The organism is Streptomyces sp. NPDC005811 (assembly GCF_040630405.1).
Lineage (GTDB): Bacteria > Actinomycetota > Actinomycetes > Streptomycetales > Streptomycetaceae > Streptomyces.
The window spans coordinates 1-56,111 of the sequence record NZ_JBEXXK010000064.1; the positions used below are offsets into that span (position 1 = coordinate 1).

The following is a 56,111-nucleotide window of genomic DNA, read 5'->3' on the forward strand; positions in this document are numbered from 1 at the left end:
CAACGGCCCGTTTCCGCATGCCAGCCGACATCACCCGATTCCTCGACCTCGACGAATCCAAGATCAAACCAACGTGTTGATTCCCGGCAAGCCCTTAGGCGGGGCTCAGCCGCGAGAGGACAGCACCGGGATCACGGGCGAGCCGTCCGGCGTCGCGCGCGAGGAACACCGGCGGCGCCCGACCCCCTCGCCCGCCGCCCGGGGCCTGCCCCACCCACTTCTCTGTTCTTCCTGCTGTGGGGCGTGGACTCGGGGGCGTAGAGGGGATGTCCGCCTCCCGACCACGGCAGGGCCAGCGTGGTGACCTGTGGATTCACTGATGGGCGCGGCAGAGGGCGCGGGCGGTTGTCGGACGGGTTGTCGGCGGGGATGTGGGCCTGGTCCACGGAGGTGTTGTCGCTTCGTGACCGTGGTCGGCCCTTCGTGGTCGGGGTTCCGGTCGGGGCCGGCTGCTGCTGTGACCGGTACGCGCGGTGCCGGGCAGGCCGGTGCCGCACCGGCAGCGAGGCGAGCGGATCCGTGATGATCGGCGTGGACGTGGGCAGCAGGAACCGGCTGGCGCTGGGGGTGCTGGCGCAGTACCGGATGGCGACCACCGGACAGCTGCACCGGGTGATCGCCCCCGAGGTGCGTATCGAGCAGACCCGGCGGCGGCTGGCCCGGCTGCGGGAGGAGGGGCTGGTCGACCGCATCACCCTGCCGCAGGCCGGGCGGACCCGGGTGTGGTTCCCGACCGCGTACTGCGTGCAGCTCGCCTCGGAGTGGCCCGAGCTGCGCGGGCGGCGACCCTCCAGGACGGTGTCTGATCCGACCGCCGTGCGGCTGAAGGCCGGCCACACGCTGACCGTGACGGAGACGGCGCTCGTCTTCCTCGAGGACGCCCGCCGCCGCGGCGATGTGTGCGAGCCACTGGACTGGATCCCCGAGGTGCACCACCCGATCGGGAGCGGCGAGGCCGTCATCCCCGACGCGCTCCTGTACTACCGGCGCGGTCCCGTCGACGGCGACAACGGGTCGATGCTGCGGGCGTTCGTGGAAGTCGACCGGGCCACCATGGGCCCCGAACGCCTCGCCGCCAAGCTCACCGCGTACGAGCGCCTCCACCGCTACGTGCCTGTGGTCCCGGGGCGCCGGCCGACCCTCCAGAAACCGGCGGTCGAGGAGTGGAGGCGGCGCTACCCACTCTTCCCCCGCCTCCTGTTCGTCCTGGACGGCACCGGCCCGGCCGGCGCCGAGAATCGGATCCGCGCCCTGCGCGCCGCGGTCGGGCTGCTGGCCCGCTTCCCGTACGACGTCCCCGTCCTCGCGGCACCACTGGCCGACCTGCTCCAGCACGGCCCTCCGCACCCGTATGGCGCCCCGTCCACGACCCCGGCCAGCGAGTGAGCTGGACGGAGTCCGGGCATCGGCAGACCTGACGCACGGCCGCCGCAGACACGGCACAGGTCTGTACTGCGCTTCGCCCGCAGACCCTCCGTAGCGAAGTAGTCAGCCACCAGGCCAGCGCATATCCACCCCTTGTCGACCTGGTCAGCCGCGCATCCGAACACCGTCGGCCAACCGGCCGAAGCAACACGAGAGGCACCAGGAGGAGCACCACGAGAGGCACCAGGAGGGACGCCCAGAAGGGCAACACGAGAAGCCACCAGCCGACTCGCGCTCTCTGCAGGCGCCAGCGGTGCACTGACCAGCCGTGGTCGGGGCTGGACACGGCACGGCGGGAGGCATGGTCGGGTCTTGGTCGGCCCCGACCAAGACGGCACGAGCGGTCCGGGCGGCAGGCCGGACGCCAGGAAACGGGCGTCGACGTTGTCCATCTGGCGCACCCAGTCACACCTCGCTGGCTGTCCGTGCGTCCGGTCAGCGGTGGCGCAGTTCCTCGGACCAGGCCGGAGCGGGGCGGCGAGGGCGAAGTTGTCCCCGCGGGCCACGGTAGGCGTAGAGCGCGGCGGCGTTGCACATCTGCATGGGCTGTCGTCCAGCAGGGCGCGGCCGGGACGGGGATGCCCACGAACTTGGGGATGGCCCGGTCCATGCACTGCTGCCGTACGGCGACACGGTCGGTGTCGGCTGCCGCCACCCTCTCCAACGTTCCGGCGAAGCCGTTGCGCAAGGAGTCCGGCAGCTGAAGGTCGAGCTGGAGGATCCGAGCGTCGGACGGGAGCTGAACCTCCAGGAACCCCCTTGGGGTCCTGGAGGCCTCGTCGTCCCGGGCCCTGCCGCCAGCCGCAGCCGTCGTAAGTGCCTATTCCTGGGCTTTTCATGGCATATCGGTCTCGCGAACTCTCATTGCTCGTTCTCGGACCCTTGGGGTTCGGTGTCGGATCGGCTAGATGCATCACTCGCAATCGTTCGTTATAGTGAACTCAGAGTTCATCAATATTATCGAGTGAGGGTGTCATGCAGATCCCCGCCTACTACGCGGACACGTACGAGGAGCAGGCCCATACCGAGGTGGCCGCCGTCGGCGAGCGCGACGGTGCGCCGTGGGTGGCGGTGGAGCGCTGCCTGTTCCATCCGCAGGGCGGGGGCCAGCCGGCCGACCGCGGGTGGGTGGACGGCCACGCGATCACCCCCGTGCGCGACCACGAATCCGGTCTTGTCGTGGCCGTGGCCGAGGGGGAGGCCGCGCTGCCGATCTTCTCCGTCGGACAGCCCGTCGAGGTCCGCATCGACCTTCCGCTGCGGACGGCGCATGCCGCGCTGCACACCGCCGGTCACCTGATCGAGGCGGCCGGGCGGGCGCAGGGGTGGGTGCTGGCCGCGAACAACCACTTCCCCGGCCAGGCCCGGATCGAGTTCACCGCGCCGACGCCCGACGCTCGCCTGGACACGCCGGAGGGCCGGGAGGAGGCCACCGAGGCCCTGCGGGCGGACGTCGCCGAGGCCATCGCGCAGGACTTGCCGGTGACCTGGGACAACGACACCGATGGGCGACGCATCGTGCATCTGTCCGGCCTGCACTCGGCGCCGTGTGGGGGGACGCACGTGCGCAGCCTCGGTGACCTCGCCGACGTCGCGCTGCCGGCCCTGAAGGTCAAGAAGGGCCGGATCCGCGTCTCCTACAGCGCCGCCCACCGGGAGCGCTCATGACGCCGCCGACCGGGGAGCGCCGGCCCGCCAGCAGTACGGCGATCGCGGTCGGGGCGCAGATCAGCCGGCGCCGTGAGCAGCGCGGCATGAGCAGTGCCGAGCTGGCCCGCCGGGCTGGCCTGAGCAAGGCGACGTTGTCGCAGCTGGAGGCCGGGCGGGGCAACCCGACCATCGAGACCCTCGACGCGCTCGCGGTCGCCCTGCGGATCCCGCTGACCGACCTTCTGGCCCGGGACACCGACCCGGGGCCGGTGTTCGTGGCCGGCACGGACCTGGCCGACGGCGAGGTCGGACGCGAGCTGCTGCGCCGGATCAGCAGCGGCAACAGCCTGGAGATCTGGCGGCTGCGCATGCCGCCGGGTACGCATCTGGACGGCGTACCGCACGCCACCGGCACCATCGAGCACCTGCTCGTCTCCTCCGGCCGTCTCACCGCCGGCCCCTCCGAGGCACCCACCGACCTGCGCTCCGGCGACCTGCTCGCCTTCGCGGGCGACGCCCCGCACGTCTACCGCACCGGACCGGAGGCGGCCGACGTCACCGTCGTCATCGCCTCCCCGATCATCAGCTGAGAGACACCCCTGACCATCAGCGTCATCGCCTCCACCGCACCCCAGCGGATATTCACCAGCGACAACACCGCCGACGCCTCGCCCGAGAGCGTCCAAGCCGTCACCGCCGCGGCCGGTGCGCGCCCGCTTCGCCGAAATCGTCGGACGCGACGTCGATGTCCTGCCCGTGTCCACCGGGTCCGCGGCCAACATACGCCGCTCATCTCCGGGTGAGGCGAGTCGAGTTCGACCACATGCGGACCCTGAGATAGATCACGCCCACGCAATGGCGGGAGGTGCGGTTCGGCACCTCCCGGGCCGGAGTGGTCGACGTGCCGATGTCCACCACCGCATCCGTCGACGCGGTGATCGACGCGCACCCCGAGGTCGACCGGGAGCAGCTGCGCAACGTCGGCCGCGGGCAGCGCTCCCCCGCTCGCCGCCCTGGTGAAAGCTCGTCAGCAGGAGAAGGAGGCCGCCGCGGCGTGAGCGGGCGTCACCCGTGCGGGTGATGACAGCCGGGCGGTTCGGCAAGACGCTCAGCAGACAGTCGAGAACCCCGCAGACCACTTCAGGGCCCGGTCGCGCAGCGCGGCTGGGCTCTCGCCTTGCGGCGACGCGGCCGTACCGCACCGGTCGCACCGCCCGGGCCGCCTGCTGACCGTGCGGGAGTACGCCAGCAGGCGATGGACAGGGTTCGAGCGTGTCCGTTGTCCACGACGAACACGGTGTCGAGGAGGGTCTGCGGCGCGAGGAGCCCGGCTGGGCGAGGTCTGGCCGAATGGCTGAGAACTCAGATAAGGCCCGGGCGAGGTGATGACCTTTCGGCCGAGGCGCGTCCGGTGCGGTGCGCGAAGAGTGGACGTCGTCACCGGCTCTCCTCCGAAAGACGTCGTCCATGCGCCCCGTACACAAGGCCTCTCTCGCAGCGGCCGCCCTGCTCGCCACCCTGTGCGTACCCGTCTCCCAGGGAGCACCGACCGCGGCGGCCTCCGGTCGCCCCTCGGTCCTCGCCCGCTACTACGATCAGCGCCCCGCTTGGCACCGCTGCGGAAGCCCCGACCGCTACCCGGCCTCCTACCAGTGCGCCACCGTCACCGTGCCCCTCGACTACGCGCACCCCCGCGGTCGCACTCTGGCTCTGAAGATCTCCCGGCTGCGCACCAGCGTGCCCGGCAAGCGCCATGGCGTCCTGCTGTCCAACCCCGGCGGCCCCGGGGACCTCGCTCTGGACGACCCGGTGGCCATGCAGGACGCCCTGGCCAAGAGCGTCCGGGACCGCTACGACCTCGTCGGCTTCGACCCGCGTGGCCTCGGTGCCAGCAGCCCCCTGCACTGCGGCCTCACTCAGGACGAGGCGAGCCCCGCCCTGCATCCGTACCGTGCGGCCACCTTCGCGAAGGACACCGCCCGCGCCCGGGACACGGCCGCCCGGTGCATCGCCCGCGAGCGCGCCCGGCTGCCGTACATCACCACCCGCAACACCGCCCGAGACATGGACGTCATCCGCGCCGTGCTGGGCGAGAAGAAGATCTCCTACCTCGGCTGGTCCTACGGCACCTACCTCGGCGCCGTCTACACCCAGCTCTTCCCCGGCCACAGCGACCGTATGGTGCTCGACAGCGCCGTGGACCCGAACCGCTTCGGACGCCACACCAACCTGGCCATGGCCACCGGAGCCGAACCCGCGTTCCGGGACTGGAGCCGCCTGATCGCCCGCCGGGACGGTACCTACCACCTCGGCGGCACCCCGGAGAAGGTCCGTGCCGCCTTCTGGCAGCAGGTCGCCCGCGCCAACCGGACGCCGATCCGCTACCGCGGAGCCGACGAGGCCCACCAGGGTGCCGCCGTCACTGGCGACGACATCCGCGACTGGCTGCGGGCCGACTTCTCCAACGCCCCCTACCAGGCCGCCCGCGAACTGTCGGACCTGCGCACGTCCCCCACCACGCGCCCGGACCCGGCCCCGACCGGCGGCAAGGCGGACCCCGTGGACGACAACGCCATCGCCCTCAATCTGGCCGTCATGTGCGGCGACAACTCCGCCTCCTGGCCCCGCAACCCCGTCCGCTACCGCCTCGACGCGATCCGCGACAAGGCCCGCAACCCGCTCTACGGCGACTTCACCGCCAACATCACGCCGTGCGCGTTCTGGCCGAAGGGATCCGAGGCGGCGACCCGCGTCGACAACAAGGTGGGTGCCCTGGTCGTCCAGAACCAGTGGGACTCCCAGACCCCGCTGTCCGAGGGCCTGGCCATGCACCGCGCCCTGCACGGCTCACGCCTGGTCCAGGTCCAAGACGGCCGCGGCCACGTCATCTACGGCATGCCCGACGCCCCCGCCTGCGTCACCCGCACCGTCAACGCCTACCTCACCACGGGTCGTCTTCCGGCCCGCGACGTCACCTGCCGGTCCTGACGGCCGCCTGCCCGGTTTTCTCCCGCCGTCACCGGCGGGAGAAAACCGGGCAGGTGCGGTGCTTGTCCTGGCACGGGTGGCGTCCGCGCGGGGTGAATCGGTTCCTGACCGAGGGGCATGCGGTCGCCCAGGCCGCTGCCGTGGGCGGCATGGTTCGCGAAACGCGTTGGTCAGCTCGTTGTGTGCCGGGACTGGTTGGGTGGGGCTTCCGGATCGTGGTGCCCGTGCGGGTCAACTGGTCGGTATGAACAGCGCGCTGAGGAGGGCGAGTACCGCGACGATCGTGGTGTTGATGGCCAGAACCGTCCGCAGGATCGGGGTCTTGTCGGGGGCGTCGTCGCACAGGCGGGTGGCGAACTCAACCCGTGCGGGTGAGGCCATGATGAGCATCGAGCCGGAGACGTTCTGCATCGCCGTGACGGCGAGCACCGGGGCTCCCAGGGTTGTGGCCGCGGCGGCTTGGGGTCCGGCGAACATCGCGTTGGCCCCGCTGTTGGAGCCGGCGAGGAATCCGCCCAGTCCGCCGAGGACCGGGGTCAGGGCGAGGTAGCTGGAGCCGAGATGGGTGAGGGTGGAGGCGATCTGCGCGGACATGCCCGAGACCGACATCACGGCCCCGAGGAGCACGAACAGTCCTGTCGCCGGGCCGACGTGGGTCCAGGACCGGGCGGCGGCGCGTATGGTGGCGCGGCGCTCGCCGCCGTGGTGGCGGAGCGCGACGAGGGTCGCGATGGCCAGCCAGAGTGCCGGGGAGGCCAGGTAGTGCCAGCCGCTGCTGGCCAGGCCGAGGGCGCGGACGGTGATCGCGACGCTCAGGACGCCGCCGAGGAGTACGACGTGCGCTGCTCCGGCCCTGCGCACCTCGGCGGGCAGGGTGATCCGGTTGCCGCGGGCCCGGCGCAGCACCAGGTGCATCACCAGCACCAGGGCCGCGCCGACCGCGCCGGCCGGCGCGGTGCCGAACAGGAGGTTCGCGCCCCACACGCCGCCCCACAGCACGAGGGCCGAGCAGCTGGCGAACAGCACACCGCGCAGTCTCTCGCCGGGGACGGCGACGATGAGCGCGGCAGCTATCCCGGTTCCCAGGAACACGGTCAGGCTGATCGCTGCGGAGGCCGCCCCCAGCGCGTCGAAGTCGACACCGGCCAGGTGGGATGCGATCAGGGTGCCCGGGCCCATGGATCCCCAGGGCACGATGCACAACCCCAGCAGCCCGGTCGTGGCCGCCTTGCGGCCGCCGATCCCCAGCCCGTACAGCAGCGGCACACCGATGGCCATGCCGATCCCGAACCCGGTGAGCGACTCGGCCAGCGGCGTCACGCCGTGCACGATCGCGAGGACCGGCACGACCCCTGTGCCGAGGTTCTCGCGCAGCCATCGCGCCAGGACTTCCTGTGCGCCGGTGCGGCGGCTCGCCTCGGCGAACGCGATCCCGCCGCAGATGATCAGCAGCACCTCAAGGATGATCGGCCACCACTGCGTGAGCACCGACCACGCCTCGCCGCCGTCGAATCCGAACCAGAACACCCCGACGACCGCGCCCGTACCGATACCGGCGAGGGCGGCACGCGTCGAGGACTGGCGCAGCAGCAGCGCGGCGATCACGAGCAGGATCGGCAGGAGCGCGAGAAGGAACAGCATGTCGGCAGCATATACAAACTTTTTTGCGTATCCTGAAATCTGAAAGCGTGGAAGGAGTCACAGTCATGACATCGGGGCAGGTCAGCCAGTTCGGCATCGCGATGCGGGCTCGCCGGGCCGAGGCAGGGATCACACTGGAGCAGCTGGCTGCGGCCTGCGGGGTGTCCATCGGCACGCTCTCGCGTATCGAGCGCAGTGGACTGAACACCTCCCTGGCCAACGCGATCGCCATCGCGACCAGCCTCGGGACCACCGTTGACGCCCTCGTGCAGGCGCGGCAGGAGGTATCGGTGCAGCGGGCGGGCGACGCGCAGACGTTCACCGATCAGGAGACCGGGGTCGTGCGCACCCTGATTGCCCGTCCCACCGCCGGAGCCGAACTCATCCGCTACACCCTTCCGGCCCGGACGAGCACCGCCCGTTTCGCTCCGCACCGTCCCGGCACCACCGAGATCCTGCACGTGACGGCAGGGGCCGTGACGATCAGCAGCGGTTCCGACGAGCCGATCACGTTGCGGACCGGTGACACGGCCCATATGCCCGCCGACCGCGAACACCAGCTCACCAACCCAGCGGACGAGCCCAGCAGCGTCGTCATCCTGATCATCCGTCCCGCGCTGTAGTGTCCGCCGCCCGTGCGTGCGGCGGCATCCACGATGCCAGGCATGTCCACGAGGACGGCTCGCGGCGATGAGCAGAACTCGGCAAGGGGGAAGGGTGGCACTGCGACCGGCGCCACAGTGACCTGCGGACAGTCCCCCCGGCGCGCAGATTGGTGTACTCGGCACGCACCCGAGTCGGCGACGTACAGGCGGAAGGAGTGATCCCGGCGCCGGATCCGCTGTCCCTCGCCGGACGCAGTCGGATACTGCGGACCCTCCTCACGGAGAGACCTGGGAGCAGCAAGAACGCGTGTCAGCCAGTAGGCGCCGAGACCTCCTGTTCGAAGATCTTGCCGCCCGCTCCCATGGGCAGCGCATCCACCAGCCACACATGGCCCGGGTTCTTGGAGGCGGCCACATCCTCGTTGAGGAACCGCTGAAGTTCTTCCGCGGTGGCCGAGTCTCCCGCACGCACGACGGCCGTGACTGACGCTTCCTCCTCACCGGGCGTTCGACGGACACCCCGAGGGCGGCGGCGCAATGCCCGTGCAGGACCTCCCCGGTCTAGCGCGGGTGGACGTTGCAGCCGCCGCGGATGACGAAGTCCTTCGCGCGGTCGACGACGCAGGGAGCCGTCCTCGTCCTCGGGCAAGGTCGCCGGTGCGCCACGCGCAGAAACCGTGCGTTCTCGTGGTCGAGGTCTTATGCGAGGAGGACGCGCCAGAACCTGCCCTGGACGTCGAAGGCGTCCAGGGCGACGAAGTTGCGCCCCGAACAGGTGACGGGGACGTGCACGGCCGGCGACGGTCGTGTCCGGCTTGCTCATCGGGCCACCGCCACGATGTTGCTGAGCCTCTGCCCCGCCGCGAGCCGTCGGATATTGGCGGTGATGTCCTCCGCGCGACGGACGAAGGTCTGCCGGGCGAGTCCGGAGGAGTGCGGGGTCATCAGCGTATTGGGCAGCTCGTGGAAGGGAAGCCGACTGGGTTGCCCCGTCTGCCCGTCCGCCGGGTAGTCGTACCACACGTCGAGGGCGGCGCCGCCGATCACCCCGTCGCGCAGGGCGGCATACAGCGCGTCCTCGTTGACGACCGGGCCCCGGCCCACATTCACCAGCACGGCCGACTCGCCCATTCGCCCCAGCTCCGTCGCTCCGATCAGTGAGGTGGTGTCGGCGGTCAGCGGTACGGAGACGACGACCACGTCCGAGACCTCCAGCAGGACGCTCAGGTCGTCCATGTCCCCGGACCAGGCCAGCTGTTCGGTCACGGCGTCGACGCCGCCGCGCCGGGTGACGGCCACGCCGCGCGCACCGAAGGACCGGAGGCGCTGCCAGGCGGCCGTGCCGATGTGCCCGAAGCCGACGAAACCGACGGTGGCCTCGCCCAGGAGGCCGGGGTACGTCGGCGCCTCCCAGGTGCCGAGGCGCAGCGCCTTGTCCTGTCGCAGGAAGCCCCGTCTGAGGAGGATCGTGGCGGCGACGACGTACTCGGCGATCGCCTCCTCGTGGTGGAAGGTGTTTGCCACGAGCGTGCCGGGCGGAAGCGCCTCGACGTCGATGTCGTCGACACCCGCGCCCGCCGCGTGCACGAGCCGCAGCCGTTTGCCGGCGGCGGCCATTGTGGCTGGGCAGGTGCCCGACACGAGGACATCGGCGTCGCCGAGTGTCGCCGTGACGGCGTCTGGATCGGTGGCGTCGGGCCAGCGGACGGTGGTCCCGGCGGGCAGGGCGGCTTCGAACTGCTCGCGCAGCCAGCCGAGACAGGGGTCAGCGACGACGACGGTCAGTCGTCCGCCGGACCGGGGTGGCGGGCTGGTCACGTGTTCTCCCGGGTGGCGCGGACTTCGCGTGTCCGGAGCAGGGCATCGATGATTTGTTCCTCGCCGCCCGACACGAGTTTGCGGGCCTGTGCGGCGATCGCCTCGGGGTCGCCCGTGCGCATCGTGTCGAGCATCTGGCGGTGCCACTCGATGGAGCAGGCCAGTGGCTCGTCCAGCGCGGTGGTCAGCCGGAACAGCTCGGCGAACGTCGGTACATGCTGCTCCCACACCGCCAGCAGCCGGCGATTGCCGCAGGATGTGAAGAACGCGGAGTGGAACGCCAGGTCTGCCTGAGCGAACGCCGCCGGGTCGGCGGCGGCCTCGGCGCGTCGCATGTCCTCCAGCGCCGAGTCGGCGGCGTCCTTGAACCCGTCCGGATCGACGACCGCGGACCACTGGGCGGCGGAGACCTCGAGCAGTGCTCGCAGTGCGAAAAGGTCCCGCAGGTCCTGCTCGTCGAGACCTACGACGCGAAAGCTGCGGCCGGCCGGAGCGATCAGGCCTTCTGCGGCGAGCGTGCGCAAGGCGTCTCGGACCGGACCGCGGCTGACGCCGAACGACTGCGCGAGTGCGGCCTCGACCAGCACGTCGTCCACGGGGAGGGCACCGCTGAGGATGTCGGACCGCAGCATGGCGACGACCTGATCGCCCAGCGCCTCCGGTCGTGAGACTCGCCGTGCCGGGGGCATACGGGCTCTCCTTCATCAGGTGGACAAGGGGCGGCCAGTCTGTCGCAGCAGCACCGCGCAATGCAATCGGTTGACGGTTAACCGTTGACGAACGATTGGTCCGCTCGTCATGCTGCTGCGGCAACCGCGAGATCGAAATCAACCTGGCCCCATGCGGGCACCGACTCGAGAGCGAGGGCCCACTTGATGCGCAGCCAGCAATGGTTCGTCCGTGACGACCTGGCCGGGTTCCTGCACCGTTCATCGCTTGCAGCGACGGGCCTTAGCAGACACGTCCTCGACGGGCGCCCGGTGATCGGCATCTGCAACTCGTGGTCGGACCTCGTCAGCTGCAACTTTCACCTGCGCGGAGTGACCGACGCCGTGCGCCGCGGAGTGGCCCGGGCCGGGGGCATCGCCGTCGAGCTCTCGACGATGAGTCTGGGCGAGGCCCTGATGAAGCCGACGACGATGCTGTACCGCAACCTCGTGGCGATGGAGGTCGAGGAGTCGATCCGTGCGTACCCGATCGATGCGGTGGTGCTGCTCGGCGGGTGCGACAAGACCATGCCGGCACAGCTCATGGGGGCGGCCGGCGCCGACGTGCCGGCCATCGCTCTGCCCTCGGGACCTGCGGACCCGGCTGTCTTCCGAGGCCGGGAACTCGGTGTCGGCACCGACCTGTGGAGCTACGTGGACGAACTGCGGGCCGGGCGCATGAGCCGATCGGACTTCGACGAACTCGAAGCGGCGTCCGTGCCGTCGGCCGGGCACTGTCCGGAGCTGGGCACGGCGTCCACCATGGCGGCGCTCACCGAGGCACTGGGCATGGCGCTGCCCGGCAGTGCGACCGTGCCCGCCACGCACGCCCGACGCCATGCCTTCGGCGAGGCGACCGGCGAGCGCGCCGTGGCCCTGGCCCGCAACGGCCCCCGCCCCTCACAGATCCTCACACCGGCAGCCTTCGACAACGCGATCACGACCCTGATGGCCATCGGTGGCTCTACGAACGCCGTGGTGCACCTGCTCGCGATCGCGCGGCGGGCCGGTGTGGAGCTGTCCCTGGACCGGTTCGACGAGATCGCCGCACGCACACCGCTGATCACCAACCTGCGGCCGAGCGGCGAAGAGCTCTTCGTGCGGCTCAACGCGGTCGGCGGCATCCCGGCCGTCCTGGACCGGCTCTCCCCGCTGCTCGACACGAGCGCGCTCACCGTGACCAGCGCGTCGCTCGCCGCCGGAACCCGTCCCGCGCCGGTCGAAGACGCGGTCCTGTCCACACTCGACGAGCCGTTCGCGCCCTCCGGTGGAATCGCCGTCCTGAGGGGCAACCTGGCCCCGGACGGCGCACTGATCAAGACCAGCGCCGCCACTCCCGAACTGCTGCGGCACCGAGGACCGGCGCTGGTCTTCGACGACCATCACGAACTCAGTCACCGCATCGACGACCCGGACCTCGACGTCACGCCCGACACCGTTCTGGTGCTGCGCAACGCAGGCCCGATCGGGGGCCCCGGCATGCCGGAGTGGGGAGCGCTTCCTCTGCCCGAGAAGCTGCTGAGACAGGGTGTCACCGACATGGTGCGCGTCTCGGATGCCCGCATGAGCGGAACGGCGTTCGGCACGGTGGCCGTGCACGTCGCTCCGGAGGCAGCCGCCGGCGGGCCGCTGAGCAAGCTCCGCACCGGCGATCCGGTGGTGCTCGACGTAGAACATCGCCGGCTGGCCGTAGACATCCCGGACGAGGAGTTCCTGCGCCGGGCGCCGTCGACCAGACAGAGCCCGCGACCACGGGGCTACCTCCGACTCGTCAACGAGCACATCACGCAGGCAGACAGGGGATGCGACTTCGACTTCATGACGGACGGAGGGCCCGCACCGGACCTCGCCCCGCGCTCGATCCCGGCGGGATGGCACGGAGGGTGGTGACCTTGCCCATGGGCAGCGGCCGGCAGCACCGGGAAGACACGTATGCGCTGTCGTCAGGATGAGGCGGTTCAACGCGAGGGTCCCGTCGACACGCTTCCAGACGGGGCCGGCACCCATCGTCTCGGAGCCCGGCGCTGCACAGCAATGCCTCTGCCGTGCTCCGCAGCAGCGCTGCGGTGGCCGGTCCTCATCGAGACCTTCGACGTCGCCTCGCAGCATCTCGAGCACGCTCTTGCCACCTTGTCGGCCCACCCCCGACGGCCGGAAGCTCAGCGTGAGGGGCCCGGCGAGGGGGGCCGGGCGAGGGGGGCCGGGCGTCAGCTCGGGCGGGCCCGCTGGTGTTCCTTCACGGCCCGGACGGCCGGGTCCATCGCGCCCCGGCCGAGTTCGGTGAGCAGGTCGGCGTGGCAGCGGTTGCGGGCCCGTACCACCGCCGGGTCGGGCGGGGGCAGCAGCAGGCACTGCCGGCCGAGGAGATCGGCGGCGAACTCGCGGATCCCGGCGCCGCCGAGCAGCTCGGCGAGGTCGAGATGGAAGCGGGTCTCCAGTTCGACCAGCCGGGCCGGGTCCTCGGCCAGGTCCAGCTCCGCGACCAGCGACCGCAGCCCTTCGAGGGAGCCGTCCTGGACCTCGCCCGCACCGTGCGCCACCAGTCCGCACTCCAGCAGCAGGTGGAAGGAGTCCAGTACGGCGGCCTCCTCGGCGTCGTGCATCAGGGCGACGACGGTGTCCCAGTCCGGGGCGACGAAGGTGCCGCCGGAGCGGCCGCGCCGCCGGTCGAGCAGGCCGTCCTGGCACATCCCCTCCAGTGCGCGGCGCACGGTGATCTCACCGATCCCGAGTTCCTCCGCGAGGACGCCGGCGTCCGGCAGCCGGTCACCCGGTGCCACGGACTTCAGGCGCACCCACAGCGCGACCCGGGAGCGGACCAGGTCCGACCCCGTCTGACTCCCGCCGGAGCGCAGGCGGATGTCCCCGCCGCTGCGGGGTGGGATCTTGCCGGTCAGCTCCGCAAGCGGCTTGATCGATCTGTCTTCTGACACATCGCCATCGTCTTCAGCGGGCGATGCATCGTGCTTCCGAGAACCTGCCAGGCAATGAAGCAAATACGCCATGAACTGGTTGTGCCGGTCCACGACCGGCCTGCTGCCCAGGTCCGGCACCCCGGGGGGCGGCCGAAGTGGCGCTTCGCTGCCGCCGCCGGGTCGCGCCGCGGGGCCAGAGCCACCAGTCACACCAGTCGCACCCGTCCCGCGGAGTCCGGTTGCCGACGCGGCCGTCCCCAGCGCCATCCGGGTCTTGTCCACCGTCCGGGCACCTCGCTCCGTCCGACGACGGGTTTCGGTAGAGTCCGCGGCCCTGTACGAGAGCGGCGACCAGGCCGTGGACCCGGCCTTCTCGTCAGGACTGCGGGCAGATTCCCCAGGACAGATACCTCATTGGCGTCTTCCGACGGCTCGCAGGCGTCCCGGAGCACCAAGAAAGCCTGTCAGTCAGCCGGTGCTGAGATCTCCCGCTTGAGGATCTTGCCGCTCGGCCCCATCGGCAGCGCATCCACCAGCCACACGTGGCGCGGGTACTTGTAGGCGGCCACCCGCTCTTTGACGAACCGCTGAAGTTCATCGGTGGTGGCCGAGGCGCCCGGACGCAAGACGACGGCCGCTACCACTTCCTCGCCCAGCCGTCCGTCGGGCACGCCAAGGACAGCGGCGAGGGCCACAGCGGGATGCTCGTGCAGGACCTCCTCGATCTCGCGCGGGTAGATGTTGTAGCCGCCACGGATGATCATGTCCTTCTTGCGGTCGACGATGTAAAGGTAGCCGTCCTCGTCCTGCAGGGCGAGGTCGCCGGTCCGCAGCCAGCCGTCGGGGATGGCGGCGGCGGTGTCCTGGGAGCGGTTCCAGTAACCCTTCATCAGGTTCGGTCCGCGCACCGCCAGTTCGCCGACTCCGCCCGGCGTCACGTCCTGGCCGTCGTCGTCGAGCAGGCGCACCTCGACGTCGCGGATGGGGGTGCCGATGGAGCCGGCCTTGCGTGGCCGGTGGGGGTGGTTGAAGGTGACGACCGGACTGGTCTCCGACATGCCGAAGCCCTCCAGCACCATGCAGCCGAAGCGTCGTTCGAAGCCGTGCAGGACCTCCACCGGCAGCGAGGCGCCGCCCGAGATGCACATGCGCAGAGTGGATACGTCGGTATCCGCGGCGTGCGGGGACTGGAGCAGGGCCGCGTACATCGTGGGCACGCCCTGGAAGACGGTTGCCCGATCGCGGGCGATTGCGTCGAGCACCGTCTGTGCGTCGAAGCGGGGGATGAGGGTGAGCGAGGCGCCGCTGCGCACCGCGGCGTTCATCGTGCAGACCTGCCCGAAGATGTGGAACAGCGGCAGGCAGCCCACGATGACGTCCAGTGGTGTCGCCTGCTGTACCTCGACGGCGGTGACCTCGATGTTGTGACGCAGTCCCGAGTGGGTGAGGGCTGCGCCTTTGGGGACGCCGGTGGTGCCCGAAGTGTAGAGCAGCACGGCGACGTCGTCGCCGGTCGTGTCGGCGATCTCGTGGCGCGGCTCCTGCCCGGCCAGCAGGGAGGCGAAGGCGGCGGGCTCGATCACGAGCCGGCGGACACCGGCGGCGGCCGCGCCCTGGGCGCCCTCGCCGGGGGCCAGGTGCCACTCGGCGAGGAGCACAGCCCCGGAGTCACGCAGCTGGTACTCGGTCTCCCGCGCCTTGAGCAGCGGGTTCATCGGCACCACGATCCCGCCTGCGCGCAGGATGCCGTAGTAGAGGACGACGAACTCGGGCACGTTCGGCAGCATCAAGGCGACCCGCTCGCCGTCCCGCAGCCCTTGCGTGCGCAGCAGTGTGGCGGTCTGCGCGCTGAGCCGATCGAGTTCGGCGTAGCTGGTGACCGTGGTGCCCAGCCGCAGTGCGGGCTGCTCGGGATGGCAATGTGCGGTGTCCGCCAGGAATTCCGCCAGGTTGGGCATGGTGCCTCCTTGCACTCATGTTCTGCGACGCGTGCGAAGCCGCCCGCACCGCCGGGGGTCTGGTGGTGCGGGGGTCAGGACTGGTGCTGTCGGAGGGCCGTATACGACCAGGGGCGCAGGGTCTCCAGTGCCTTGCCGACGCGGAAGACCGTGGGGTCGTCGTAGGTGTGCCCGACGATCTGCAGGCCGGTGGGGACGCCCCAGCTCGACCTGCCCGAGGGCACGTTGAGGACGGGGCAGCGGTTGTTGATGTTGAACGGCAGGGTCATGGCGGCCCACAGGGTGTCGGCCACCTCCTCGCCGCCCACCACGACCTTCTCCCCTGTGAGGTCGTCGCCTGCGTGCCAGCCGGGGATCGCGGTGGTGGGGCACAGCAGAGCGTCGAACCCCTCCAGAGCGGTCGCGAGTTGACGCTGGAGACGGTTCTCCACGCGCAGCGCGTCGAGGTAACTGACCCGGTCGCGGAAGCTGTGCATCAGCTCCACGAAGGCGACCGTGTTGGGGCTGAGCCGGTCGCGGTACTCCTCGGGGATTTCCAGGAGCGCCGCCCCGAAGATCGTGGAGTAGTGGCCGGCGACCGCGGTCAGCAGGTCCTGCCTCGTCCAGGGCAACGTGATCTCCTCGACCACGGCGCCCGCGTCGGCCAGCACCCGGGCGGCGGCTCGGGTGTTGGCCTCGATCTCCGGGTGGACGTCGTACTCACCGAGCCGGATGCACAGCGCCAGGCGCATGCCGGAGACGTCCTCGTAGGTGGCGGGCAGGGTCAGCTTGGGGCGGATCGAGTTGGGGTCCGCAGGGTGGGGGCCGACCAGCACGTTCTGCAAGGCGATCACGTCGTCGACGGTGCGGCCCATGGGGCCGTCGCCCCGGTAGTGGTCGGCCGCGAGCGGACCCATGCCGGGGTTGCGGCCGTAGGGGGCCTTGAAGCCGACGGTGCCGGTGAACGCGGACGGGATCCGGGTGGAGCCACCGATGTCGGAGGCCGACGCCAGCAGGGAGGTACCGGCCGCGAGGCTGGCGCCCGCGCCGCCCGAGGAGCCGCCCGGGGTGAACTCGGGGTTCCAGGGGTTGCGGGTGATGCCCCACAGGCGGGAGTGCGTGAACGTGGCGGCGGAGAACTCGGGCGTGGTGGTACGGGCGTGGACGATGCCGCCCGCCTCCACGATGCGGTCGATGACGGGGGCGTTCTCGGCGGCGATGTTGTTCTCGTTGAGGAGGGAGCCCTCGGTCAGCAGCCGGCCCTTGATCGCGTGCTTCTCCTTCGTGGCGACCGGGATGCCCTCCAACGGGCGCGGCTGAAGACCGCTGCGGCCGAGGTAGCGGTCCTCGGCGTGCCGGGCCTGCTCCAGGGCCTGGTCGAAGAGACGCTCAGTGAAGGCGTTGATCCGCGGTTCCATCGTCTCGGTCCGCTCGATGACGGCCCGCATCAGCTCCACCGGGGACAGCTCCCGGGCAGTGAACAGACGCTGGGCCTCGGCGGCGCTGAGGTAGACGAGGTCAGTGGAGGTGGTGGGAGACATGGGGGATCCTTCCGGCCCGGCTCGCGGTGCGAGGACATGACGTGCTCGAACGCCGTCAGCATCCGTTCACGCCGCCACGACCCCCGAAAACTGCACGGATCCGCCAGATTCCTGATCTGTATGCGGGAATGCGTCACACCTGAGAGTGGTGGTTCAGGGGATCGGCTGCCACAGGTCCATCGGCACGCTGGCGACGCTGCGCCCGTCCTCGGACAGCAGACGTCCCATGCGCTTGACCCAGCGCAGCGTGACCACCCGGTTGAGCACCCGCATGGAGGGGATCAGGGCCGCCACCCGGGCCTCGTAGCGGGCCAGGTCGTCCAGCGCGTGCAGCCACACCACGCTCAGCAGGTTGGCCTCCGAGGCCGTCGACGCCGCCAGGCGGGTCTCTTTCAGCTGCGCCATCTCCTCGGCGGCGAGGGCGAGTTCGGCGGGCGCCACGCTCATCCACAGTGTCGCCGTGCCGTGCCAGCCCGCGTGCGGGAGGGCGGCCTCACAGCGCAGCACCGCCTTGCTGTCCCCGTGCAGCAACGTGCCCAGGGCGCGCCGGACGCTCGACTCGGGGCGGCCCAGCTCGGCGGCGAGCGCGGCGACGGGACGACGGCCGTCCGGCCCGAGCGCGAGCATCAGACGGCGCTCCTCGCCGGTGAGCACGGCCGCCCTGCCGCCCGCCGCGCCGCCGCCGGGCTCGGCCAGATCACGCTGCTGGCCACGGGAGAGGGAGTCGAAGCGCCACCGGCTGCCCTCCCGGTTGAGATGCTGCACCAGGTGGGTACGGGTGGCGGTCACCGAGGCGATGCGGCCCAGCGCCAGAACGTAGGAGGACATCAGCTCCATGCTGCCGGTGGCGACCGTCAGCAGCAGATCACACGAACCGGACACCACTTCCACGCCCAGCGCCTGCGGATGTCGGGCGATCGTCTGCGCCAGTTCCTCGCGGGCCTGCGGCACGCAGGACACCTCGATCAACGCCAGAGCCGCGTAGCCCACCTGCCCGGCGGCCGGATAGCAGGTCACCCAGGCGATGCCCGCCTCCCGCAGCCGCGCCCAGCGCCGCGAGAGCGTCGCCGCGTCCACCCCGAGCGGGCCCGCCAGCTGGCTCCAGGGCGCACGGGGCGCCACCTGAAGGGCGGTGACCAGCGCGAGATCGAGCTCGTCCAGCGACACCCGGGACCCGGCGGACACTGCGGGTGCGGTTTCGTGCATGCGATCGGCCTCCTGCCGCGGATTCTTGCAACACCGGCCCGGCCACCGGAAGGAACCCGGCCCGGCCCGCCGCACGGGTCACCCTCCGGACCCCGCCCGCCGGCGGCGTCAGTCCGTGGGGTGGGAGCCGGGGGTGTGGCCGAAGGTACGGCGGAAGACGTCGATGAAGGCGCTCGCGGAGGACCAGCCGCACTGATGCGCGACCGCCGTCACCGCGGTGCCCTCGGTCAGCAGGACCAGCGCGCGGTGCAGGCGCAGCTGGGTGCGCCACTGCGGAAACGTTATGCCGAGGTCACTGCGGAAGAGCCGGGACAGGGTACGGTCGCTCGCCCCGACCTCGCGGCCGAGCTCGGCGAGGGTCCGGCCGTCGCCCGGGTCGGCCTGCAGAATCCCGCACAGCGCGCGCAGCACCGGCGTGGTGGGGGTGGGCAGGTGCAGCGGCTGCTGGGGGGAGGCCCGCAGCTGGTCGAGGAGGACCGCGCGCAGCCGCGCCCGCTCCCCGCTGCCGTCGGCCTCGCCGTGCGTGTAGGCGATGATCAGCTCGCGCAGCAGCGGGCCGACGGCCAGCACGGTGGGCGCGGCCAGGCTGAGCGGGTTCTCGGCGGCGGGCAGCCCCACCAGGTGCAGGTCGAGTTCGCCGTAGGCGCGGTGGGCGTGCACGGTGCTGGCGGGCACCCAGATCGCCCGGGTGCCCGGGGCCACCCACGATCCCTCGCTGGTCGTGATGGCCAGCACCCCGCGCCCGGCATAGATGATCTGGTGGTCGTCGTGCCGGTGGGCGTCGATCGCCTCGCCGGACGCCAGCCACTGGGTGCGGGTGGGGGCCACGGACTCGTGGCGGACTTCCGTCATCATGTGGCAGTTTATCGGAAGCGGGACACGGCGGTGGGTCCGCAGCATGACGGTATGCGAAGGAACACCTCGATCACCCTGCTGTCCGTGGGCCACGCCTGCGTCGACATCTACCAAGGCGCCGTGGCGGCCCTGGTGCCGTTCTTCATCGCCGAACGCGATTACACCTATGCGGTCGCCTCGGGCATCGTGCTGGCCGCCTCGCTGCTGTCCTCGGTGGCGCAGCCGGTGTTCGGCGCGCTCACCGACCACTGGGCGATGCCCTGGCTGCTGCCCGTCAGCACCCTGCTCGGCGGTGTCGGCATCGCCTTGAGCGGGCTGGGCGGCTCGTACACGCTTACGCTCGTGTTCGTCGCGATCTCGGGCATCGGCGTGGCCGCCTACCATCCGGAATCCGCGCGCGTCGCCCGCCTCGCCAGCCAGGGCAGTCACCGGGCCATGGGCTGGTTCTCCAGCGGCGGGAACATCGGCTTCGCGCTGGCCCCGCTCATGGTCACCGCCGTGGTGGCCCCCGGGGGCTTGAGCTGGACGCCGCTGCTGGTGCTGCCGGCCCTCGTCGGTACCGTGCTGTGCCTGCCCGTGGTGCGTGCCCTGCAGCAGAAGGAAGTCGGCGGCACCGTGACCGCGCTGCCGGCCGGGAACGACGACGTCGCCTCCTTCGTGAAGCTGTCCCTGGCCGTGGTCTTCCGGTCGATCGCGTTCGTCGGACTGAGCACCTTCATCGCGCTGTACGTCCGCCAGCGCCTGGGCGGCAGCGAGGTCGTCGGCACCGTGGCCCTGACCGTGCTCTACTGCGGCAGTGCGGTCGGCTCGGTGGTGGGCGGAAACCTGGCGAGCCGCTGGGACCGGGTGACGGTCACGCGCTGGGCGTACCTAATCACGGCCGCGGCCATCGCGGGCGTGGTGTGGGTGCCGGGCCCGGCCATCTACCTGTTCGTGGCCCTGACCTCGGTCTGCCTGTACGTGCCGTTCTCGCTGCAGGTCACGCTCGGTCAGGACTACCTGCCCTCCCGGGTCGGCACCGCCAGCGGGATCACCCTCGGCCTGACCGTCAGCATCGGCGGCCTGGCCAGCCCCGTCATCGGCTCCCTCGCCGACGCCACGTCCCTGCAGACGGCCCTGGCCCCTCTCGTCGTGATGCCCCTGCTGAGCTGGCTCCTCTTCCGCAACCTGCCCGAACCCACCGCACCCGACGCCGAGACCGCCCCGCAGCCGCAGGACGCCAGCCTCGACGCCGCCCCGGCCCCCGCCCAGCAGCTGGGCAACCGCTGACCGACCCCGCAGGCCGTCCGCCCACCCGGACGGCCAGACCGCGCCGTCGGCCCTGTGGACGCCCACGCCACGGCCAGTCGACAACTGCCCTGTCACTGATCACCAAAGGACGATCTGATGGATACCGAGACGCTGCTGATTCACGCCGGCCGACAGACTGCGATCGCCGCGAATGCGGTGAGCCCTCCGCTGGTGCGCACCTCGACCACCGTGTTCGCCTCGTACGACGCCTACAAGCAGGCACAGGGCGGGCTGGTCTTCGACGGCCCGCGCTACGGCAGATCCGGCACCTCGACCACGTTCGAACTGCAGCGCGCCATGGCCCAGATTGCCCACACCGAGACGTGTATCGCGACCAGCAGCGGACTTGCGGCGATCACTGCCGTGCTCGCCGCGCACGCCGGACCCGGCCGCCACCTCCTCGTCGGCGCCGGTGTGTACGGGCCCACGCGGGTCTTCTGCGACAACGTCCTGATCCCGTCGGGCACCGATGTGGAGTACTTCGCCCACGACACCGACATCGCGCCCCTGCTGCGCGAGAGCACGAGCCTGGTGTTCGTCGAGACGCCCGCCTCGCTGACCATGGAGATGTGGGACGTGCCCGCCATCAGCGCGGCGGCCCACGACCGCGGCGTGCCCGTCGCCTGCGACGCGACCTGGGGAACACCGGTCTTCTTCGACGCGCACGCGCTCGGGATCGACATCTCCATCCACGCCGCGACCAAGTTCATCAACGGCCACTCCGATCTCCTGCTCGGACTCATCACCGGCACCCTCGACGCCCTGGCCGGCGTGCGCGCGTACTGCGACCGCAGCGGCACCCATGCCGCCCCGGACACCTGCTGGCTCACCCTGCGCGGACTGCGCACCCTGGCCGTGCGCATGGAACACCACCAGCGCTCAGCCCTCACCGTCGCGCAGTGGCTCACGTCCCAGCCCGGCGTTCAGCGCGTCCTGTTCCCCGCCCTCGACACCGACCCCGGCTACAAGCTGTGGCAGACCCAGTTCTCCGGCGCCGCAGGCCCGTTCACCGTCGAGCTGGCCCCGTGCAGCGAAGCGGCGTTCACCGGGTTCATCGACAGCCTCTCCCTGTTCGGTCTCGGCACGAGCTGGGGCGGGTTCGAGAGCCTGGTCATGCCCGCCGTCCCCCACCACTTGCGCGCCCTGGCCGCCCCCACCGACGCCCCGCGGCTCGTCCGCTTCCACATCGGACTGGAAAGCCCCCACGACCTCTGCGACGACCTGGCCACCGCACTGACCTGCCTGACGTCGGCGCACGACACCGCGGGCACACCATGACCCGCCTGGACGTACGTCCGGCCGGCCAGCACGAACTCCACCTGGTCGAGGCACTGCTCGACGACGCTTCGAACTGGCTCGCGTCCCGGGGCATCGGCCAGTGGCAGTACCCGCCCGAACGAGCCGAGATCGAGCAGGCCATCGACCGCAGAGCGTGCTTTCTCGCCTTCCGCGACGGTCTGGCTGTCGCGACGATCCAGGTAGACGACTACGCGGACCCCGAGTTCTGGCAGGAAAACGACCGACCCGATACCGCCCTGTACGTGCACCGCCTGGCGGTCAGCCGCTCGACAGCCGGACAGGGCATTGGCTCCGAACTCCTGACCTGGGCTGCACAGCACAGCGCCGAGGCAGGCAAGACGCTACTTCGACTGGACGCCTGGAAGGACAACGCCGGACTGCACACGTACTACCTGCGCCACGGCTTCGAGTTCGTCCGGATCGTAGACGTGCCCCACCGAGGATCAGGAGCACTGTTCCAGCGAGCGACGTGACCGCTCGTGATCGACATGGCGCTGGACGACAGCCCGTGGAGGCTCAACAGCGAATGACCGAAATATGACAGGTTTCGACCTTGTCCATAGTGCGCATGAACTGCTCCCTGTCCATGGTCCGTTCGCCGATCTCAGCATCCCGGCCGCTCCGTGGCGTCGCCCCGGGTGGCGTCGTGTCAGGTCAGCGTCTGGGCGGCGTAGAGGGCGCCGAGGGCGGTGGCCAGGGTGCCGAGTAGGAGTCGGAGTGCTGTCTCCGGCAGGTGGGGCTGGAGCCGGGCGCCGAGGTAGCCGCCGATGAGACCGCCGAGGCCGCAGGCCAGGCCGATCCACCAGTTGGGGGCGACGGGTCCGGTGCTCACCAGCGCCAGTGCGGTGTACACGGCCGCGCCGGCGACGGAAGTGGTGAACGTCGCGGCGAGCGTGGCCGGTGCGATGAGGGCCAAGGGCAGACCACGGGCGGCGAGGATCGGCCCGAGCAGAGAACCGCCGCCGATCCCGTAGATGCCACCCACCACCCCGACACCCAAGGCCAGGACGGACAACGCGGTGGGAGACGGTGATGCGGCGGCTTCGGCCGACGCCCCTTTGCCGACCGGGTGCCGCGTTCGGATGCACAACCACAGCCCGAGCGGCAGGAGCAGGGCCGCGATCAGCAGCCGGAAGACGTCCGGCCCCGGCAGGACGAACACGCGCACGGCTGCACCGGCGGCGACGCCGGGCAGCGTCCAGACGACCAGACGGCGGGCCAGCGTGCCGCGCAGGGCGCCGTTGCGGCGGTAGCGCCACAGAGCGCCGGGCCCAGCCACCACGTTGAACAGCAGGTTCGTCGGCGTGACCGCAGGGCTGGGCACATCCAGGACGCTCAGCTGGACCGGCAGGAGGAAGACCGCCCCGGACACACCGACCGGCGCGGTCACCGTCGAGATCAGCAACCCGGCGGCCAGCCCCGCCCAGATCGTCCACTCCACCTCTGCCCCCGCCCGCAATCGCCCGGCCAGTATCAACGGCCCGGGCACCAGCGGAGCGGGATCACAACGAGATGTTCACGAACAGCAGGAACAGCCCGGGCCGCACCCGCACGCATCCTCCGAGTCCAGACTCGGTCCAGGGGCTCGGGTGCCGGCGGCCGGGTGGGCGGCAGGTGCGCAGCAGCCCTTGCCCTGCCAGGCATCACGCCCCTCCTTGACGGCGATGACGGCGATCACGAGGGCGGCGATCGGGTCGGCCCAGGACCAGCCGAGTACGGCGTTGAGGATCAGACCGGCCAGCAGGACGGCGGAGAGGTAGGTGCACAGCAAGGTCTGCTTGGAGTCGGCGACCGCGCTCGCGGAGCCGAGTTCCCGTCCGGCCCTGCGCTGGGCGGCGGACAGGAACGGCATGACCGCCAGAGAGAGGGCGGCCAGCACGATGCCGGGGATCGAGCGGTCGGCGTCGGCGCTCCCGGCCAGCGCGCGCACGGCGTCGACGCCGACATAGGCGGCGAGCGCGAAGAAGGAGAGAGCGATGATCCGCAGGGTGGTCTTCTCCCGCGCCTCACGGACCGCGTACTCGCAGGCGGAGAACTGCCAGGCGACCGCGGCGGCGGAGGACACCTCGATGACCGAGTCCAGCCCGAACCCGACGAGGGCCGTGGAGGACGCCAGGGTGCCGGCGGTGAGGGCGACGATCGCCTCGATGACGTTGTAGGTGATGGTCGCGGCGACCAGCAGCCGTATCCGGCGGGTGAGCGCTTCACGGCGGGACGGGGACGGGCCGAGCGATATCGCGGTCATCATCATCAGCAGCAGTCCTTCGTGCCAGCGTCCTGGCAGGTCTTGTCCGACTCGACCGCGACCACGGCAGCGAGCAGGTGGTCCAGGGCGTGGCCGAGGCGTTCGTCGGCGAGCTCGTAGCGGGTACGGCGCCCGTCCGGGGCGGTCACGACCAGGCCGCAGTCCCGCAGGCAGGCCAGGTGGTTCGACAGCCGGGTACGGGAGACACCAAGCGCGTCGGCGAGGTCGGCCGGATATGCCGACGCCTGGCGCAGGGCGAGCAGGATCCGGCAGCGGATCGGGTCGGCGAGCGCGCGGCCGAAGCGGGCCAGTACGTCGATGTCGGAAGCAACGGTCAGCACCCCACGACAGTACATGACATCCTGAATTCAAAGAATCCTGGATAATCGAAGGCGCAGGCGCGCAGAGGCTCCGCCCATGCGCCAGGTATCGGGAGGATGAGGACCGTGACGGACGACGGGCGAGACCTGGCCGGTGTCCAGCGGGCGCACTGGCAGCACACCTATGCCGCCCACCCCGGCATGTACGGCAAAGAGCCGTCCGAGCCCGCGGTCCACGCCGCCAGCGTCTTCCGTGCCGCCGGGGCCCGGGACGTGCTCGAACTCGGCGCCGGCCACGGCCGCGACGCCCTGTACCTCGCGGCCCGGGGCTTCAGCGTTCAGGCCACCGACTTCTCCGCGACCGGACTTGACCAGCTGCGCCACGCCGCACGCGCCCGGGGGCTGAACGGCTGCGTGACCACGGCCGTGCACGACGTCCGGGAGGCCCTCCCGCTACCGGAGGCGTCCGTCGACGCGGTGTTCGCGCACATGCTGCTGTGCATGGCGCTGTCCACCAAGGAGATCCACGCCCTGGTCGGCGAGGTCGCCCGGGTGCTGCGGCCCGGCGGCACCTTCGTCTACACCGTCCGGCACACCGGCGACGCCCACTACGGCACCGGCACCGCCTGCGGGGACGACATCTTCCAGCACGGCGGCTTCGCCGTGCACTTCTTCGACCGCCCTCTCGTCGACGGCTGGCATCTGGACCAGGTGCACGCCTTCGAGGAGGGCGAACTCCCCCGCCGGCTCTGGCGCGTCACCCAGACCCGGCCGCACTGACCCGCCCCGCACGACCGGGCGGTGTCACCGCCGCGGCTTCACGGTCAGGTGCTGAAGGACGGCACCCGCTGCCCCAGGTCAGGCCCTACTCCGTTGTTCCGCCGCTGCTGTGTCTTCACCCAACCGAGCGGCAGGCCGTCAGGGGCTGTCGCCGCCCCAGTCCCATCGGGCCGGATCGCCGACGGATCGTACAGCGCCCGCCCGCTGGGGCCGAACTGCCCGAGCCCGGTGAACAGGGAGACACCGTCGCCGATCTCCTCCGGCCTCCAGCCGGTGATGTCGAGCAGCAGTCCGTCCAGCGGCCCGCCGACCAGTTCGGCGTAGCGCCGTCCCGGCTTCGGGCCGGGATGGTGGTGGCCGGCTCCGTAGATCCGGCCACGCAGCAGCTGCTCATCGTCGCTGCGCATGCCCTCCAGCGCCTCGCGGCTTTCACCGACAATATGGGCTTGTCCAGGGCCGCCTGGGCTTGTGCGGGTCAGGTGTGCAAGCGTGCGAGCCAGCGGCCGGGCTCGATCGTGTTCTGTTTCAGCGGCGGCTTTTTGCTGCCTGTTGAGCGTCGTCGTAGAGGTCGTGGATCGCATCGGCCAGATCCGGCAGCTCGGCCAGTTCTATGTTTCTGGGATTGGCGGCGTAGCCGATCAGGCCCAAGAGGCGGTGCACGATGTCGGCCTCCTGCTGCTGGCGCTGCCATTGGGGATCGTGCAGGCCATCGTCAACTGGGGGCGGCTGGGACCTGCGGAAGCGCTCGTCCTCGGCGACACACTCCCGAAGGGCCTTGGGCCACACGAGCGGCTCCCGCGACGGATTCTGCGGTGGCGCCTCCTTGCCATGGCGGATGGCATGCATGATCCGGGCCTCGTGAGAGCCGTCCACGCGCTGTTGCAGGTCTTCGACGGCAGCCAGTTGCCCAGCGACGCGCCGGATCCGCGCAGCGTTGCTCAGCGCCCACTGGCGTTCGGCGCGGCGGCTGCGGAGGGCACGGGCGTACTCCACTCGTTCGCTCTGTGTGGCAGGCACGGTGCCGTCGGGGCGTGTGTAGGCGCGTCCGAGCTGGAGGTGTCGTCGTTCGGCTGCTTGGCGGCCGCTGAGCTCCTGCCATTCGGCGATGTGTGCCCAGGTGATCCGCTTCGTGCGCGCCAAGGTGGTGAGCTTCAGTTCGTCGTGGTCGAGCTTTTCCCGGAGCATGCGGATGGCCAGGAGGGTGGCCAGGATCTCGGATTCTGTGGCGTCAGGCCGCAGGAGGCCTTCGGCCCGCTGGCAGATGCGGTCGTAGTTACGGGCGACGTCCATCAAGCGGCCCGGGGAGTCGCCGTCGGAGCTCGGGAGCCGGCGAGCACCTGGCGTCTTCTCCGTCAGCATGGCCCAAGCCCGTGCTCGGTTGTGGTGCTTCTTGGGGCTGTTGGTGCCGTCTGGACTCTGTGTCGTCTTCATGACGACACCTGACGTCGTCCTTCGGACGACGTTCTCGGCTCGTGCGTCGGCGTCGGCACGCAGAGATCATGTTCGGGTACGGCTGACTCCAGGGGTTCGTTGTTCAGGGCAGGGGTCGTTTCCTGGCCCTGCCGGCGGCTGCGGCGCCGCCAGGCCGCCCGCAGCGTGCCAGCGGCGAGCACCGTGAGCGCGAACATGACCGAAGCCACGTACTGGGCGCTGATGTCATGAAAGAGGGATGCAGACATCGTCGTATCAGCACACGGGCGTGTGCGATGCCTCCTTACGAGGGTCGCTGGTGCAGAGAGGCGTCCCGCCCGGACGATTCCCCGAGGCGATCGGACAGAACAGCTTGTGACGGATCCACTACGATCCGTCCGCTACGGAAGTGTGCCGGGCGCACGCCATGTGCATATGCACTCTCGCCAAACCCACCAGAAGCGCCACCTTGCGCCACCCCTCACTAAGGGGACATACGCCACATATGGGCACAGTGAGCTGCAAAAGAAATGTCGTCGTCCGGATGCACCGAGCTGTAGCCAGTCCCTCAACTCCCTTAAACACCAGACAGATTGAAATGCAAGGTCGGTATGTCTCACAGTCGCCACCGGCAACGAGAGCTTGCCCGGGTCAGCTGCGCCAGCGCCCGAGCCAGCCGCCGGCCTTCGGCGCGGGCGGCTCCTGCCCCTGCTCCAGGCGCTCTCGCTCATCTCTTTCTGCCTGGCGCTGAGTCTCGACCACCCGCTCCTTGCACGCGTCGCACAGCTGCGGGTGGGTATCGCGCGGATCGCCCCAGTGGCCGGGTTCGGCGGCCTTCCAGCGTTCGTCGGTGAACTTCGCCCCGCAGCCGGCGCAGACGGGGCGGCGGGCTTCCCGCTCGGCAGCCTCCTGGGCAGCCCGACGGCGCTGTTCGGCCCGGTACGCCTCCTGTTCGGCTTTCCAGCGGGCTTCCCGCGCGGCTTCGACCGCGACCTGGCGGGGGTTGCCGATCGCGTCCAGGAGCGGCTGGAACGACTCCCGGCTCCAGGGCCCGCGGCCGAAGCGCCAGAAGATCCGCCCGGCCGGGCCGTGTTCGCACAGCAGGTCCAGCGAGGTGGCCACGATCGGCATCTGGCGCTCGTAGGTGTGGTAGCCACCGCCGCTCGCCGGGAACCCACGCCAGTAGTGGTAGGTGATCTCAGCCAGGCGCGGGATCGTGCAGTCCGGGTTGCGTTCCCCGATCCGGTTGAACACGAACAGCAGGGGCGGGAGGGGGTCATCGCTGTCCCACTGCATCGGCCAGCGGGTGCGCCACATCGGCTTTTCGCGCCCGTCGGTGTCCTTGACCTTCCGCTGGAAGAACCGTCTGTACTTGTCGACCTTGCCCGCGAGCTCGTGGGCGGACTCGTGGCAGTTGTCGATCTCCACGAACAGCAGCGGCACCCCGTCCTCGGGCGCGGTGATGACGATGTCCGCCTGGGCGCCGCCCCTGCCGGGGTTGGACCAGGTGCCCGTCGCGGGCAGCGCCACCTCGGTCGCGTAGGAGGCGATGGTGCCCAACCCGTCCGGCGCGTCGACCGCGGCCTGCGCGGCAGCGAGGACGTCGGTCGGCTCACTGGCGAGCCGGGCCAGGTCCGGCTTCGGCCGCAGCAGGGCGAGCACGGCCTCATTGACCACCATCGGATGGGAAGCACCGGTGCGGCCCGCGCCACGGGCCGGGTTGCCCATCTCCCCCACCGGCCGCCCCAGCTCGTAGGAGGCGGCCTTCAATCCCATCGGGGTGAGGTTGCGCAGCCTGTCCCCGCCCGGAATCTGCCCGCCGTTCTCCGCCAGACCGTGCTTGCGCAGATCGGACAGCGCGCCCGTGTGCGAGGCGGTGCGGGCCTGCTTCCGCTTCGAGGGCGTCGGCTTGTCGGTGTGGCGGTAGCTCAGGTGCGGTGCCGCGATCTGCTGGATCTGTTCGACCGTGGCGACCTTCAGCACTCCCAGCACACGCAGCACGTCGCCGCGCAGGTTGTTCGACGATCCCGCCGGGTTCTCCTCACGCTTGACCGCCATCAGCCCCGCTCCCTCCCCGTCGTCTGCCGCTCGCGGCCACCCGCCGGGCGCCGGCCGTGCCCGGCAGCAGAGGGCATCCGGCCCCCGGACCCGATGATCTCCTCCCCCACAGACATCACCCACAAGTTCAGGAGGAGAGAGGAGGGTTGTGGCGACGCGGCGCGCGACCGTACCCGCGTGGTGACCTGCGGGTTTTCTGTGTCGCCGGGCGTCGGGCTCCAAAGTGGGTTCCACAGTGGCGTCCCAAGTGCGCACCGCAGGACGCCTGGGCGGCTTGCCCAGTCCTGGTCGGGCTCATGGTCGGGACGGGCGCGCCGGGTGCCTGTCGGTGGTCGGTGCGTGGTCATCGTGATGGCTCCTTCGCTTCGGACCGCCCCTGGGCGGGCGGTGATCGAGGGAGCAGCGTGCAGGGGACCCCCTTGTCCGCGGTCTGACGGCGGCCGGTAGCAGGCGCGGTCAAGGGGAAATGCGACGGCGGTCGGGGCGGTAGCAGAACTGGACAAGGGGGCATGGTCGGGTTCGTGGTCGGGCCAACCACGCTGGTCAAGGGGGGGGGGCCGGGTTTGATCCTTGCGGCCCTGATTCGTCCCATTCGGTCGGAGGGGAGAGTTCTCTGTCCTCTGTCCACAGGTTGGCGGGCCGAGGCTGCTGGGACGTCGCCGTGATCGGCACGGCGCCCGTACGTCAGGAGCTACCTGTGTTCCCCATCGTTCCCTCGCTGCCCCCGCACCTGGTCCAGCTCGGCTTCGACTACGTCCTGGCGGTGGAGGCCGGAGACGACGCCACGGTGGCGCGGCTCGCGCCCGAGGTGGAGCAGTTGCCGGGACTGCTGCCGGTCATCGCGGAACTGGTCGTCTTCCCCGTGACCGCGTTGTCCGACGACACCGAGCCCTGCGCCGACTCCTTCGTCCTGGACGAGGTCGGCGTCATCTACCTGATGGCGATCAGGGAGTGGGCCAGGCATGTCCCCGAGGCTGCGGCGCCGGGGATCGCCCGCACCATCGCGCACTTCGTCGGCCAGGTCCTCGCCAACGCACCGACGGACGTCGTCCGGGCTCTGCAGACACTGCGCGATGAACAGGTGGAGCAGGCCCGTGCGGTGGTGGCGACTGTGGTGGCTCTGCACCGGTGACCGCACCACCGTGCGGGTGGGTGCGCACTGGTGCGGGAGTGGTGCGCATCGAGTGGACTCGGGCGGTGGAGCGGGCCGGGTGGGGCGGCACACTTCCCCTTGACACGGGCCGAGGTCAAGGGGAAATGCAGCGGGAGTGCGCCGGGTGGATGCACGGCATCGTCCCGGCAATGTCGTGCACTCCCGGCCGGTGGACTCCACTCGGTGGAGTGGATGCCGAGCACGGTGTCGTCCACTCCCGGCTGGTGGGTTCCACCGAATGGAGTGGATGCGGTGCATCATCAGCGCCGCCGGTGCGATGCACCGCATCGGGCGCGCGCACCGGGTCCACTCAGTGGCCGGCCTCCCGGCCGCGGTGCGGTCCGGACTCCTGCGGGCGGTGCGCCTGCTGGTCGTCCTCGCGCACCGGATGCGCGCCATCGGCATCGTCCCGGTGCGCGTAGCGGTCCATGGTGGCGCGGGCCCGGTCGGCCGCCGCGGTGAAGGCGGCCCCGAGATGGCGCAGCCGCTCGGCTGTGAGATCGAGGGCTTCCACGTCGGTGCGGGACTCCCGCAGGGCCCGCAGCGCCGTCATGTCGAGTGCCGGCCGGGGCTCGGAGTCGGCGTCTTCGTTGGCGTCCGGGAACGGGATGAGGAGTTGCTCGGGCATCGCCGCCTGCTGGTGCGCCACGACGTCGTACAGGGCGCGGCCGGTGCGGCGCGCAGCCGGGCGGTGAGAACGGTGGAGTAGATGACCGCACGCTGGTGGAGCAGCGGGACGCGCGGGATGTCCCACTCCCCCGGCTCCAGGGGCAGGCGGGGCATGTCCGGGTCGCCGGGGCCGGCCGGGGGCCGGTGGCCGGCCTTGGGTTCGGCGTCCGGTGGGCGGCGGGCGGGCGGGTCGGTCAGGGGCCAGCGGGCGGTGTAGAGGCGGTAGGCCGGCATGCGGCCGCGCAGTGTCTTCGGCTCGGTGATGTCCAGGCAGTGCGTGGCGATGGCGGCGTTCACGATCTTCTCGTCCAGGCCTGGTGCGCGGCGGCGGCCGCGCAGGACGAGGGCGAGGTGACGGCGGGCTTCGGCGAGCAGGTGCCGGCGGTGGAAAGAGCCGTCCTTGTTCATCACGAACACCATCGCGGTGACGTCGACGGCCGCCAGGGCGACGTCGACCACGGCGGCGACCCGGGCCCGGATCGCCGCCGCCGTGGCACGGGCGCGCTCGAGGAGGGAGTCGATGGCGTCGACGGTCACCCCGGAGGTGAGGATCGCGCTCGTCTTCCACCACGCGCGCAGCTGCGCGAGCGGCCGGGTCTGCTGCTTGGGCGGGCGGGTCATCCTCGCCGCCATCCGGTTCAGCTTGGCGCGGGCCTGCTCGGAAACCTCGGGCGCGAATTTCAGGTTGCCGTCGTCGTCGACGGCGGTGACGTACTCGTGCTCCAGGTCGGCCCGGCAGGCGGCTATCTGGTCGCTGCGCCGTGAGGTCCAGCGGATCAACTCGTGCGGCACCCCGGCGATCTCCATCACCGGGCGGCGCCCGGCGGTGACGGTGCGCGGCTCGGAGGCCAGCCCCAGCGCCTCACACACCTCAGCCATCACGATCTCGTTGTAGAGCGCGGACGCGGCGACTGTGTTCTCGAACATGACCTCCGAATGGACCGATCCCCACTTCCCGCCTGGACGCTGCCCCTTCACCGACAGCCACAGATGGTCATGGAGCAGCGGCATGCCCGACCGGGCCTCGTAGTGGCGGAAGCGGGCGGCGACCAGACCGCCGGGCGGCCGGACCTGGTAGACGCCGTTCTTGCCGAAGCGGATCACCGCCACCTAGGCCGTGTCCGATGGGTCGTGTGAGCTGATCAGGATGTGGCCTAGTGTTCGCTGGACGGAGGGGGCCACATGTCGCGCGATATAGCCGCAGTAGAGGCGGAGATGAAGGGGATCAGGTTTCGTGCCTGGCACGGAGAGCACTACGTGACCCTGGCTGAGCTACTGGTTCGCCTCGGCAGCTTCGGCCTGGACCTGACCTGGCGCGTCGAATTCGACGAGATCGTTGACCCTCGCTGTGCCGAGATGGAGAGAAGGTCCGCTGACGTGGGGATGGACACGTTGACGCTGTTGTCGTTGACGACCCCCTTCCTACAGCTGATCGACGCCGAAGCACGTGGGTTCGCTGGGGATGAACTGATGGTGGTTCTGACCGAGTTCGACAGCTCCTCGTGGGATGTCAGGGCTGTCGACGAACGCGTACTCAGCGACCTGCGCCACCACTACCCGGACGCCGAGGCACTCTGAACGGGACGTCTCACTGCGGACGGAGCCATAGCCGGATGGCAGCCACGGTGACCGTTCCGTGGAAGACATACGCCCGCTTGTCGAAGCGTGTCGCGACGGCTCGGAAGTTCTTGAGCCGGTTGATGGTCCGCTCGACTTCATTGCGGCGACGATAGATCGTCTTGTCGAAACCTGAGGGCCGGCCGCCTTGGCTGCCGCGGCGCCGACGATTGGCCCGCTGGTCCCTCGGTTCGGGGATGGTGTGCTTGATCTGTCGTCTGCGCAGGTGACGCCGGTTGCGGCGGGACGAGTACGCCTTATCTCCCCCGACATGGTCGGGCCGGGTGCGTGGTCGTCCACCGTCCCGCCGGGGCACACGGATCTCTTCCAGCACGGGGATCATCTGGGGTGCATCTCCCCACTGCCCGGGCGTGATCACGAACCCGAGTGGGCGGCGCCCACCCTCTCCAGCAAGGTGGATCTTGCTTGTGAGGCCACCTCGCGAGCGTCCCAGTGCTTCATCGGGGCGGTGGCGCGTCGGGCTCTTGCGCCGTCCCGGGATCTTCGGGGCGCGGGTGGAGGCGCCAGCCGCGTGCTGATGAGCGCGGCACGTCGTGGAATCGACGCTGACCATGCTCCAGTCGATCCGGCCCTCGGCATCGGCGTTGGTCTGGACGGCCCGCAGGATTTTCTCCCACGTGCCGTCCGCCGACCACCGTCGATGACGGTCGTGAACCGTCTTCCAGCTGCCGAAACACGAAGGCAGGTCCCGCCAGGGAAGGCCGGTCCGCTGCCGGAACAAGATCCCGTTGATCACGCGACGGTGACATTGCCAGCGTCCACCCCGCCCACGATTCCTTGGCAAGTGCGGCTCCAGCAGAGCCCACTCTTCATCCGAAAGATCTCCCCGCCCCATGCCCCACGGAACGAGTTCCCAGCGGCAGTGTCACCCGACCCATCGGACACGCCCTAGTCCTCGATCCACTCCAGCACCCTCTCGATCGCCCGCTCGTGCGCGGCCTCGATCACCCGCCGGGTCGCGTCATCACCCAGCGCCCACAGCAGGTAGACCGTCGGCTGCGAACGGAAGACGAGGTCGAAGCCCGTGACCTTCACCCGGCGGCCGAGGGCGCCGGCCTTCCACGCGGCCTTCGGCGACGTGCCCGCAGCCAGCAGGTCGGCCTCGATCAGATCCGCGTGCGGGTGCCGGCCTCTCTCCCCGAACAGGTTCCGCAGCTGCGCCTCCGTGACGACGTCCCCCGCGGCCAGGCCAAGGGCCGGGAGCCCGCGGCCCATCCATCGGCCGACCGGGACACCGGCCTCCTCCTGAGCCCTGTCGAGCGGCGTGCGCGCCAGGCGCCGGCCATCGCCGACGACGGTCTGACGCAAGTGGTAGCGGTACATCTGCCCAGCGGTGATCAGCGCGAAATCCATCGTCATACAGACACGCCACACGGCCCTGACCTGCAAGAAAAGCCCGATCCACGTTGCGTCCCGCCGGGCGGGAACAGCGGCCGAACTTTCTTCTGAGGCACCCGTCAGGCGGGAAGCGGCTCCGGCCGGTGAGCCAGTGTCATCGCTCTCCGGAGAAGCCCCTCACCCCACCACCAACACCCGCCAACGCCCCACGCATGCAAGCCGACCCCCGTGGCTCCGGCCGCATCCGGGAACGAGCCGCAGCGCCAAGCCCCGACCGGCCCCTGCCATCAACGCACAACTGTGGCCCCGGGCACCTGGTCGGTGCCCGGGGCCACAGCTCGCGGGCTGGTGACCGACGGGCGGTCACCTCCTACAGCGGGGTGGGTCAGCGGCGGTGGCCGCCGTGGTGGCGGTTGTAGCCCCAGGACTCCTCGTCGATGACACGGCCGCGGTGGTTGCTCAGGGTCGCGGTGTCACGGTCGTTGTTCCACACGTAGGCGCGGCTGCCCTGGTACAGGTCGGTACGGGTGTCGCGGCCGACACCGGTGTGGACGCGGACCGTGGCGCGGCCGGCCAGACGGTAGCCGTCGAAGGTGTAGGTGTGGCCAGAGGCGTCCTCGAGCGTCCAGCCGTCGAGGTTGACCGCCTGACGGGTGGTGTTGGTCAGCTCCACCCACTCCTTGTTCAGCGAGCGGTTGGAGCGGTCGTCCCGCCCCGGCGAGTCGTACTGGACGGCCGAGATCTCCACCTTCGCACGCGGAGCCCGGTGGTCGGCCGCGGACGACGGCAGCGCCGCCACCGAGACCAGAGCCCCGGCCGCGAGCGCGGCGGCGGCCAGACGACGGGCGGAGACAGAAGCGGAAACGGACAAGGAAGTCCCCCTGACGGTGCAGGCACCCTCCCGGGGCGGCCTTCGCGGCCGCCGGTGGGAGTCGGTGCGGTGTACGGGTGGCGGCCGACCGGCCGCACACACAGCTTCACCACCCCGCACGCCACTTGAGAAGGAAACATTGGCCTTATTACTTTTCACCCGCATTTCCGCAATCCTCGGATGTAACGTCCATTTAAGTTCCGGATGCACGAAGTTGACGCCCCGACAGACCGACCACCCTTGCGGCAGAACGGCAACAGCCGCATCCCCCGCCTCGCCCCGGCCCGTCGGGCGGACGGCCCGTCACCCGAAAGTGAGTAACAGGTCCTTCGCGCTCCCCGGGCCGTGACGTCGCCCGGCCGGTGCCGGTTTCCCTACCGGTAAAGGGCACGGGCGTGGAGGAGGCACATGGCCGGCGAGGCGAAGGTCCTCGACCTGCTCGGGGCTGTACAGGCGCACCAGCGGGACGCGGGTCACAGCTGGGCGGTGGACGTGGTGCTGATGACGGTGAAACGGCGGGTGCTCAACCTCGCCGACCGGGGCCTGCTCGAACTCGCCGACCGGGAAGAGCGGGCGGCCCTGTCCGCGTGGGAGGGCCGACCGGTGAGGTGGGCGGCCCGCCTCGCCCCGCCCGGACACGACCTCCTCCTCTACACCTGTGCCCGCCCACGGCAGATGACGCACGCAGAGGCGGAACCGGGTCGGCGGCGCGTCGAGCTGTGCCTGTCCCAGATGGCAGTACTGCTGCTCGCCGTCAGCCTCGCCGACCGGCTCCAGCAGCCCCTCGCCGAGGGGCTCGCCGATGAGGTCCGTGCCGCCCGCTGCGACCACCTGGTCAAACGCTGGGTCCTCCACCTCACCGAGGACCAGCTCGCCAGCGTCGCCTACATGTTCTGGCTGCACAAGACGACCGGCTCCGCCGCCGAAGCCAACCGCTTCACCCGCGACACCGGCATCACCTACCAGCCCGCCCCCACCCCGCGCACCGCCGTCCCGCCGTCCGTCCCGATCCTGCACCGCCAGCAGACACCAACCACACCTCCCAGCCACCGCAGCTGACCGGAACGCCTTCGGGATCCCGCTCTCCGAGACCGGCTCGGACACCTGCCGGGCGAAGACAGGGGTCCGCACCGTCAGCGGCTCCGGACCGCCCCGTGCACGAGCTCCTGCTCAGCCGGCGCGAGCGTGCCCTCAGACACGGTGGACTCGGTATCGGCGGCGGTTTCCCGGGCCCGGCGGATCAGCCGTGTGCGAGGACCTGCAACGTCAGCCTGTGTCGCCTGCTGTTCGAGCGTGGTGATCTTGGCCTTGAGCTGCTCGGTGTCGTCCGTGCCGCCAATGCCGACCTCGCGCGACCTGGAGCGGACCCACGCGGCATATCCCTCGGGCGGTGCGCACCCCGGTGGGACCGGTGCGCATCCACTCGGTGCGCATCGTGCGACCGACAGGCGCAGCACCGCCTCCGCCGTGGGTGCGAACTCGAACGTGCTCTGGGCGGGGGTTAGATCGCGCGCGAGAACATCTGCTCGCCGGGGAGCGGTGAGGCACCGACGTCGGAGTGCCTGGAACTGCCGGGGAGGATGACCGGCTCGCCCGGGGCATGGATGGTGAACCCGTGGCGCCGATAGAACCGGGCCAGGGCGGCATCCCCAGCGGTGAACTGCCCGTACGCCAAGAACGCGCGGTGCTCCCGGTGGATTGCCAGGGCCTTGGTGAGGAGGGCGGAGGCGATGCCCTGACGGCGGTAGTCGTCTGCGACGGCCAAGGCACGGAACTTGACGTAGGCCATAGCGGTAGCTCCCAGGGCTACGGGGTCTGCTCCGTTACGCTCCATGCCTCCAAGGACGGCCAGGGGCGGGATGCTGGACGAGATGCCGACGATGCGTGCGGTGGGTGTGTGTTCGGCGACCAGGAACAAGATCCGTCCGGCTCCGAACTGGCTGGTGAACGGGCCGCCTTCATCGATGACGTCGCGCATGGTCTCGCGGTCGTCGAAGTCGCCGTGCCCTTCCATGGCGAGCGCGACAAGATCAGTGAATGCCTTGCCTTCCCCTGGACGGGTCTCTCTGATCTGGATGTTGTCGGGTAGTTCGTCGGGACGTCGGCGTCGGGGCTTGCCAGGCTTGTGTCGTCCCACAAGCATCCTCTCAATTTGGAGTAAGAGTGCGGCCGAGCCGGTCACAAGGGGTACCTCGTGACCGGCGTGCATGCACGGTTACCAGTAGGGCGGAAGACCGTGCTCGTTGAGGGCTAAGGCGGTCATCAAGCCGATGGAGGTGAGGATGATGGCGCATTTTTTGCGGTTCGAGGGCTCCAAGGGGCACGACGGATCACCAACCTGCTCCTGCCGGTCACAGCTGCTGGCCCGGTCCACGGCCCGGTCCGTGCTCGGGGCCGAGCTGCTGGCTGCCCGCATCGGCGGCCGGGACACCTTGCGCACTCAGTGCACTGCCAGCGGCGGCCTGGTGCGCACGCTGATTGGCGACCTTGCGCAACGCGGTGAGCCGCTGCCCGGCGCGACCGAGGCGGCTGAGCTGGTCGGCGGTCAGCTCCAGGGCCTCCAGGTCGGTGCGCAGCGCGGCGACATCGGCAGGGCCGGCCTTCTTGTGTACGGGCTGCTCGTCCTGGCGGACTAGGAGCAGTTGCTCGGGTATCGCCGCCTGCTGGTGCGCAAAGACGTCATACGGGTCCGGCCTGCACGACGGGCGGTGCGCAGCCGGGAGCTGAGCACAGTGCTGGCAGCGGCGCGGTCGTGGCGAGCGGCACGAGGGGGATGTCCCACTCCCTCGGCTCCAGCGGAAGAAGTGGCCCGGTCGGCGTCGTGGTCAGGAGTCGGCTGGCACCGTGCGGGTGGTGGACAGAGGGACGCCTTCTCCGTCCGGCGTCGCGCGCAAGGAACGGCGCCGGAGCGGGCTCGAGATCGTCCGAGCCCGCTGAACTGGCGACATGCCGTGCCAGCCAGGCAGGTCGTACGCAAGGTGGTCCGATTGCACGGACCGGAGGCGCCGTTGCGTGACGTGCGGCGGGAACCGTCCAACTCCCCCATGCATCACTGAATGCAAGTGTCCGATTGCACAGGGCAAGGATGGTGGGGGATGGATCCGGTATCGGTGGGGCTGCTGGCGGCGCTGGCCGGCGGGGCCGGTGGGGAGGTGGGCCAACAGGCCTGGGCGGGGCTGAGCGCGCTGGTGCGGCGCCCGTTCCGCCGGGACGGCGGCGGGCAAGGCCTGGCGGGCAGTTCCGGAGAGGCAGAACTGGTGCACTTGTCCGAGGACCCCGGCGACCAGGGCCGGGCGCAGGCTCTGAGCACGGCGCTGGCGGTCCGGGCCGAACTGGACGAGGACTTCCGTACCCGTCTTGCGGCCTGGCAGGAGCAGGCCAAACTGGTGCTCACCGGGGACGGGGCGGTGACGAACACCGTCAGCGGCGGCACCCAGAACGGACCGGTCGTGCAGGGCCGGGACTTCTCCCACCTGACCTTCACCACCACGCCCCCGCCCCCGCCCACCGACGCTACCGGTGACAGCGCAGCCGACCCGGCGAGGTGACCGGCATGAGCGACGCCAGCCAGGGCAGCGCGACCAACAACGCGATCAACGGCGGGATCTCCTTCCACGCGGTCATCCAGGGCCGGGACATCACCGTGCAGCTGCCGCCGACGATCACCCCGGCGTTGTCCGGGCTGCCCGCCCCGGCCTCCGCCTTCACCGGCCGGGACCGGCACGTCGAGCAACTGCTGGCGGACCTGGCCCCCACCACAGGTGGCGGGGAACGGCAGCGCACGGTACTGGTGAGCGCGGTGTCGGGACTGGCCGGCATCGGCAAGACCGAACTCGCCGTCCAGACCGCCACCCAGGCCCTCACGCAACCGGACTGGTTCCCCGGCGGGGTGCTGTTCACCGACCTCGCCGGCTACGACCCCGAACGCCGCCTCTCCCCGGAACGCGCACTGGAAGGCCTGCTGCGCGCCCTGGCCATCCCCGGCGAGCACATCCCCAACGGACTGGAGGACCGGCAACGGCTGTACCGCAGCGTCCTGGCCGCCTACGCCCGCGAGGACCGGCGCATCCTGGTGGTCGTCGACAACGCCTCCACCACCGGTCAGGCCGCCCCGCTGCTGCCCACCGACGGCACCACCGCCGCCCTGGTCACCTCCCGTCACACCCTCGACGGCCTCGACGCCCGCCTCCACGACCTCGACACCCTCGACGAAACCGACTCCACCGCCGTGCTCGACCAGGCCCTGCGCCACGCCCGCGGCCCCCACGACACCCGCGTCACCGACGCCCCCCAGGCAGCCACCTCGATCGCCCGCCTGTGCGCAGGCCTGCCGCTCGCCCTGCGCATCGCCGCCGCCGTCCTGGCCGCCGCCCCCACCAGGCCCGCCGCGTCCCTGGCCACTGCACTGCAGGCCGAACACACCCGGCTGGACAAACTCGCCCGCCCCGACCGCGCCGTACGCGCCGCCTTCGACCTGTCCTACCAGCACCTCCCCCCCGACCAGGCACGGCTGTTTCGCCTGCTGCCTCTCAACCCCGGCCCCGACCTGTCCACCCACGCCGCCGCCCACCTCGCTGGCACCAGCCCCGACCAGGCCGAGGAACTCCTGCAACACCTCGCCGAAGCCCACCTGATCGAACCCGCCCTGGCCTGGGGCCGCTGGCGCATGCACGACCTGGTCCGCCTCTACGCCGACAACCACGGCCACACCTATGCAAACCATGATCAACGTGACAATGCCCGCACCCGCCTGTTCACCCACTACCAGGACACCACCCAAGCCGCCAACACCCACCTGGATACCCTTCCCGGCCCCCGCGCCCCTCAATTCGCCAACCGCGCCGCTGCCCTGGAATGGCTGGACGCCGAACACGTCAACCTGACCGCCACCGTCACCGCCGCACCGGCCTTCGGCCACCCCACGACCAGCACCTCCCTCGCCTTCGCTCTCGCCGCATACCTCGACTACCGCCGCTACTTCGACGACGGGATCACCCTCAACACCACCGCCCTGACCCTGTTCCGGAAGCTTGGCGACCGCCACGGCGCAGGCACGGCACTGGGCAACCTGGGCACCGTGCTGGGGCAAGTGCGGCGGTTCGCAGAGGCCATCGACGCCCACACCCAGGCAGCCACCATCTTCCGCAAGCTCGGCGACCGCCACCGCGAAAGCACTGTGCTGAACAACCTCGGCGTCGCCCTGCGGGAAGTTCGGCGGTTCGAAGAAGCCATCGACGCCCACACCCAGGACCTGGTCATCTGCCACGAGGTCAGCGACCGCCACGGCGCCGGCGCTGCGCTGACCAACCTCGGCCTCGCGCTGCAGGAAGTTCGGCGGTTCACAGAGGCCATCGACGCCCACACCCAGGCAGCCACCATCTTCCGCAAGCTCGGCGACCGCCACCGCGAAAGCCAGGTGTTGACCAGCCTCGGCCTCGCGCTGCAGGAAGTTCGGCGGTTCGAAGAGGCCATCGACGCCCACACCCAGGGCCTGGTCATCTTCCGCGAGCTCGGCGACCGCCACCTCGAAGGCCAGGTGCTGAACAACCTCGGCGTCGCCCTGCGGGAAGTTCGGCGGTTCGAAGAGGCCATCGACGCCCACACCCAGGCAGCCACCATTTTCCGCAAGCTCGGCGACCGCCACCGCGAAAGCCAGGTGTTGACCAGCCTCGGCCTCGCGCTGCAGGAAGTTCGGCGGTTCGAAGAGGCCATCGACGCCCACACCCAGGCAGCCACCATCTTCCGCAAGCTCGGCAACCGCCACCGCGAAAGCGCGGCGCTGAACAACCTCGGCCTCGCCCTACAGGAAGTTCGGCGGTTCACAGAGGCCATCGACGCCCACACCCAGGCAGCCACCATCTTCCGCAAGCTCGGCGACCGCCACGGCGCCAGCGCGGCGCTGACCAACCTCGGCCTCGCCCTGCAGAAGGTTCGGCGGTTCGAAGAGGCCAGCGACGCCCACACCCAGGGCCTGGTCATGTGCCACGAACTCGGCGACCGCCACCGCGAAAGCCAGGTGCTGAACAACCTCGGCCTCGCGCTACGGAAAGTTCGGCGGTTCGAAGAGGCCATCGACGCCCACACCCAGGCAGCCACCGTCCTCCGCGAGCTCGGCGACCGCCACGGCGTCGGCGCTGCGCTGACCAACCTCGGCCTCGCCCTGCAGAAGGTGCGGCGGTTCGAAGAGGCCATCGACGCCCACACCCAGGCAGCCACCATCTTCCGCGAGCTCGGCGACCGCCACCGCGAGAGCGCGGCGCTGACTTTCTGGGCAATTGCATACAACGAACGCTGGCTGAAGCGGAGCTGAGCGCCTTCCGTCCCGCTGGCCCTGCCCGGAAGTCTCGTCCGCACAAAACAAACTGCATGGTGTCAATCACGGCGTCCGAGCACAGCTGATCGGCAGGTGGACAACAGGCAACACAAACCCGTTCACGGCAATGTATTCCGCGCCCCAGTCTCGCGTCAGCGTCCTATCCGGCAGTAGTTGGCGCCAAGCTCGGGCGAGCAACGGCTCGTCGGAGGTGTTAGGGCCACACGGCTCATTGGCGCGGCACCGCCCGGTCTCGCGAGCCGAACACTTGGGGCCATGCTCTTGGAATCGATCACAAGGGCTCGACCGGATGTTCTGGCGGATCGAACCCCCGGTGTCCGTTCGGCTACGTCCGTCACGGCCTGGCGACCGGCGCCGGCATCTGCCGCGTAAGGACGGGCCGACAGCGGATGATCGGGTCTCCGGTTCTACGAAAGGGGCTCTTGAATGCTGGCCAGGTTGAAGGGGGCTGTGACGGCGGTCGTCGTCGCAGGGGCGCTGCTGGCACCGGTGGCATTGGCGTCGGAGGCAGCGGCGGCGACATGCGCGCGGCACACGACCGGGGTGTGCAAGGCCAACAGCCCGCATCCGCGCGGCGCGACGGCGAAGTGCAAGGACGGCACCTACTCCTACAGCACCCACTTCCGCGGCACCTGCTCCGGCCACCGCGGCGTGAAGTACTGGTACCGGTAGGACCGGGGACTTCACGTCCCGCCCCGGCCGGGCAGCCGGGGCGGGCCGCACCTCATCCGGGCCGACGGTTTCCCGGAGCGGTGCCGTCCGGGGCTGCCGACTCCCTGCGGTCAGTGCATGTGGAGAGCGCCCGGGTAGGGGCGTCCTTCCAGGTACGCCTGCATGCTGGCCAGGATGCCGGCGATGCGGTGCGGTCCCCAGGAGGCGACGTCGGCGTTGACGGGCGCTGCGGCGGTGACGAAGTTCAGGATGAAGGCATCGCGCAGGAGCAGGTAGGGCTCCAGGAGGCGGGAGAAGTCGGCGGGCAGGGGGCGTACCCGGGTGTAGCCGTCCAGGTAGGCGTGGGCGAATTCTTCGTAGGCGCCGGGTTCGGTGGCCGCGATGCGGTGGACGGAGGACAGGACGGTGGCGATGTCGAGGAGGTAGTGGCCGGTGCCGCAGTCGTCGAAGTCGATGATGCCGACGCCGCCGTCGGGCTGGGCGATCATGTTTTCGCGGTGCAGGTCGCCGTGGATCCTGCCCCGGTCGGTCGGGCCGCCTTCCTCGAGGGCCGGGGTGATCAGCTCGGCGACCTTGCGCAGTGCGGCGGTGCCGTCGGCGCCGAGCTGCTCGTGGGCGCCCGGGCCGGTGAGGGCGTGGCCGTGGTGGAGGATCGTCTGCGCGTCCCAGACCGGCCGGTCGAAGTCGGGCAGGTGCACCGTGGCCGCGTGCTCGTGCAGGCGGGCGGTGGCGGTGCCCATCTTCTGCGCGACGCCGGGCTGCCGGTAGGGGGGTTCTGCGGTGCCGGGGAGCCAGTGCAGCAGGGCGAGGGTGGCCGGTTCGTCGTGGTCGGGGACCTCGATGGGGACCACGTAGTGGCCGCTGGTGGTGGTGACGGGATCGGGAACGGCGACCGTACGGGCGCCGGTCAGGCTCTCCAGCCAGCGCATCTCGCTGCGCTGCTGGTGGGCGGGGCGTCCGTCGCGGACGGACAGGCGGGCGACGAAGGAACCGTCGCGGTCCGGCGGAGTGACCCTCCAGACCGCGTTGTCCTCGTACTGCTGGACCTCCACTGCCACGGCAGCGCCGTCGAGCGCGTAGTGCTCGGTCAGTGCGGCCCGCGTCAGCCGCTCGAGCAGGGCGAGCTGCGCGGCGTGGGAGAGGTCGTGGGAGAACGTCGGCACAGGCTTCCTCAGTGGTCGGCTCGGAGGTTCAGGCGGGTGGTACGACGGCCCGTTCAGGCGCGGCAAGGGCTGGGCTGTTCGGGATCGGTGGGGTCGGTCGGCAGCGTCGGCGCAAGGTGGCCTGGATGGCTGTTGTGGTCTTGGTCGCGCTACGGGGACGGTCCGGGGCAGATGCGGCGCCCTTTTCCGACGCTATCAGGAGGATGCAGTCATTCCGGATTCTTTTCCCGCTCCTCATGCCCGCCTCCGCTGGAGTGCGGAAGCCACCCCAGGGGAAAGAGGAACTGCTGGCCGCACAGGCGGTCTTGGAAGCGGCTGTTCACCGGCTTGGGCTCCTTCCGGCGTCGAGGACGGACTGGTGCGGGAGCGTGCCGGTGGGGGCGACGATGCCGAGGAAGGCGTGGGTGTAGCGCTCCCATTCGCTGTGGAGGGTGCTGGTGTCGGGCTGATGGGGCCGGGGAGCGTCGAGCAGGGCGAGGAGATGGTGGGCGAAGGCGGTGGTGTCATCGACGGGGACGAAGGCGGCCGGGGATGTCGCGGCGCCGTCGCGGTGGCCGGGGATGTCGGTGAGGACCAGGGGGAGGCCGTGCTGGCGGGCTTCGAGGACGGAGATTGGCACTCCTTCGAAGCGGCTCATGGAGACGAAGCCGCGGGCGCCGGCCAGCACGCTGTCCACGAGGTCCTTGCGCCAGACGGCGCCGAGCCAGATGACACGGTCGGTGATGTTCAGGCGGTCGGCGAGCAGGCGCAGCGGGATCGTCTGGTCTCCGTCGCCGATGATGACGAGGCGGATGTGCTGGTCGGTCTGGTCGACGACGCGGGCGAACGCCGCCAGGAGGGCGTCGTGGCCCTTGTGGGGGTAGAGGCTCTGGACCGCGACGACGTAGGGGTCGGCTGCCCAGGGCCAGGGCGGGGGTGCGAGGGTGGTGCGGGGTTCGGTGGCGTTGGTCAGGGTGCTGACCTTGGCGGCGGGGACGCCGACGTCGTCGAGGAGGAAGCGGGTGGAGCGGCCGCCCACGGCCACGATGCGGTCCTCGGCGCGTGCCAGGGTCCGGTCGAGGACGTTCTTCGCACGGGTGCTCAGGTGGGAGTAGTCGGAGTGGCAGAAGCGGATCACGGTGCGGGCGGTGTGCAGGGCCGGGCGGATCGAGGGGTAGAGGCGGCCGTCGCCGAACTGGAGCAGCACGACCTGGCCGCGCACCAGGCGGGCGAGGAAGGCGTGGCGGGCCAGGCGGCCCGGGGGCGCGGTCACGAGCCGGGCCCGCGCCGGGAGTTCGGCGACGAGGGCGTTGTCGCGGCCCGGTTCCAGGACGCAGACGGTGACCTCGCATCCGGCGTCCAGCAGGATGCGGACGTGTGAGAGCAGGACGCGCTCCAGGCCGCCCACGGTGAAGTGGCGCAGGATCATCACCACGTGGCGGCGGTCGGTCGGCTGGGTGGTGGGCATGGCGGTCTCCCCGGGGGCTGGTAGGGCGGGCCGGGGGGCGTGAACGGGGCCCCGGCCCGGAAGGGGGTGGGGTCAGTGGGTGCGGTGGACCTTGTGCTGGGCGGCCTGGGCGAGGGGCCGTATCTCCATGAGGTCGATGTCGACGTGCGCGGGACGGGTGGCGCACCACACCACGCACTCGGCGATGTCCTCGGGGGTGAGCGGGTTGTCGACGCCCTGGTAGACGGCGGCGATGGCAGCGGGGTCGTTGTGGAAGCGGGTCCGCATGAACTCGCCGCCGGCTTCGTCGCCGCGCATCATGCCGGGGGCGATCTCGGTGATGCGGACGGGTAAGCCGTTCGTCTCCAGGCGCAGGGTCTGCACGAGCGCGGTCAGGGCGTACTTGCTGGCGGCGTAGGCGGCGCCGCGCTCGTAGGGGACGCGGCCGACGGTGGAGCCGATGAACTGGACGTGGCCGTGGTGGCGGATCAGGTGGGGCAGCAGGGCCTGGGTGGTCCGGACGGCGCCGATCACGTTGGTGTCGTAGGTGGCGCGCCAGTCGGCGAGGTCGCTGTCGGCGATCGTGGCGGCGTGGGTGGGGATGCCGGCGTTGTTGACCAGCAGGGTCAGCGGGACGGGGTGGGAGGCGACGGTGCGCTCCAGGGCGGCCACCGAGTCGGCGTCGGTGACGTCGAGCTGGTGGGTGGTGATGCCGCTGTCCGCCGACGGGAGGGTGGTCAGTCGGCGGGAGGCGGCGATGACCGTGTATCCGGCCTTCTCCAGGGCCTGGGCGGTGGCCTGGCCGATGCCGACGCTGGCGCCGGTGACGACGGCGAGACCGCGCTGCGGCGAAGAACTGGTGGTGGAGAACGGTGTGTTCACAGGCTTTCCCTTTCTGGCAGCGGACGTGTCCAGGGCGTGCAGTCAGGGAGTGAGGAGCCAGGCGTGGGCGGGGTCGGTGTGCAGAGCGAGATGGGTGTCGGTGTCGCCGTGTGCGGCCCACAGGTAGTAGAGGTCGTGTCCGGCCGCGGCGGCGATGGTGTGGTAGCCGCCGGGGACGGCGGCCAGGGTCGTGTCGGTGAGCACCGTGGGGCGGGCGTCGTGGACGGTGTCGTCGTAGGTGAGCAGGACCCCGAAGCCGGTGGCCGGGCGGACCCGGAAGGCGAACGCCTCCTGGAGCTCCGTCTCGGCGGGCGGGTTGCTGTGCTGGTGGCGGTGCGGCGGGTAGGTGGACCAGCGGCCGTCGAGCGCGAGGGTCTCGCCGAGCAGCAGTCCGGCGGTGCGTGGCGGGGTCAGCAGGGTGGTGACGTGCCGCTCGAACGAACCGTGGCCGCGGACCTCCCGTTCGGGTGCGGTGATCGCGGTGGGCTCCGTGCTCTCGGGCGGTGCGGCGGTGACCGGCGCGTGCACCTCAACGGCGTCGGCGCCGTCGGGGCCAGCGGTCAAGCCCGCGGCCGTGTGGGATGGGAGGTACCAGCCGGTGGCGGGCGCGGCGAAGGGGTCGGTGCGCGCGATGGTGTGTTCGCCGTCGGGCAGCGTGGTGGTGAGCCGGCCGCGGAGCAGGACCAGCGCGCTCTCCTGCCCGGGGCGGGCGGTCAGGGCGAGCTGTGCGCCCGGGGCAAGCCGGTGGTGGGTCAGGTCCAGGCCGTTGGGGGTACGGACGGTGGAGGGGGTCATCGTGGCTCTCCGGATATGTGGTGGAGCTGGGGCACCGGCAGGCGGCGAGCCTGGCGGCTGGCCTCGTACATGGCGGTGCCGGTGGCGACGGCGAGCGCCGCTTCGGTGGCGGTGGCGAACTGTGTTGCGGCTCCGGCGTGTTGGCGCAGGGTGTGGGCCAGGGCGCTGAGCATCCGGCGGTCCGCTCCCGCGTGGCTTCCCTCCTCCCGGAGGATCTGCCGACAGCTGCCGGCGTCGCCGTCGGTGGTGGTGCGCAGGTGCACGGTGTGGGGGCCGGAGCGGGCGTCGTAGCGGACGGTGCAGACGCCGGCGGTTCCGCGGAGGGTGCAGGTGTAGCCCTCGGTGGGTGCGTCGGTGGTCAGGGTGTAGCGGGCCCTCGCACCGGAGGCGTACTCGATCAGGGCGCTGAGGGTGTCGTGGATGTCGGCGTCGCCGGGGACGCCGTCGGCGCCGGGGAAGTAGTTGCGGCGGGCGAGTTCGGCGGTGACCGCGGCCGGTTCGGAGCCGAGCCACCAGGCGAGCAGGTCGAGGTGGTGGGAGGCCTTGGTGACTTCCAGACCTCCGGAGGCGGCGCGGGTGCGGTGCCAGCGGGTGAAGTAGGAGCGGGAGTGCGAGGCGTTGAGGGTGTAGCGGAAGTCGGCGCCGGTCACCGTGCCGATGTGGCCATCCGCGAGCAGGGCGCGGACGTGGGTGTGGAGGTTGGTGAAGCGCAGGTTGTGGCCGACCAGCAGCCGCCCGCGCGAGACGGTGTCGGCGTGGACGAGGGCGAAGGCGTACTCGGTGGTGGTCGCCAGCGGCTTCTCCACCAGCGTCGCAACGCCTGCGGCAAGGGCCTGTGTCGCGTAGTCGTGGTGGGTGGCGTCGGGGGTGGCGACGATCACCAGGCCGGGCCGTTCGTGCGTGAGGATGTGGTCCAGGTCGTCCGGGTGGGCGGCGGCCGCGCCCGGCAGGGTGGCGGCCACCTCGCGGGCGGCTCGGGCGTCGGTGTCCACCACGGCGAGCGCGGCCGCGGGCCGTTCCTGGCGGGTTGGCGGTCCTGCCAGCCAGGGGGCGTAGACCTTGCGGGTGCGCCGTCCGGCCCCGATCAGCACCACCCGCAGCACCTCGGTCACCGGAGGGGTTCCGCAGCGGTCGCGGTGAGCGGGTGCCCGGCGAGGATGACCTGTCGCACGTTCAGGTCGGCGTCGAGCAGGACGACGTCGCCGTCGGCGCCGGGCAGCAGGCTGCCCTTGCGCGGGTAGAGGCCGGCCGCGCGGGCGGGGGTGGCGGTCGCCATGGTCAGCACGTCCTCGACTGCGGCGCCGGTCATCTCCTGCATCCGGGCCACGCCGGTCGCGAGTGGGGTGACGCTGCCGCACAGGCTGGTGTGGTCGGTGGTGGCGGCGTAGCCGTCGTGGACCTGGCCGCGGCTGGCCCCGGTGCGGAACGTGCTGCCTGGGGGCAGGCCCATCCCGGCGGTGGCGTCGGAGACCAGGCACAGCCGGTCCGGTCCCAGGCAGCGCAGGGCGATGGTCAGCAGGGCGGCGGGCAGGTGGTGGCCGTCCGCGATGACTTCGCCGGTCACCGTGTCGGACGCGAGCGAGGCCTCCAGCAGACCGGGAACGCGGTGCAGGGCGGGGCGGGTCAGCGCGGACTGGCCGCTCCACAGGTGAGCGAGGTGGCTGAGGCCGAGCCGTCGGGCCCGGGCCAGATCCTGGGCGGTGGCCGCGCTGTGTCCGGCGGACACGCGGACCCCCGCCGTCGTGAGGTAGGTGGTCAGCGCGTCGGCGCCCGGGAGTTCCGGCGCGAGCGTCATCATGCGCAGGCCCTTCGGCAGCGGCGTGAGCTCGGCGAGGAGCTGCCCGGGCGTGCGCAGGTGGTCGGGGTCGTGCGCGCCGCGCTGGCCGTGGGCCAGGCACGGGCCCTCGAGGTGGACCCCCGCCAGCGTGGGGTGGGCTTCGGGGCCGGATAGCAGCGTGGCGGCGGTGGCCAGCGCGGCGGCCGTCCGTGCCGGGGAGGTGCTCGCCAGGGTGGCCAGGACGGTGGTCGTGCCCACGGCCAGGTGGGTGTCGAGCACGGCGTGCCAGGCGGCGGGCTCGGGCTCGGTGAAGTCGTGGCCGGCCGCGCCGTGGACGTGGATGTCCACCAGGCCGGGGGCGACCAGCAGCCCGTCGGCATCGACCGGCACCGGACCGTGCACGCAGGTATCGCGGACGACGCCCTGGCAGATCACCACATCACCGCCGCCCCGGTGCCCGGGCGCGGCATGGACCAGGCCGGAGCGGACGACCGCACACCCGGCGCCGGACCGGGCGCTCACCGCGGTCCTCCCGGTGCGGCCGCGGCCGCTGCGGTGGTGCAGGCGCAGACGGTGCCGTCCGGGCCGCCGGGCAGATGGCGGTCGTACGCTGTGCCGTCCCAGAGGAAGCGGGTGCCGTCCGGGACCAGCGGCTCGGTGAGGGCCAGCGCCACCGCGTCGTTCAGCGCGCCGCCGAGGGCGTCCGGAAGATCGACCTTGCGCAGCAGGCCCAGCTCGTGCAGACGCCGGGCGTGGACCAGCTGCTCGCTCTCCCTGATCTGGCGGGGGATGGCGAGCGTGTTGGCCCGGGTCGCCAGGACCTCCCCCAGCATGTTCGCCCCGGCCGCGCCGACGAACAGATCCGCCGCCCGCATCCACGGCAGCAGGTCCGGCTCGTACGTGCGGATCTTCACCCGGGGGTCGTCCTGCCACAGCTGGCGAAGTGCCTTCTGGTCGGCGGGCTCGAGGTAGGGGCCGGTGACCAGCAGGGCCCGGTCGAACAGGTGGCGGCGGCCGCGCAGGGCCGTCGACAGGGCGCGCCACAGGTCGCCGGCGCCCTGACCTCCGCCCATCGCGGCGACGACCAGCCGTTCGTCCGCACCGGTGCCGGTCTGCGCGCGGGCCTGGTCGCGGGTGAGGGTGCAGGGCTCGGCGAGGTAGCCGGTGTAGTGCAGGCGGCCGGCGGCCTCGGGCGGGATGTCGTAGTAGTCCGCGAGGTCGAACACTTCGGGGTGGGTGTGCACGTTGAACTGGCAGTAGTGGTCCAGCACCCACGGGCCGCGGCCGTGCCGGCCGAAGTACTTGCGCGCCGTCTTCTCCTTGTCGAGCAGCACGCCGCGCAGGCTGAGGACGGCGTGCTGCGCGTACCGGGCTTCCAGTGCCGGCACGAGTTCGTCATCGGTGCCGCGGGGAATGTGGTCGCTCATCAGGACTTCGGGCCGGTAGTGGCGCAGGAACGCGGTGATGAGGTCGGCCCTCACCCGGTGCAGTGCGGGGGTGTCCATGGCCAGGCGCGGGCGCAGGTTCCAGCCGTCGGGGTCGTCGAAGTTCGCGAAGGAGGGGATCTTGACGACGTCCACCTCCGGCGGGAGGAGGTCCAGGCCGCGGTAGGCGCCGGTGATCCCGGCGATCGAGTACGGGTACTCGGAGCGCAGGAGGTAGCGGGCGACTTTCGCGGTGGAGGAGGTATGGCCCAGGGAGCGGCCGTTGTGCCAGTACAGGGCGACGGTGCGGGCGCCGGGGTTCGTCATCGGCGGGCTCCTCAGAGGGTTGCGCGGGTGAGAATGTCGGCCGCGCGGGCGGCGCGCTGCGCGGCGGCCGGGTCGGCGGGACTGTCCAGGGCCGTGCGGAAGGCGTGCAGGCTCCAGCCGGGGTCGACCTGGATCCGGGACAGGGCGTAGGGGTGGCTCAGGTCGGGCTGATGGTGTTCGTCGGTGGCCAGGGCCAGCGGGTACAGGGCGGCGACGGCGCGCTGCACGCGCGGGTCGTAGGCGCCGTAGGGGTAGGCGAAGGTGCGCGGCTCCCGTCCCAGCAGGCCGGTCAGCGTCTCGTGGTCGCCGGCCATCTGCCAGGCCAGCGCCTGGTCGCTGAGGCCGGTCAGCCTGCGGTGGGTGTAGCTGTGGGCGGCGATGCCCCGCCCGGACTCCGCCCACGCCCGCACCTGGTCGAGGTCCGCCATCTCCTGCACCGTGTGCGGCACGTGGAGGGGCCGGTCGGCGGTGAGGTAGCCGCCGCACACCGCCATCAGTGCGGGCAGACCGTGCCGTTCGAGCACGGGCAGTGCGGTGGTGATCGTGTTGGCGTAGCCGTCGTCGAACGTGATCAGCACGGCGTTCTCGGGCAGGGGCCTGCCGGAGGCGAGCATCGTGTGCAGGTCGTCCTCGGTGACCGGCGTGTACGGTCCGTCGGCCAGAAGTTCCATCTGCTCGCGGAAGCGGGCGGGGGGCACGGCCATCGGGCCGGGCAGGTCCTCGATCAGGTGGTACATCAGGATCTTCACCGGCCCCTCCCCCGGTCGTCGCCGTGCGAACGGGCAGGATCCCGGCGTTGGTTCTGGTGCCAGGCGACGGTGCGTTCCAGGCCCTCGTGCAGCGCCACCGCGCTCACGTGGGGGAACAGGTGGTGCAGCCGGTCGGGGTCGGCCTGTGAGTGGGCGACGTCCCCGGGCCGGGGCGGGGCGTGTTCGACCCGCACCGGTGCGCCGAGGACCTGGTCCAGGAGGGCGATGACGTCCAGCAGTGAGGTGCGGGTGCCCAGCGCCAGGTTGACCGGCCACGGCGTAGCCACCCGGCGGGTGATCGCGGTGGTGATCACCTCGCACGCGGTGTCCACGAACGTCAGGTCGCGGGTCTGGGTGCCGTCGCCGTGGACGGTGACGGGCCGGCCGGACAGGGCGGCGTCGATGAAGGCCGGGACGACGGCCGCGTAGGGGTGCCCGGCCCGCTGCCGGGGCCCGTAGACGTTGAAGAACCGCAGTGGCAGCACCTCGAGTCCGTAGCAGGCGTGGTAGGCGCCGAGGTACGCCTCCGTCGCCAGCTTCGAGACCGCGTACGGGCTCAGCGGCATCGCCCGGCTGGTCTCCCGCTTGGGCAGCTCCGGCTGGGCGCCGTAGACGGACGACGAGGACGCCGCCGCCACCAGCGGCCCGCCGGCTCGGCGCGCGGCCTCGAGGGCCTGGAGCGTGCCGGTCGCGTTGGCGTGGTGGGTGGCCAGCGGGTCGGCCACCGACCGGGGCACGGACGGCAGCGCGGCCAGATGCACCACCGCGTCCGCGCCAGCGACTGCGTCCTCGATCAGGCCCGCGTCGAGGACGCTCCCCTGCCGGAAGTCGGTCTGCGTCAGGTCCTCGCCCAGCAGGCTGGTGCTGCCGGTCGACAGGTCGTCCACGACCGTGACCCGGCCGATCGCGGGATGCCGCAGCAGCCAGGAGACCAGGTTCGACCCGATGAACCCGGCGCCGCCGGTGACGGTGACCCGCAGGGCGCCGGTCACAGCTGTTCCACCACGGCCGTGGCCGTCCGGCCGGCCAGCCGTCCCCGGCAGTCCAGCACGAACGCCGCACAGGTGGCCACCAGGTCGTAGTCGAAGACGTCGTGGTCGGTCAGCACGACCACGACGTCCGCGGCCGCCAGTTCCTGCTCGCTCGTCGGCACCAGGCTCAGCCCGCCGACCGCCGATGCGTCGACGAAGGGGTCCGCCGCGCGCACCAGCGCGCCGTCGGCCTCCAGCAGCCGGGCCACCTCCATCGCGGGGGACTCGCGCAGGTCGCCGCTGCCTGGCTTGTAGGACAGACCCAGCAGCAGCACCCGCGTGCCCGGCAGTGTCCGGCCGCGGGCGGCGAGGTGTGCGTGCACGCGGTCCACGACGTGGGCGGGGCGGGCGGTGTTGATCCGCCCGGCGAGGTCGATCAGCTGCGAGCCCCGGCCGCCGCGGGCCTGCGCCGCCCACCACGACAGGTAGACCGGGTCGATCGGCAGGCAGTGCCCGCCGACCCCAGGGCCTGGGGTGAAGGGCATGAACCCGAACGGCTTGGTCGCCGCCGCGTCCAGCGCCTCCCGTACGTCCAGCCCGGTGTCGTGGGCGACCTCCGCCAGTTCGTTGACCAGCGCGATGTTCACCGCGCGGAAGGTGTTCTCCACCAGCTTCGCGAGCTCCGCCTCCTCGCACCGGCTCATCGGGACGACGACGTCGACCAGTCCGGCGTAGAAGGCGGCGGTGCGCTCCCGCGAGGTCTCATCGATGCCGGAGACGAGCTTCGGGGTCGTCTCCAGCGTCCAGGCCCGGTTGCCCGGGTCGATCCGCTCCGGGGAAAACCCCAGCGCGAAGTCACGGCCCATCCGCAGCCCCGACTCTTCTTCCAGCACCGGGCCCAGGACCGTGCGGGTCGTGCCTGGGTAGCTGGTGGACTCCAGCACCACCAGCGCGCCCTGGCGCAGATGACGGCCCACCGTCCGGCCGGCCGCGACCACGGACGACAGATCGGGTATGCCCTCGCGCAGCGGCGTCGGCACCGCGATCACCGCGACGTCGAATCCCGCCACGGCCTGCGGGTACGCGGTGGGCCGGTAGACGCCCTGCCGCAGTAGCTGACTCAGCTGCGCCGCGGTGACGTCTTCGACCGGCGACCGGCCGGACGCCAGGTCCTCGATCCGTCGCGTATCGGTGTCCAGCCCGACCACGCGGTGGCCTGTCTGCGCGGCACGTAACGCCAGCGGCAGACCCACATAGCCCTGGCCGACCACCGCGACCCGCAATGACGCCGGGCGGGCGGCTGCGAGTGCGGGCACCAGCACACCGGCCGTGACCGGCGTGCGCAGGGCCGCCGGTGTGGAGACACTCACCATCAGCTGCTCCTCTTCGTATGGGGCGGTCGTGCGACGCGGCCGGATCCGCTCCGCGCCGGGAGAGCCGCGCCCGGTCAGGCGATGGGGAACGAAGGGCGACGGGCAGGAGCCCTCACGGCAACGCGGAGCCCTCGAGGTTCGTCGCCCTGTGCCGCCCGGTGCCCGGAGACGGGCCAGGCGCCGGGCCGCACGTTCTTCAGGAAACCTGAGCCGGCTGGCGTGGTGGAGGCGCACAAAGGGGGCCAACAAATCGCAGGCTGTGTCCGGGTGTTCCGCACCGGCCTGCCCGGCCTACGCTCGTGCCCATTCCACGGCTACGGGGGCCGTGGTCCCCGACACCATGGGGGCTCAGTGCCAGGCACACCACGACGGTCCCACGGCCCAAACGAGGAGCTGGAGCGCCTCATCAAGGCGTCCGGCGCCAGTCACAAGTCGCTCGCCTACCGGGTCAACCAGATCGCCCGGGAGTTAGGGCAGGACACGAAATACGGTCATACAAGTGTCTCCAATTGGGTGAATCTCGGAATGATCCCGAGAGCCCCCGTTCCCCGATATCTGGCCGCTGCGCTGGCAGAACGCCTCGGACGGGCGGTCTCGGTCGAGGAACTCGGCATGTATGAGCGTCAACGCGGCAAAGGTGACCTGGGGTTGGATTTCCCCCGCGATCCCTCCGACGCGATCAGCGTCGCCGCGACCTTCTGGAGAACCGTGGACCGCCGACACTTCCTCAGCAACGGCTTCGCCGTCTCCGCCTTCACCACCCCCGTCACCCGCTGGCTCACCCAGCCCGCGGACGCCGCCACCGCCCACCAGGGCGGCCGGCGCGTCGGCCGCAGCGACCTGACCGAGCTGTGGCACGCCGCCGACGAGGCCCGCCTGTGGGACTCCAAGTTCGGCGGAGGGAACTGGAAGACCAGCTCCGTCACCGAATGCCTGCGCCTGCGCGCCGCTCCCCTGCTCTCCGGCACCTACACCGAGGCCATCGGCAAAGAGCTCTTCGCCGCCACCTCCGAACTCTCCCGCGTCGCGGGCTGGGCGGCCTTCGACGCCGGCCGCCACGAAGAGGCACAGCGCCACTTCGTCCAAGCGCTCCGCCTGGCCAGGGCCGCCGGTGACGTGCAGGCCGGCGCCTACGTGCTGACCACGATCGCCCTGCAGACCATGCTCCGCGGATTCCCGCACGAAGCCGCCGACATGGCCGAGGGCGCCTACGAGCGGGCCAGGCACACCGCCGCACCGCGGGTCCTGGCCTTCGCCAAACTGGCCGAGGCCCGCGCCTACGGCCGCGCCGGCGACGCGAAGGCCGCCGCGGCCGCACTCACGTGTTCCGAGGACCTGCTCGGCTCGATCCGCCCCGGCAGCGACGACGACCCCGAATGGCTGTCGTACTTCACGCACGCCCGGCTCGCCACGGACGCCACCGAGATCTACTGCGACCTCGGCCAGCCCCAGGCCGCCATCGCCTGGAACGAGCAGGCCGACGCCATGCCTCCCGGACGCTTCACCCGCGCCGTCGGCATCCGGCTGTCGGTCCTGGCCAGCACCCACCTTCAGGACGGAGACCTCGAACAGAGCCTCCACGTCGGCTCCCGCGCCCTAGACGTCCTGCGCACGGTGTCCTCGACCAGGGCCCACGGCTACCTCCACAGCCTCACCACCGACCTCGAACCGTGGAAGAAGGACAACGCCGAAGTATCCGAGTTCATCGGCAGGGCACGAAACGAACTCGCCGCGGCCTGAGGGCGCATGGAGGGGCTTGCTCAGACGTGGTGTCTCAGGAGGTTGGTTCCATGGCGTCGTCAAATCTAGCCGCTAAAGCCCAGCTTGGGGCCGGGATGCGCTGCTGCCGCCAGCCGCCGCGCCAAGGGCCACGCCTTCGCCCGCTGAGGGTTACTGGCCCGTGAAGATTCCCAGCACCCTGCTAAAGCAAGCGCCCCCCTGGTTCCCCCCCAACGCCCCAGAACATGCCACGACCGCAGCCCGGTGGAACGAGCCATCCGCATCGTCCATCGAACTCTGACCGCACCGGGTCTGCCGGACGAGGTAGCCCTACCTCTGCCGAGGTCAGGCAGGGCTACCCTCCCGGGCATGACCGTCCTCGCTGTGAGCCTCAACGTTGTCGCCGCCGTCCTTGAACTCGCGGGAGTCGTCCTGACCGTTATCGACATCCGCGGTGCTCGTCGGCGCCTCGCCGGCTATCTGCATCGCACGCGCACCGTGTACGCATCGGGCAGAGTCACCGCCTCGGCGTCCATCGATCTCACCGTGACTCGCGCCAACTCAACACTTGAGGAGCGCATTGACGATCTGGAGACCCGGCAGCGAAATCTCCCTGCCGAACTGGACGCGCTGGAGAAGCGGATCGTCGAACGCCTGAGTAGTCAGTTCAGCGGCGCGCTGAAGACCACGGAACAGACCATCAACGACGAGCTCACAGGGCTGAGGGACTACATAGCGGGAAGAGAGGACCGCTGGTGGCCTTCGTACCGGGGGCCGATCATCCTCGTGGGTGGCATCCTCGTCGGCTTGGCGGGCAACATCGCCTCCAGCCTCTGACCGCCCTCGCGAAGCCCTCGACGCGAGCGAACATGTCAGCGGTCCCCCGTCGCCGACAGCTACCACATGACACCGCCAGCCGACGGATCATCGGCAGCCTGGGGAGCAACCGCCTGGTACTTCCAGGCGTACGCGTGACACCAACCTCACGAGGCAGCACAGCTGGTCAGTAGTGCGGTCGATGCAAGCCTACGCACCCGGTCGTGTCGGTCTGCGCCTGGACCAGCCTGTTCAGCGCATCGATGCACGGTTACGCAGCTGTGCCCAGCGGCATCGCGGCAGCAACTTGCTGGAGACGTTCGTGCACAGCCGGGAAGATGCCCAAGCGCCCTCGGCTTGCTCGGAAACCGTTCGGCCGAACCGTTTCGGTGTTCCCAATCAGCGTTTGATGCCTCCGCGGATAGCAAGGAGGCCGAGGGCAAGGAGGGTGGGCTTGGTTCCTTCGCGCCAGGCAGGTGGGCACATGCGCCGCCTGCCACAAGCAGGGGTGAGCAGGTGGGGCCAGGGCCTGTCGGTTGCCGCCCTTACTGAGCGGCGCGGCCATTGGCTCCACAACGCGCGCCCTCCGGCAGGAGCGCCTGCCAGGGCTGATTCGCCAGCGCGAACGGCTCAAACATCCCACCGTGACGTTGCCCAGATCACATTCGGCCGCCGCCATCTCCACAGTGGGTAAATCTACTCAATGACATAACCGACCAAAAGCCGCATGTCTTCGGCTCGTAGCGATCCAGCTAGGCATCTACCTCGTAGCCCCCGTAGAAGTACGCGATAGCCCTAAGCGGGCTCGCCCGAGATTCTTCTTTTGGGAACGCACCGGGGTCGGATCCGACGGCGAGGGCCACACAGTCCTCGCGGAAGGCCCGCACCCAGACGTCTGCGGCCACTCCCCCGAAGGCACCCGCCCATGTGCCTGCGGGCGGGCCGCCGAAGGCGGCGGGTCGCAGCAGTGCGGGCGACCGCTCTTGCCCAGGTGTCCAGTGAGGCGAATGACGCGCAGGCCTTAAGACGCGACGGCTTCTCCGCGCCCTGCGGGGATTGGCGGCGTGCGGAGCCGCACGGAAGGTGCATGCGCATTCTCCGACACACCTACAACAAAGGAAGAAGACATGAAACTGAGAACGAAGCGCGTCGTCCTGGCGGCGGTCGGGACTCTCGCCACGGTGGTCGTACCTCTGGCGGGGGCGACTTCCTCGTGGGCGAGCGATGCGTCGCCCACCACGGCCCAGCACGGGCTGAGCCAGGCGCAGTGGAAGGGCATCAACGCGGTCGCCACGTCGCAGCATGCTCTCGGCGTCTTCGGCAA

Annotated in this window: 52 protein-coding genes and 1 pseudogene (1 of these 53 running past the window's edge); 21 read left to right on the forward strand and 32 right to left on the reverse strand. The window is 70.9% G+C overall.

Annotated elements, in window-relative coordinates:
* Window positions 1-522 precede the first annotated feature (522 nt).
* The 5 genes from ABZ490_RS43795 (at window position 523) to ABZ490_RS43815 (ending at window position 6,063) form a co-directional block, all read left to right on the forward strand.
* Window positions 523-1,386, forward strand: a complete 864-nt coding sequence (locus ABZ490_RS43795; RefSeq protein ID WP_359003584.1) for a replication-relaxation family protein — start codon at window positions 523-525, stop codon at window positions 1,384-1,386.
* A gap of 617 nt (window positions 1,387-2,003) precedes the next feature.
* A complete protein-coding gene (locus ABZ490_RS43800; RefSeq protein WP_359003587.1) occupies window positions 2,004-2,129 on the forward strand; it encodes a hypothetical protein in 126 nt (41 codons plus the stop codon).
* Window positions 2,130-2,400: 271 nt separating this feature from the next.
* Entirely contained in the window at window positions 2,401-3,093 is a 693-nt protein-coding gene (locus ABZ490_RS43805) for a metal-dependent hydrolase (protein WP_359003590.1), read from the forward strand.
* Window positions 3,090-3,665 carry an XRE family transcriptional regulator gene (locus ABZ490_RS43810; protein ID WP_359003593.1) on the forward strand — a complete coding sequence of 192 codons (576 nt, stop codon included), beginning with the start codon at window positions 3,090-3,092 and terminating at the stop codon, window positions 3,663-3,665. Before ABZ490_RS43805 ends, ABZ490_RS43810 begins: the two co-directional genes overlap by 4 nt.
* Window positions 3,666-4,542: 877 nt before the next feature.
* Window positions 4,543-6,063 carry an alpha/beta hydrolase gene (locus ABZ490_RS43815; protein ID WP_359003596.1) on the forward strand — a complete coding sequence of 507 codons (1,521 nt, stop codon included), beginning with the start codon at window positions 4,543-4,545 and terminating at the stop codon, window positions 6,061-6,063.
* Between the two features lie 231 nt (window positions 6,064-6,294).
* On the opposite strand, the gene ABZ490_RS43820 is transcribed toward ABZ490_RS43815, so the two are convergent.
* A complete protein-coding gene (locus ABZ490_RS43820) occupies window positions 6,295-7,704 on the reverse strand; it encodes an L-lactate permease (protein WP_359003599.1) in 1,410 nt (469 codons plus the stop codon).
* 65 nt (window positions 7,705-7,769) lie between these two features.
* Here ABZ490_RS43820 and ABZ490_RS43825 point away from each other — a divergent pair, with 65 nt between their 5' ends.
* A complete protein-coding gene (locus ABZ490_RS43825; RefSeq protein ID WP_359003602.1) occupies window positions 7,770-8,327 on the forward strand; it encodes an XRE family transcriptional regulator in 558 nt (185 codons plus the stop codon).
* 292 nt (window positions 8,328-8,619) lie between these two features.
* On the opposite strand, the gene ABZ490_RS43830 is transcribed toward ABZ490_RS43825, so the two are convergent.
* The 3 genes from ABZ490_RS43830 to ABZ490_RS43840 form a co-directional block, all read right to left on the reverse strand.
* Window positions 8,620-8,781, reverse strand: coding sequence for a hypothetical protein (locus tag ABZ490_RS43830; protein ID WP_359003605.1), 162 nt, complete (start codon window positions 8,779-8,781; stop codon window positions 8,620-8,622).
* A 347-nt stretch (window positions 8,782-9,128) separates the two neighbouring features.
* The gene (locus ABZ490_RS43835) at window positions 9,129-10,127 is read right to left on the reverse strand and encodes a 2-hydroxyacid dehydrogenase (protein ID WP_359003608.1); all 999 of its coding nucleotides are present in this window, start codon (window positions 10,125-10,127) and stop codon (window positions 9,129-9,131) included.
* Window positions 10,124-10,816: a GntR family transcriptional regulator gene (locus ABZ490_RS43840; protein WP_359003611.1), complete on the reverse strand. Its 693-nt coding sequence runs from the start codon at window positions 10,814-10,816 to the stop codon at window positions 10,124-10,126. Before ABZ490_RS43840 ends, ABZ490_RS43835 begins: the two co-directional genes overlap by 4 nt.
* Before the next feature lie 183 nt (window positions 10,817-10,999).
* Here ABZ490_RS43840 and ABZ490_RS43845 point away from each other — a divergent pair, with 183 nt between their 5' ends.
* Entirely contained in the window at window positions 11,000-12,724 is a 1,725-nt protein-coding gene (locus tag ABZ490_RS43845; RefSeq protein WP_359003613.1) for a dihydroxy-acid dehydratase, read from the forward strand.
* Between the two features lie 317 nt (window positions 12,725-13,041).
* Here ABZ490_RS43845 and ABZ490_RS43850 read toward each other — a convergent pair whose 3' ends face one another.
* From ABZ490_RS43850 to ABZ490_RS43870, 5 genes are all read right to left on the reverse strand, one after another.
* A complete protein-coding gene (locus ABZ490_RS43850; RefSeq protein ID WP_359003740.1) occupies window positions 13,042-13,719 on the reverse strand; it encodes an FCD domain-containing protein in 678 nt (225 codons plus the stop codon).
* Between the two features lie 494 nt (window positions 13,720-14,213).
* A complete protein-coding gene (locus ABZ490_RS43855; protein WP_359003616.1) occupies window positions 14,214-15,707 on the reverse strand; it encodes a long-chain fatty acid--CoA ligase in 1,494 nt (497 codons plus the stop codon).
* A 74-nt stretch (window positions 15,708-15,781) separates the two neighbouring features.
* Window positions 15,782-17,227 (reverse strand): amidase, encoded by a 1,446-nt coding sequence (locus ABZ490_RS43860; protein WP_359003619.1) that lies wholly within the window; start codon window positions 17,225-17,227, stop codon window positions 15,782-15,784.
* Between the two features lie 153 nt (window positions 17,228-17,380).
* The gene (locus ABZ490_RS43865; RefSeq protein WP_359003622.1) at window positions 17,381-18,433 is read right to left on the reverse strand and encodes an Lrp/AsnC family transcriptional regulator; all 1,053 of its coding nucleotides are present in this window, start codon (window positions 18,431-18,433) and stop codon (window positions 17,381-17,383) included.
* Window positions 18,434-18,541: 108 nt separating this feature from the next.
* Window positions 18,542-19,285, reverse strand: coding sequence for a helix-turn-helix transcriptional regulator (locus ABZ490_RS43870; protein WP_359003743.1), 744 nt, complete (start codon window positions 19,283-19,285; stop codon window positions 18,542-18,544).
* Window positions 19,286-19,339: 54 nt separating this feature from the next.
* On the opposite strand from ABZ490_RS43870, the gene ABZ490_RS43875 reads away from it, so the two are divergent.
* The 3 genes from ABZ490_RS43875 to ABZ490_RS43885 all read left to right on the forward strand — a co-directional run bounded on the left by ABZ490_RS43875 (window position 19,340) and on the right by ABZ490_RS43885 (window position 22,350).
* Window positions 19,340-20,557: an MFS transporter gene (locus ABZ490_RS43875; protein WP_359003625.1), complete on the forward strand. Its 1,218-nt coding sequence runs from the start codon at window positions 19,340-19,342 to the stop codon at window positions 20,555-20,557.
* A gap of 117 nt (window positions 20,558-20,674) precedes the next feature.
* Entirely contained in the window at window positions 20,675-21,856 is a 1,182-nt protein-coding gene (locus ABZ490_RS43880) for a PLP-dependent aspartate aminotransferase family protein (RefSeq protein WP_359003628.1), read from the forward strand.
* Window positions 21,853-22,350, forward strand: coding sequence for a GNAT family N-acetyltransferase (locus tag ABZ490_RS43885; protein ID WP_359003631.1), 498 nt, complete (start codon window positions 21,853-21,855; stop codon window positions 22,348-22,350). The genes ABZ490_RS43880 and ABZ490_RS43885 overlap by 4 nt, the downstream gene beginning before the upstream one ends.
* A gap of 176 nt (window positions 22,351-22,526) precedes the next feature.
* Here the strand turns inward: ABZ490_RS43885 and ABZ490_RS43890 are convergent, their stop codons facing one another.
* The 3 genes from ABZ490_RS43890 to ABZ490_RS43900 all read right to left on the reverse strand — a co-directional run bounded on the left by ABZ490_RS43890 (window position 22,527) and on the right by ABZ490_RS43900 (window position 24,463).
* Window positions 22,527-23,318: a sulfite exporter TauE/SafE family protein gene (locus ABZ490_RS43890; protein WP_359003634.1), complete on the reverse strand. Its 792-nt coding sequence runs from the start codon at window positions 23,316-23,318 to the stop codon at window positions 22,527-22,529.
* A 75-nt stretch (window positions 23,319-23,393) separates the two neighbouring features.
* On the reverse strand, window positions 23,394-24,122 hold the full coding sequence (locus ABZ490_RS43895) for a cation transporter (RefSeq protein WP_359003746.1): 729 nt from the start codon (window positions 24,120-24,122) through the stop codon (window positions 23,394-23,396).
* A 5-nt stretch (window positions 24,123-24,127) separates the two neighbouring features.
* Entirely contained in the window at window positions 24,128-24,463 is a 336-nt protein-coding gene (locus ABZ490_RS43900) for a metalloregulator ArsR/SmtB family transcription factor (RefSeq protein ID WP_359003637.1), read from the reverse strand.
* Window positions 24,464-24,559: 96 nt separating this feature from the next.
* Here ABZ490_RS43900 and ABZ490_RS43905 point away from each other — a divergent pair, with 96 nt between their 5' ends.
* Window positions 24,560-25,222: a class I SAM-dependent methyltransferase gene (locus ABZ490_RS43905; RefSeq protein WP_359003640.1), complete on the forward strand. Its 663-nt coding sequence runs from the start codon at window positions 24,560-24,562 to the stop codon at window positions 25,220-25,222.
* A gap of 138 nt (window positions 25,223-25,360) precedes the next feature.
* Here ABZ490_RS43905 and ABZ490_RS43910 read toward each other — a convergent pair.
* From ABZ490_RS43910 to ABZ490_RS43925, 4 genes and pseudogenes are all read right to left on the reverse strand, one after another.
* Window positions 25,361-25,629, reverse strand: a pseudogene (locus tag ABZ490_RS43910) (hypothetical protein).
* A 118-nt stretch (window positions 25,630-25,747) separates the two neighbouring features.
* Window positions 25,748-26,653: a hypothetical protein gene (locus tag ABZ490_RS43915; protein ID WP_359003643.1), complete on the reverse strand. Its 906-nt coding sequence runs from the start codon at window positions 26,651-26,653 to the stop codon at window positions 25,748-25,750.
* On the reverse strand, window positions 26,650-26,901 hold the full coding sequence (locus ABZ490_RS43920) for a hypothetical protein (RefSeq protein ID WP_359003646.1): 252 nt from the start codon (window positions 26,899-26,901) through the stop codon (window positions 26,650-26,652). The genes ABZ490_RS43915 and ABZ490_RS43920 overlap by 4 nt, the downstream gene beginning before the upstream one ends.
* Before the next feature lie 382 nt (window positions 26,902-27,283).
* On the reverse strand, window positions 27,284-28,690 hold the full coding sequence (locus ABZ490_RS43925; protein WP_359003649.1) for a replication-relaxation family protein: 1,407 nt from the start codon (window positions 28,688-28,690) through the stop codon (window positions 27,284-27,286).
* 697 nt (window positions 28,691-29,387) lie between these two features.
* Here ABZ490_RS43925 and ABZ490_RS43930 point away from each other — a divergent pair.
* The gene (locus ABZ490_RS43930; protein WP_359003653.1) at window positions 29,388-29,822 is read left to right on the forward strand and encodes a hypothetical protein; all 435 of its coding nucleotides are present in this window, start codon (window positions 29,388-29,390) and stop codon (window positions 29,820-29,822) included.
* A 331-nt stretch (window positions 29,823-30,153) separates the two neighbouring features.
* Here the strand turns inward: ABZ490_RS43930 and ABZ490_RS43935 are convergent, their stop codons facing one another.
* Together ABZ490_RS43935 and mobF are read right to left on the reverse strand one after the other, a co-directional pair.
* Window positions 30,154-30,396 carry a hypothetical protein gene (locus tag ABZ490_RS43935; protein WP_359003655.1) on the reverse strand — a complete coding sequence of 81 codons (243 nt, stop codon included), beginning with the start codon at window positions 30,394-30,396 and terminating at the stop codon, window positions 30,154-30,156.
* Window positions 30,393-31,622 (reverse strand): MobF family relaxase, encoded by a 1,230-nt coding sequence (gene mobF, locus ABZ490_RS43940; RefSeq protein WP_359003658.1) that lies wholly within the window; start codon window positions 31,620-31,622, stop codon window positions 30,393-30,395. The genes ABZ490_RS43935 and mobF overlap by 4 nt, the downstream gene beginning before the upstream one ends.
* Window positions 31,623-31,694: 72 nt before the next feature.
* Here mobF and ABZ490_RS43945 point away from each other — a divergent pair, with 72 nt between their 5' ends.
* The gene (locus ABZ490_RS43945; protein ID WP_359003661.1) at window positions 31,695-32,090 is read left to right on the forward strand and encodes a hypothetical protein; all 396 of its coding nucleotides are present in this window, start codon (window positions 31,695-31,697) and stop codon (window positions 32,088-32,090) included.
* A gap of 10 nt (window positions 32,091-32,100) precedes the next feature.
* Here ABZ490_RS43945 and ABZ490_RS43950 read toward each other — a convergent pair whose 3' ends face one another.
* The 3 genes from ABZ490_RS43950 to ABZ490_RS43960 all read right to left on the reverse strand — a co-directional run bounded on the left by ABZ490_RS43950 (window position 32,101) and on the right by ABZ490_RS43960 (window position 34,359).
* Complete coding sequence (locus tag ABZ490_RS43950) at window positions 32,101-32,985, reverse strand: IS5 family transposase (protein WP_359003664.1); 885 nt, start codon at window positions 32,983-32,985, stop codon at window positions 32,101-32,103.
* 53 nt (window positions 32,986-33,038) lie between these two features.
* Window positions 33,039-33,509, reverse strand: a complete 471-nt coding sequence (locus ABZ490_RS43955) for a relaxase domain-containing protein (protein ID WP_359003666.1) — start codon at window positions 33,507-33,509, stop codon at window positions 33,039-33,041.
* Window positions 33,510-33,873: 364 nt separating this feature from the next.
* Entirely contained in the window at window positions 33,874-34,359 is a 486-nt protein-coding gene (locus tag ABZ490_RS43960) for a lamin tail domain-containing protein (protein ID WP_359003669.1), read from the reverse strand.
* A 408-nt stretch (window positions 34,360-34,767) separates the two neighbouring features.
* On the opposite strand from ABZ490_RS43960, the gene ABZ490_RS43965 reads away from it, so the two are divergent.
* A complete protein-coding gene (locus ABZ490_RS43965; protein WP_359003672.1) occupies window positions 34,768-35,418 on the forward strand; it encodes a DUF6417 family protein in 651 nt (216 codons plus the stop codon).
* Between the two features lie 442 nt (window positions 35,419-35,860).
* Here ABZ490_RS43965 and ABZ490_RS43970 read toward each other — a convergent pair whose 3' ends face one another.
* Window positions 35,861-36,496 carry a GNAT family N-acetyltransferase gene (locus ABZ490_RS43970; RefSeq protein ID WP_359003675.1) on the reverse strand — a complete coding sequence of 212 codons (636 nt, stop codon included), beginning with the start codon at window positions 36,494-36,496 and terminating at the stop codon, window positions 35,861-35,863.
* A 145-nt stretch (window positions 36,497-36,641) separates the two neighbouring features.
* Between ABZ490_RS43970 and ABZ490_RS43975 the strand changes: the two genes are divergently transcribed.
* The 4 genes from ABZ490_RS43975 to ABZ490_RS43990 all read left to right on the forward strand — a co-directional run bounded on the left by ABZ490_RS43975 (window position 36,642) and on the right by ABZ490_RS43990 (window position 41,365).
* Entirely contained in the window at window positions 36,642-36,995 is a 354-nt protein-coding gene (locus tag ABZ490_RS43975; protein ID WP_359003678.1) for a hypothetical protein, read from the forward strand.
* A gap of 459 nt (window positions 36,996-37,454) precedes the next feature.
* The gene (locus tag ABZ490_RS43980; protein WP_359003681.1) at window positions 37,455-37,907 is read left to right on the forward strand and encodes a hypothetical protein; all 453 of its coding nucleotides are present in this window, start codon (window positions 37,455-37,457) and stop codon (window positions 37,905-37,907) included.
* A 5-nt stretch (window positions 37,908-37,912) separates the two neighbouring features.
* A complete protein-coding gene (locus ABZ490_RS43985; protein WP_359003684.1) occupies window positions 37,913-40,669 on the forward strand; it encodes a tetratricopeptide repeat protein in 2,757 nt (918 codons plus the stop codon).
* Between the two features lie 450 nt (window positions 40,670-41,119).
* Window positions 41,120-41,365: a DUF3761 domain-containing protein gene (locus tag ABZ490_RS43990; protein ID WP_359003687.1), complete on the forward strand. Its 246-nt coding sequence runs from the start codon at window positions 41,120-41,122 to the stop codon at window positions 41,363-41,365.
* 110 nt (window positions 41,366-41,475) lie between these two features.
* Here the strand turns inward: ABZ490_RS43990 and ABZ490_RS43995 are convergent, their stop codons facing one another.
* The 10 genes from ABZ490_RS43995 to ABZ490_RS44040 form a co-directional block, all read right to left on the reverse strand.
* Window positions 41,476-42,528, reverse strand: a complete 1,053-nt coding sequence (locus ABZ490_RS43995) for a phosphotransferase (RefSeq protein WP_359003689.1) — start codon at window positions 42,526-42,528, stop codon at window positions 41,476-41,478.
* 319 nt (window positions 42,529-42,847) lie between these two features.
* On the reverse strand, window positions 42,848-43,975 hold the full coding sequence (locus tag ABZ490_RS44000; protein ID WP_359003691.1) for a glycosyltransferase: 1,128 nt from the start codon (window positions 43,973-43,975) through the stop codon (window positions 42,848-42,850).
* Window positions 43,976-44,047: 72 nt separating this feature from the next.
* The gene (locus ABZ490_RS44005; RefSeq protein WP_359003694.1) at window positions 44,048-44,836 is read right to left on the reverse strand and encodes an SDR family NAD(P)-dependent oxidoreductase; all 789 of its coding nucleotides are present in this window, start codon (window positions 44,834-44,836) and stop codon (window positions 44,048-44,050) included.
* A gap of 42 nt (window positions 44,837-44,878) precedes the next feature.
* A complete protein-coding gene (locus ABZ490_RS44010; RefSeq protein WP_359003697.1) occupies window positions 44,879-45,631 on the reverse strand; it encodes a 5-deoxy-glucuronate isomerase in 753 nt (250 codons plus the stop codon).
* Entirely contained in the window at window positions 45,628-46,743 is a 1,116-nt protein-coding gene (locus tag ABZ490_RS44015; RefSeq protein WP_359003700.1) for a Gfo/Idh/MocA family oxidoreductase, read from the reverse strand. The genes ABZ490_RS44010 and ABZ490_RS44015 overlap by 4 nt, the downstream gene beginning before the upstream one ends.
* Entirely contained in the window at window positions 46,740-47,930 is a 1,191-nt protein-coding gene (locus ABZ490_RS44020; protein WP_359003704.1) for an amidohydrolase family protein, read from the reverse strand. Before ABZ490_RS44020 ends, ABZ490_RS44015 begins: the two co-directional genes overlap by 4 nt.
* Complete coding sequence (locus ABZ490_RS44025; RefSeq protein ID WP_359003707.1) at window positions 47,927-49,159, reverse strand: glycosyltransferase; 1,233 nt, start codon at window positions 49,157-49,159, stop codon at window positions 47,927-47,929. Before ABZ490_RS44025 ends, ABZ490_RS44020 begins: the two co-directional genes overlap by 4 nt.
* An 11-nt stretch (window positions 49,160-49,170) precedes the next feature.
* Window positions 49,171-49,908, reverse strand: a complete 738-nt coding sequence (locus ABZ490_RS44030) for a polysaccharide deacetylase family protein (RefSeq protein ID WP_359003710.1) — start codon at window positions 49,906-49,908, stop codon at window positions 49,171-49,173.
* Entirely contained in the window at window positions 49,905-50,900 is a 996-nt protein-coding gene (locus ABZ490_RS44035; protein ID WP_359003713.1) for an NAD-dependent epimerase/dehydratase family protein, read from the reverse strand. Before ABZ490_RS44035 ends, ABZ490_RS44030 begins: the two co-directional genes overlap by 4 nt.
* Entirely contained in the window at window positions 50,897-52,162 is a 1,266-nt protein-coding gene (locus ABZ490_RS44040; protein ID WP_359003749.1) for a nucleotide sugar dehydrogenase, read from the reverse strand. The genes ABZ490_RS44035 and ABZ490_RS44040 overlap by 4 nt, the downstream gene beginning before the upstream one ends.
* 702 nt (window positions 52,163-52,864) lie before the next feature.
* Between ABZ490_RS44040 and ABZ490_RS44045 the strand changes: the two genes are divergently transcribed.
* The 3 genes from ABZ490_RS44045 to ABZ490_RS44055 form a co-directional block, all read left to right on the forward strand.
* A complete protein-coding gene (locus ABZ490_RS44045) occupies window positions 52,865-53,992 on the forward strand; it encodes a sporulation protein (protein ID WP_359003716.1) in 1,128 nt (375 codons plus the stop codon).
* 348 nt (window positions 53,993-54,340) lie between these two features.
* Window positions 54,341-54,808 carry a hypothetical protein gene (locus ABZ490_RS44050; RefSeq protein WP_359003719.1) on the forward strand — a complete coding sequence of 156 codons (468 nt, stop codon included), beginning with the start codon at window positions 54,341-54,343 and terminating at the stop codon, window positions 54,806-54,808.
* A gap of 1,106 nt (window positions 54,809-55,914) precedes the next feature.
* On the forward strand, window positions 55,915-56,111 hold the 5' portion of the coding sequence (locus tag ABZ490_RS44055; RefSeq protein WP_359003722.1) for a hypothetical protein. Its footprint extends 1,033 nt past the window's final position; only the first 197 of its 1,230 coding nucleotides appear in the window; its start codon is at window positions 55,915-55,917; its stop codon lies off the right edge, out of view.

What these genes read in the sequence shown, in the direction of transcription:
- ABZ490_RS43795 (WP_359003584.1), top strand. Translation starts at nt 523, where the DNA reads ATGATCGGCGTGGACGTGGGCAGCAGGAACCGGCTGGCGCTGGGGGTG.
- ABZ490_RS43800 (WP_359003587.1), top strand. Translation starts at nt 2,004, where the DNA reads ATGCCCACGAACTTGGGGATGGCCCGGTCCATGCACTGCTGCCGTACG.
- ABZ490_RS43805 (WP_359003590.1), top strand. Translation starts at nt 2,401, where the DNA reads ATGCAGATCCCCGCCTACTACGCGGACACGTACGAGGAGCAGGCCCAT.
- ABZ490_RS43810 (WP_359003593.1), top strand. Translation starts at nt 3,090, where the DNA reads ATGACGCCGCCGACCGGGGAGCGCCGGCCCGCCAGCAGTACGGCGATC.
- ABZ490_RS43815 (WP_359003596.1), top strand. Translation starts at nt 4,543, where the DNA reads ATGCGCCCCGTACACAAGGCCTCTCTCGCAGCGGCCGCCCTGCTCGCC.
- ABZ490_RS43820 (WP_359003599.1), bottom strand. Translation starts at nt 7,704, where the DNA reads ATGCTGTTCCTTCTCGCGCTCCTGCCGATCCTGCTCGTGATCGCCGCG.
- ABZ490_RS43825 (WP_359003602.1), top strand. Translation starts at nt 7,770, where the DNA reads ATGACATCGGGGCAGGTCAGCCAGTTCGGCATCGCGATGCGGGCTCGC.
- ABZ490_RS43840 (WP_359003611.1), bottom strand. Translation starts at nt 10,816, where the DNA reads ATGCCCCCGGCACGGCGAGTCTCACGACCGGAGGCGCTGGGCGATCAG.
- ABZ490_RS43855 (WP_359003616.1), bottom strand. Translation starts at nt 15,707, where the DNA reads ATGCCCAACCTGGCGGAATTCCTGGCGGACACCGCACATTGCCATCCC.
- ABZ490_RS43860 (WP_359003619.1), bottom strand. Translation starts at nt 17,227, where the DNA reads ATGTCTCCCACCACCTCCACTGACCTCGTCTACCTCAGCGCCGCCGAG.
- ABZ490_RS43865 (WP_359003622.1), bottom strand. Translation starts at nt 18,433, where the DNA reads ATGCACGAAACCGCACCCGCAGTGTCCGCCGGGTCCCGGGTGTCGCTG.
- ABZ490_RS43870 (WP_359003743.1), bottom strand. Translation starts at nt 19,285, where the DNA reads ATGACGGAAGTCCGCCACGAGTCCGTGGCCCCCACCCGCACCCAGTGG.
- ABZ490_RS43875 (WP_359003625.1), top strand. Translation starts at nt 19,340, where the DNA reads ATGCGAAGGAACACCTCGATCACCCTGCTGTCCGTGGGCCACGCCTGC.
- ABZ490_RS43880 (WP_359003628.1), top strand. Translation starts at nt 20,675, where the DNA reads ATGGATACCGAGACGCTGCTGATTCACGCCGGCCGACAGACTGCGATC.
- ABZ490_RS43885 (WP_359003631.1), top strand. Translation starts at nt 21,853, where the DNA reads ATGACCCGCCTGGACGTACGTCCGGCCGGCCAGCACGAACTCCACCTG.
- ABZ490_RS43895 (WP_359003746.1), bottom strand. Translation starts at nt 24,122, where the DNA reads ATGACCGCGATATCGCTCGGCCCGTCCCCGTCCCGCCGTGAAGCGCTC.
- ABZ490_RS43905 (WP_359003640.1), top strand. Translation starts at nt 24,560, where the DNA reads ATGAGGACCGTGACGGACGACGGGCGAGACCTGGCCGGTGTCCAGCGG.
- ABZ490_RS43915 (WP_359003643.1), bottom strand. Translation starts at nt 26,653, where the DNA reads ATGAAGACGACACAGAGTCCAGACGGCACCAACAGCCCCAAGAAGCAC.
- ABZ490_RS43920 (WP_359003646.1), bottom strand. Translation starts at nt 26,901, where the DNA reads ATGTCTGCATCCCTCTTTCATGACATCAGCGCCCAGTACGTGGCTTCG.
- ABZ490_RS43925 (WP_359003649.1), bottom strand. Translation starts at nt 28,690, where the DNA reads ATGGCGGTCAAGCGTGAGGAGAACCCGGCGGGATCGTCGAACAACCTG.
- ABZ490_RS43935 (WP_359003655.1), bottom strand. Translation starts at nt 30,396, where the DNA reads ATGACGGCGCTGCGGGCCCTGCGGGAGTCCCGCACCGACGTGGAAGCC.
- ABZ490_RS43945 (WP_359003661.1), top strand. Translation starts at nt 31,695, where the DNA reads ATGTCGCGCGATATAGCCGCAGTAGAGGCGGAGATGAAGGGGATCAGG.
- ABZ490_RS43950 (WP_359003664.1), bottom strand. Translation starts at nt 32,985, where the DNA reads ATGGGGCGGGGAGATCTTTCGGATGAAGAGTGGGCTCTGCTGGAGCCG.
- ABZ490_RS43955 (WP_359003666.1), bottom strand. Translation starts at nt 33,509, where the DNA reads ATGACGATGGATTTCGCGCTGATCACCGCTGGGCAGATGTACCGCTAC.
- ABZ490_RS43965 (WP_359003672.1), top strand. Translation starts at nt 34,768, where the DNA reads ATGGCCGGCGAGGCGAAGGTCCTCGACCTGCTCGGGGCTGTACAGGCG.
- ABZ490_RS43975 (WP_359003678.1), top strand. Translation starts at nt 36,642, where the DNA reads ATGATGGCGCATTTTTTGCGGTTCGAGGGCTCCAAGGGGCACGACGGA.
- ABZ490_RS43980 (WP_359003681.1), top strand. Translation starts at nt 37,455, where the DNA reads ATGGATCCGGTATCGGTGGGGCTGCTGGCGGCGCTGGCCGGCGGGGCC.
- ABZ490_RS43985 (WP_359003684.1), top strand. Translation starts at nt 37,913, where the DNA reads ATGAGCGACGCCAGCCAGGGCAGCGCGACCAACAACGCGATCAACGGC.
- ABZ490_RS43990 (WP_359003687.1), top strand. Translation starts at nt 41,120, where the DNA reads ATGCTGGCCAGGTTGAAGGGGGCTGTGACGGCGGTCGTCGTCGCAGGG.
- ABZ490_RS44000 (WP_359003691.1), bottom strand. Translation starts at nt 43,975, where the DNA reads ATGCCCACCACCCAGCCGACCGACCGCCGCCACGTGGTGATGATCCTG.
- ABZ490_RS44010 (WP_359003697.1), bottom strand. Translation starts at nt 45,631, where the DNA reads ATGACCCCCTCCACCGTCCGTACCCCCAACGGCCTGGACCTGACCCAC.
- ABZ490_RS44025 (WP_359003707.1), bottom strand. Translation starts at nt 49,159, where the DNA reads ATGACGAACCCCGGCGCCCGCACCGTCGCCCTGTACTGGCACAACGGC.
- ABZ490_RS44045 (WP_359003716.1), top strand. Translation starts at nt 52,865, where the DNA reads ATGTATGAGCGTCAACGCGGCAAAGGTGACCTGGGGTTGGATTTCCCC.
- ABZ490_RS44050 (WP_359003719.1), top strand. Translation starts at nt 54,341, where the DNA reads ATGACCGTCCTCGCTGTGAGCCTCAACGTTGTCGCCGCCGTCCTTGAA.